Source organism: Streptomyces sp. NPDC025638 (genome assembly GCF_055558775.1).
On the sequence record NZ_JBVHLX010000012.1, the window covers coordinates 1 to 55789 of the forward strand.

The window sequence follows — 55789 nt, forward strand, 5'->3', positions numbered from 1 at the left end:
ATCGTCAAGATCGCGGTCGAGGAGGGCCAGGAGGTCCAGGAGGGCGACCTGGTCGTCGTCCTCGAGGCCATGAAGATGGAACAGCCGCTCAACGCGCACAAGGCCGGCACCATCAAGGGCCTGAGCGCCGAGGTCGGCGCGTCCGTCACCTCCGGTGCGGCGATCTGCGAGATCAAGGACTGATCTCCGGGTACGTGCGTCAAGACGCCCGGCGGACCGACTGCTTCGGTCCGCCGGGCGTCTCGCTCTCCTGTCGGCGGCGCCCTTGCGGGAGGCTGCCCGCACGCCCTCGATGGCATGCTGGAAGCAGCCGGGGGCGCGAGGGAGAGCAGATGGAAGGCACGGTGGGCACGACCGCGGAGCAGACCGCAGGGGCCCGGGACACGGCGGTGCCGCCCGTGGCCCCGCGTGCCATGCGCGCCGACGCCCGCCGCAACTACGAGCGGCTGCTCACCGAGGCCCGTACCGCATTCGCCGAGCACGGCACGGACGCGTCGCTGGAGGACGTGGCCCGCCGGGCGGGCGTGGGAATCGGCACGCTGTACCGGCACTTCCCGAACCGGCAGGCGTTGATGAGCGCGGTCTTCGAGGACGCGGTGAGCGAGCTCCTCGCCCGCTCACGCGAACTGCTCGACGCCCCCGAGCCGTGCTCGGCGCTGGTGACCTGGCTGCGCGAGATGGTCACGCACGCGGGCGAGTACCGCGGCCTGGCACGGGCGCTGATGTCGGTGTCCACCGACTCCGGTTCCGCACTGGCCCGCTGCAGCACCCCGATCCACGAGGCGGGCGGAGCACTGCTGACCCGCGCCCAGCAGTCGGGCGCAGTACGCCCCGACATCTCCATCGGCGACCTCCTCCAACTGACCCACGCGATAGCGCTGGCGGCAGAGGAGTCACCGACCGATCCGGACTTGGCAGACCGCTTGCTGAGACTGACGCTACGGGGCTTGAAAGACGGTCAAGGACAGCCGAGGTAGGGGCACGGGGAACTGCGCGACAAGCCCCGAACAACCCGCACCCGCACCCGCACACAAGACGAGCCCCTACGGCGAAGAGGCGCCACCCAAGCCCTAACGCCGCCGCAGATCCGCAACACGGGCCCGCTCAGCCCCCGCCGCCTGCTCCCCGAGCGCCGTGGCGGACCGCAGCGCAGCCCCCGGCACCTGACCCCGCCTGGGGCCCGGCAGGGCCACGTCCCGACGCTGGTGACGCGCCGGGACCTGATCACCCCCCGGGCTTCCCGACGCCCCGGCCACGGCGATCTGCACCCCCTGATCGGCAAGGGCCTGCAGTTCGGTGGCCGCACGGTCGTCGTGGGCGGGGGGCTCGTCGGTCACCAGCCGGGTGATCACATCCGTGGGCACCGTCTGGAACATCGTGTCCGTGCCGAGCTTGGTGTGGTCGGCGAGGACGACGACCTCCGCGGCGGCCTGGACGAGCGCGCGGTCGACGGACGCCGACAGCATGTTGGACGTGGACAGCCCGCGCTCGGCGGTCAGACCGCTCCCGGAGAGGAAGGCCTTGGAGACCCTGAGCCCCTGGAGGGACTGCTCGGCGCCGGAGCCGACGAGGGCGTAGTTGGAGCCGCGCAGGGTGCCGCCGGTCATCACGACCTCCACGCGGTTGGCGTGCGCCAGCGCCTGGGCCACCAGCAGGGAGTTGGTGACGACGGTCAGACCGGGCACCCGGGCGAGCCGACGGGCCAGTTCCTGGGTGGTGGTCCCCGCCCCGACCACGATGGCCTCGCCCTCTTCGACGAGACCCGCGGCGAGATCGGCGATGGCCGTCTTCTCGGCGGTCGCGAGATGTGACTTCTGCGGAAAGCCGGACTCCCGCGTGAACCCGCCCGGCAATACCGCACCGCCGTGCCGGCGGTCGAGGAGTCCTTCTGCCTCCAGTGCGCGCACGTCCCGCCGTACGGTCACTTCGGAGGTCTGGACGACGCGGGCGAGCTCACGGAGCGACACGGCCCCGTTCGCTCGCACCATTTCGAGGATCAATTGGCGACGTTCTGCAGCGAACACGAAACTGACAGTAACCCCAACGACCGTCTGCTTTCAGCAGTTTGCGCCGAATAACAGAAGTTGTTCGTACGACAGGACCGGAAGTGGTATAGGGCCTACCCGCCCCGACTATGCCGTACGCATGCGCGACAACTCCCCGTGACCAGCGGGGAGTCGGTTTCGGCCGTCAGACCTCGCCCGTCGCCTTTCGGGTGTGGAGTTGGCGGGCCACCTCGGCGATCGACCCCGAAAGGGAGGGGTACACGGTGAAGGCGTTCGCGATCTGTTCGACCGTCAGATTGTTGTCGACGGCGATCGAGATGGGGTGGATCAGTTCCGAGGCGCGGGGCGACACGACCACACCGCCGACCACGATGCCGGTGCCCGGACGGCAGAAGATCTTCACGAAGCCGTCGCGGATGCCCTGCATCTTGGCGCGCGGGTTGCGCAGCAGCGGGAGCTTCACGACGCGCGCGTCGATCTTGCCCGCGTCGACGTCGGCCTGGCTGTAACCGACGGTGGCGATCTCAGGGTCGGTGAAGACGTTGGAGGAGACGGTCTTGAGGTTGAGCGGGGTCACCGCGTCGCCGAGGAAGTGGTAGATGGCGATACGTCCCTGCATGGCGGCGACGGAGGCGAGGGCGAAGACGCCCGTCACGTCACCGGCCGCGTACACGCCCGGGGCGGTGGTGCGGGAGACCTTGTCGGTCCAGATGTGCCCGGAGTCGCGGACCTTGACGCCCGCGTCCTCCAGGCCGAGGCCGGCGCTGTTGGGGATGGCGCCGACGGCCATGAGGCAGTGCGAGCCGGTGATCACGCGGCCGTCGGCGAGGGTGACCTCCACCTTGTCGCCGACGCGCTTGGCGGACTGGGCACGGGAGCGGGCCATGACGTTCATGCCGCGGCGGCGGAAGACGTCCTCCAGGACGGCGGCGGCGTCCGGGTCCTCGCCGGGCAGCACGCGGTCGCGGGAGGAGACGAGGGTGACCTTGGAGCCGAGGGCCTGGTAGGCACCGGCGAACTCGGCGCCCGTGACACCGGAACCGACCACGATGAGCTCCTCGGGGAGCTCGGTGAGGTCGTAGACCTGGGTCCAGTTGAGGATGCGCTCGCCGTCGGGCTGGGCGTCGGGCAGCTCACGCGGGTGACCGCCGGTCGCGATCAGTACGGCGTCGGCGGTGAGGGTCTCCTCGGTGCCGTCGGCGGCGGTGACGACGACCTTGCGGGAGCCGTCGAGGGCCTGCATGCCCTCCAGCCGGCCGCGGCCGCGCATCACCCGGGCGCCGGCGCGGGTGACGGAGGCGGTGATGTCGTGGGACTGGGCGAGGGCGAGCCGCTTCACACGGCGGTTGACCTTGCCGAGGTCCACGCCGACCACCCGGGCCGCCTGCTCCAGCGGCGGGGTGTCGTCGGCGACGATGATGCCGAGTTCCTCGTACGACGAGTCGAAGGTGGTCATCACCTCGGCCGTAGCGATAAGGGTCTTCGACGGTACGCAGTCGGTCAGTACCGACGCTCCGCCCAGACCGTCGCAGTCGACGACGGTCACCTCCGCACCGAGCTGCGCGGCCACCAGCGCCGCTTCGTATCCGCCGGGTCCGCCACCGATGATCACGATCCGAGTCACGTACCCCATTGTCCCGCACGCCTCAAGGTGCTACTGCCCGGGGCGGTGGTTGGTGCGCGTTCTGTTACGTCCGGGGCAAAGGAGGCCGGAGTTTCCGCTGCCGTACCCTCGATCCATGTCGCTCTACGCCGCGTACGCCGGCAATCTGGACGCGCGGCTGATGACCCGCCGCGCCCCGCACTCACCGCTGCGCGCCACTGGCTGGCTGAACGGCTGGCGGCTGACCTTCGGGGGCGAGCAGCTCGGCTGGGAGGGCGCGCTCGCGACGATCGTCGAGGAGCCCGGGTCCCAGGTCTTCGTCGGCCTGTACGACATCGCCGAAATGGACGAGGAGTCCCTGGACCGCTGGGAGGGCGTGGGGCTCGGCATCTACCGTCGCGTGCGGGTGCGGGTGCACACGCTGGACGGGGAGGAGCCGGCGTGGGCGTATGCGCTGAACGGATACGAGGGCGGTCTGCCGTCCGCCCGCTACCTGGGTGAGATCGCCGACGCGGCGGAGTCGGCGGGCGCGCCGCACGACTATGTGATGGAGCTTCGCAAGCGCCCCTGTTGAGGCCCCCGGTCCGACTCCGGCATGACTCCGGCATGGCTCCGGCGCCTCTTGGGCCACTTTTGTCCCAACCTTTGTTGGAAACGACAAGACAACGATCGCCATCCCGTGAGCTCTGTCATCTACGCGCGTAGGCCGGAACCGGCTACCCTCGTCCGCGTGAACGCATCTCTTCTTCCGGACGACATCCAGGGCGACCCCTATGCCGCCGCCGACGCGGCCGCCGCGCGCCTGCGCGAGCTCACGGGCGCCGAGACCCACGACGTCGCCCTCGTGATGGGCTCCGGCTGGGCTCCGGCCGTCGACGCCCTGGGCGCTCCCGACGCCGAGTTCCAGGTCACCGAGCTGCCCGGCTTCCCGCCGCCGGCGGTGGAGGGGCACGGCGGCAAGGTCCGCTCGTACTCCATCGGGGACAAGCGCGCGCTGGTCTTCCTCGGCCGCACGCACTACTACGAGGGCCGGGGCGTGGCCGCCGTGGCGCACGGCGTACGCACGGCCGTCGCCGCCGGCTGCAAGACCGTGGTGCTGACCAACGGGTGCGGCGGTCTGCGCGAGGGCATGCGGCCCGGTCAGCCGGTGCTGATCAGCGACCACATCAATCTGACGGCGACCTCGCCGATCGTCGGGGCGAACTTCGTCGACCTGACGGACCTCTACTCGCCGCGGCTGCGGGCTCTGTGCAAGGAGGTGGACCCCTCCCTGGAGGAGGGCGTCTACGCGCAGTTCCCCGGGCCGCACTACGAGACGCCGGCCGAGATCCGGATGGCCCGGGTGATCGGGGCGGACCTGGTGGGCATGTCCACGGTGCTGGAGGCCATCGCGGCGCGCGAGGCCGGGGCCGAGGTCCTGGGCATCTCCCTGGTCACCAACCTCGCGGCCGGGATGACCGGCGAGCCGCTGAACCACGAGGAGGTTCTGCAGGCCGGGCGGGACAGCGCGGCGCGGATGGGTTCGCTGCTGGCACAGGTGCTGGGGCGGCTGTAACCCGGGCTTTGCCCACCCACCCGACTCGGTAGGCCAAGAGCCACCCCTCCCCGGGGCTCCGCCCCGGACCCCGCCGGGGACTCCGTCCCCAGCACCCCTGCGCCTGGCCTCCCGGCCGGCCGAGTCGGACAACTGAGTGGGCATGAGGGAGGCGGGGCCCGGAGCACCGCCCCGGGCCCGGCGGGAACTCTGTTCCCTGCACCCTTGCGCCTCCGGGTCCCGACCGGGACTCCGTCCCTCCACCCCCGCGCCTCACCTCCCGGCCGACCGAGCCAGACGGTTGACTGGGCAAAGGGGCAGGTCCCCACGGACCCACCACCGGGCTCCGGCGGGAACTCCGCCCCTCCGCCCCTGCACCTCGCCTCCCGGCCGATCGAATCGGGTGGGTGGGCAAAGGGGGTCTGGGGGCGGAGCCCCCAGGCGTGACATCGACATACATGAGAGGTTGACCCGACGTGCACGACGATCTCATCGCCCGGGCCAAGGCGTGGCTCGCCGAGGACCCCGACGCGGACACCCGTGACGAACTCGCCGAGCTGATCGGCTCCGGGAACGTCACCGAGCTCACCGCGCGCTTCAGCGGCACCCTCCAGTTCGGTACCGCGGGCCTGAGAGGCGAACTCGGCGCCGGGCCCATGCGGATGAACCGGTCCGTCGTCATCAGGGCGGCCGCGGGTCTCGCCGCCTACCTGAAGAAGCAGGGCCAGGGCGACGGCCTCGTCGTCATCGGCTACGACGCCCGGCACAAGTCCGCCGACTTCGCCCGCGACACCGCTGCCGTCATGACGGGCGCCGGACTGCGCGCCGCCGTACTCCCCCGCCCGCTCCCCACTCCCGTCCTCGCCTTCGCGATAAGGCACCTGGGCGCGGTCGCCGGCGTGGAGGTCACCGCCAGCCACAACCCGCCCCGCGACAACGGCTACAAGGTCTACCTCGGCGACGGATCGCAGATCGTCCCGCCCGCCGACGCCGGGATCGCCGCCGAGATCGACGCGATCGTCTCGCTGGACGACGTCCCGCGTCCGGACGCGGGCTGGGAGATCCTCGACGACGCCGTCCTCGATGCCTATCTCGCCCGCACCGACGCCGTACTCGCCGAGGGCTCCCCGCGCAGCGCCCGCACCGTGTACACGGCGATGCACGGCGTCGGCAAGGACGTGCTCGTCGCCGCCTTCGCCCGCGCCGGATTCCCGGAGCCCGTCCTCGTCGCCGAACAGGCCGAGCCGGACCCGGACTTCCCGACCGTCGCCTTCCCCAACCCGGAGGAGCCGGGGGCGATGGACCTCTCCTTCGCCAGGGCCCGTGCGACCGAGCCCGACCTCGTCATCGCCAACGACCCCGACGCCGACCGCTGTGCCGTCGCCGTCCGGGACGCGGGCGAGTGGCGCATGCTCCGTGGCGACGAGGTCGGCTCCCTCCTCGGCGCCCACCTCGTCCGGCGCGGCGCCCGCGGCGCCTTCGCCGAGTCGATCGTCTCCTCGTCCCTGCTCGGCCGTATCGCCGAGAAGGCGGGCCTGCCGTACGAGGAGACCCTCACCGGCTTCAAGTGGATCGCCCGCGTCGAAGGCCTGCGCTACGGGTACGAGGAGGCGCTCGGCTACTGCGTCGACCCGGACGGCGTCCGCGACAAGGACGGCATCACCGCGGCGCTCCTGATCACCGAGCTGGCCTCCGAGCTGAAGGAGGAGGGCCGTACCCTCCTCGACCTGCTCGACGACCTCGCCGTGGAACACGGCCTGCACGCCACCGACCAGCTCTCGGTGCGGGTGCAGGACCTGTCGGTCATCGCCGACACGATGCGCCGGCTCCGCGAGCGGCCGCCGACCGAGCTCGCCGGTCTGGCCATCACCAGGGCCGAGGACCTCACCAAGGGCACGGAGACGCTGCCGCCCACCGACGGCCTGCGCTACACCCTCGACGGCGCCCGCGTGATCGTTCGCCCGAGTGGCACCGAGCCCAAGCTGAAGTGCTACCTGGAGGTCGTCGTGCCGGTCGCCGCGCACGCGGACCTGCCGGCCGCCCGTGCCCGGGCGGCCGACCTGCTCGGCGCCATCAAGCGGGACCTGTCCGCGGCCGCCGGCATCTGAGCCGCGGCCGCCGGCGCCACGCCCGTTCCCACCGATGGGGTGCCCCTGGCCGGGGCACCCCATCGGGTGATTTCACGGCGACAGTTGATGCGCGCTCCGTACCCGGCCGCGCCCCCGGGGGACGGTGAACCGGTACCGCCCGCCGAGCACCGGAGCCGCCGCCGTGTCCTCCACCGCCCCCGACACCGCCCCCCGCGGGCACATCCCGGGCAGCCGGTGGCCCCCCACCCCGAACGCCGGCCGGCCACGGCTGGTGCGCAGTCTCCGGCTCGCGGCCCCCGCCCTCGGCGCCTTTCTCGCCGTACGGCTCACGGGGCTGCTGTTCCTCGCCCTGTGGGCGCACCGCCGGCACCACGGCATCTGGCCGATGCTGGCGACGCAGTGGGACGCCCGCTGGTACCTGGGGATCGCGGACCACGGGTACGCGCGCGTGCTGGGCACCACGTACGACTCGAACAACCTCGCCTTCTTCCCGCTCTACCCGCTGCTGGTGAAGGCTGTCGCCGCCGTCACCCCCGGCAGCCGGGCCAGTACCGGGCTGGGCATCGCCGTCGTCGCCTCGTTCCTCGCGGCCTGGGGCGTGTTCGCGGTGGGCGAGCGGTTGCACGGCCGCCGGGTCGGGATCCTGCTCACCACGCTGTGGGCCGCGCTTCCGGTCGGGCTGGTGCAGTGGATGGGGTACACCGAGTCGCCGTTCACGGCGTTCGCGGCCTGGACGCTGTACGCGGTGCTCGGCCGGCGCTGGCTGTGGGCCGGGGCGGGTGCCTGTCTGGCCGGGCTGACCCGGCCGACCGGTATCGCGGTGGCGGCCGCGGTCGCCGTCGCCGCCCTGCTCGCCCTGCGCCGCGGCTTCTCGGCCCGGGCGCTCGCGGGCGCCCTGCTGGCTCCGCTCGGCTGGTGCGCGTACGTCGGCTGGGTGGGCCTGCGCCTGGGCCGCTGGGGCGGCTATTTCGCCGTACAGCGGCTGTGGCACAACGAGCTGGACGGCGGCCGGGAGACCCTGCGCCGGCTGCGGGAGCTGTTCGGGCGGGACTCCACACCCGAGCTGTTCCTGATCATGGTGACCCTGACGCTGCTCGTGTCCGCCGCGCTGTTCGCGCTGTCGCTGATGGACCGGCAGCCGCTGCCGCTGCTGGTGTTCACCGGTGTCCTGCTGGCGATCGCCCTGGGCAGCGGCGGTGTCTACTTCCCGCGCGCCCGCTTCCTGCTCCCCGCCTTCCCGCTCCTCCTGCCACTCGCCCTGCACCTGTCCCACGCCTCCCGCCGCCACCGCGCACTGGTACTGACGACGGCGGTGGCGGTCTCGGCGTACTGCGGCGCATACATGCTGCTGGTGTGGCCGAGCGCGCCCTGAGCCGGACCGGACCGGACCGGTCGCGGCCACGGTCGCGGCCAAGGCCACGGCCGGCCATCACGGTTGTGGCCGTGAAGCCTCAAGCCCGCCGTCGGCTCACCAGACCGCCAGCAGGATCACCAGCAGCACCGCCCCGGCCACCGCGGGCGCCGCGATCTCGTACGCCCAGCGGACCGTGACCTCGCCCTGTGCCGTCTCCGCCTGCTCGCGGGTCTCCAGGAGCTGACGGAGGTCGTCCATGACCTGGTCGGTCTGCGCGCGGGTCGGGCCGCTCGGCGTGGCGGTGTCGCGCGCCCCGCCGAAGCCGAGGCCGGCGCGCACCGCTGCCCCCGGTCTGCTGCCGCCGCGTGCCTCCGCGGCGGCCCGGTCGTGGCGTCGCGTGGCCTTCTTACGGGCCCGGAGCGAGACGGGGATGGCCCAGAGCTGGTACTTGGTGCCGGACTTGGCGACGACCTCGTTGGAGTATCCGGAGCGCAGGGAGGCGACCTCGCCCCAGGGCACGGTGATCACACGGAAGGGGTTGCGGATCCGCATCCGGTCCTCGTTGGCGAACACGGCCGGGCGCAGGGTGAAGGCGACCACCAGCGGAACCAGCAGGATCAGCGTGGCCAGCGCCAGCCAGGGCGTGTGGCCGTGCCCCCTGGTCAGCGCGTCGACGCCGAGCCAGAAGACGATGGCGAGCAGCATCACACCGCCCGCGATCCCCATGGGGGAGCGGTAGATCCGGTCCTTCGCGGTGGGCACCGGAGGCTGTGGCGCGGGTGACTGGTGGTCCGGGGTCGTCATGCTCCCGATTCTGCCCGACGCCGCCGGCCGTGCTCATACGTGGTCGCGGAGCACACGATGAGCATCCGGGGGTATACAGCCGCTACGCGCGTAGATATGCTCGTCTGGTGACCATGCCCATTACTGCACCCGCTGCCCTCGCTGACGTCACCGCGTCCGACAGCACGCTGCGCCGCTTCCTCCATGGGCTGCCCGGCGTCGACGCGGTGGGCCTGGAGGCGCGCGCCGCCTCCCTCGGCACCCGCTCCATCAAAACCACCGCGAAGGCGTACGCCATCGACCTCGCCATCTCGATGGTCGACCTGACGACGCTGGAAGGCGCGGACACCCCGGGCAAGGTCCGGGCGCTCGGCGCCAAGGCGGTCCATCCCGACCCGACGGACCGTACGACCCCGGCGACGGCGGCCGTGTGCGTCTATCCCGACATGGTGGCCGTCGCCAAGGAGGCGATCCTTGCCGCCGGCGGAGTTCCGGACGTCAAGGTCGCCTCGGTCGCCACCGCCTTCCCGGCCGGCCGCGCCGCCCTCGACGTGAAGCTGGCCGACGTGCGTGACGCCGTCGCCGCGGGCGCCGACGAGATCGACATGGTCATCGACCGCGGGGCGTTCCTCGCGGGCCACTACATGAAGGTGTACGACGAGATCACCGCCGTGAAGGAGATCTGCGGGGCGTCCGCCCGCCTGAAGGTCATCTTCGAGACCGGCGAGCTGTCCACGTACGACAACATCCGCCGGGCGAGCTGGCTCGGGATGCTGGCCGGGGCCGACTTCATCAAGACCTCGACCGGCAAGGTCGGCGTCAACGCGACCCCCGCGAACACCCTCCTCATGCTGGAGGCCGTCCGCGACTTCCGCGCCCAGACCGGCATCCAGGTCGGCGTGAAGCCCGCCGGCGGCATCCGCACCACCAAGGACGCCATCAAGTTCCTGGTCCTGGTCAACGAGACCGTCGGCGAGGACTGGCTGGACAACCACTGGTTCCGGTTCGGCGCCTCCTCGCTGCTGAACGACCTGCTGATGCAGCGCCAGAAGCTGGCCACCGGCCGCTACTCCGGCCCCGACTACGTGACGGTGGACTGATCCCCCATGGCTTTCGACTACGCACCCGCACCCGAGTCCCGCTCGGTCGTCGACATCGCGCCCTCGTACGGCCTGTTCATCGACGGCGAGTTCACCGAGGCCGCCGACGGCAAGGTCTTCAAGACGGTCAGCCCGTCGACCGAGGAGGTCCTCTCCGAGGTCGCCCAGGCCGGCGAGGCCGACGTCGACCGCGCGGTCGTGGCCGCCCGCAAGGCGTTCGCGAAGTGGTCGGCGCTGCCCGGCTCCGAGCGCGCCAAGTACCTGTTCCGCATCGCGCGGATCATCCAGGAGCGCAGCCGTGAGCTGGCCGTCCTGGAGACGCTGGACAACGGCAAGCCGATCAAGGAGACCCGCGACGCCGACCTCCCCCTGGTCGCCGCGCACTTCTTCTACTACGCGGGCTGGGCGGACAAGCTCGACCACGCGGGCTTCGGCGCGAACCCGAGGCCCCTCGGTGTCGCGGGCCAGGTCATCCCCTGGAACTTCCCGCTCCTGATGCTGGCGTGGAAGATCGCCCCGGCCCTGGCGACCGGCAACACGGTCGTCCTCAAGCCCGCCGAGACCACTCCCCTGTCGGCGCTGTTCTTCGCGGACATCTGCCGCCAGGCGGGCCTGCCCAAGGGCGTCGTCAACATCCTTCCGGGGTACGGCGACGCCGGTGCCGCGCTCGTCGCGCACCCGGACGTCAACAAGGTCGCCTTCACCGGCTCCACGGCCGTCGGCAAGGAGATCGCCCGCACGGTCGCCGGCACGCGCAAGAAACTCACCCTCGAACTGGGCGGCAAGGGCGCCAACATCGTCTTCGACGACGCCCCGATCGACCAGGCCGTCGAGGGCATCGTGACCGGCATCTTCTTCAACCAGGGCCAGGTGTGCTGCGCGGGCAGCCGCCTCCTCGTCCAGGAGTCGATCCACGACGAGCTGCTGGACTCCCTGAAGCGCCGCCTGTCCACGCTGCGCCTCGGCGACCCGCTGGACAAGAACACCGACATCGGCGCGATCAACTCCGCCGAGCAGCTCTCCCGCATCACCTCGCTCGTCGAGCAGGGTGAGGCGGAGGGCGCGGAGCGCTGGTCCCCGGCCTGTGAACTGCCGACCTCCGGCTACTGGTTCGCCCCGACGCTGTTCACGAACGTCACCCAGGCGCACACCATCGCCCGCGACGAGATCTTCGGCCCGGTGCTGTCGGTCCTCACCTTCCGTACGCCCGACGAGGCCGTCGCCAAGGCCAACAACACGCAGTACGGCCTGTCGGCGGGCATCTGGACGGAGAAGGGTTCGCGGATCCTCGCCGTGGCGGGCAAGCTCCGTGCGGGCGTCGTCTGGTCCAACACGTTCAACAAGTTCGACCCGACCTCGCCCTTCGGCGGCTACAAGGAGTCGGGCTTCGGCCGCGAGGGCGGCCGCCACGGCCTGGAGGCGTACCTCGATGTCTGACAAGACCGAAAAGACTGAGCGACTCTCCGTCTTCAAGACCTACAAGCTGTACGTCGGCGGGAAGTTCCCGCGTTCCGAGAGCGGCCGGGTGTACGAGGTGACGGACTCCAAGGGCAACTGGCTGGCGAACGCGCCGCTTTCGTCGCGCAAGGACGCCCGTGACGCGGTGGTCGCCGCGCGCAAGGCGTTCGGGGCGTGGTCGGGTGCGACGGCGTACAACCGGGGTCAGATCCTCTACCGCGTCGCGGAGATGCTGGAGGGCCGCAGGGAGCAGTTCGTCCGGGAGGTCGCCGACGCCGAGGGCCTGTCCAAGTCCAAGGCCGGGGCGCAGGTGGACGCGGCGATCGACCGCTGGGTCTGGTATGCGGGCTGGACCGACAAGATCGCCCAGGTCGTGGGCGGCGGCAACCCGGTCGCGGGCCCGTTCTTCAACCTCTCCTCCCCCGAGCCGACCGGCGTGGTCGCCGTCCTGGCCCCCCAGGAGTCGTCCTTCCTCGGCCTGGTCTCGGTGATCGCGCCCGTGATCGCCACCGGCAACACGGCGATCGTGATCGCGAGCGAGAAGTCCCCGCTTCCGGCGCTGTCCCTCGGCGAGGTGCTGGCCACCTCCGACCTGCCCGGCGGTGTCGTCAACGTCCTCTCCGGCCGTACGGCGGAGATCGCCACGCCGCTGGCCGCGCACCAGGACGTCAACGCGATCGACCTCGCGGGCGCCGACGACGTACTGGCGAAGGAGCTGGAGATCGCGGCGGCGGACAACCTGAAGCGGGTTCTTCGTCCACAGCCTGTGGACGAAGAGGACTGGTCGGCGACTCCGGGCATCGACCGCATGACGGCGTTCCTGGAGACAAAGACGGTCTGGCACCCGACGGGTTCGCTGGGCGCCTCGGGCTCGTCGTACTGAGCCCACACAGACCGAGAGCCGCGCCACCCCTCCGTCCGGGGGCGGCGCGGCTCTCCTCGTGGCGGTGGACGTCAGCCCAGTCCGCCCAGCAGTTTCGTCGCCTGGCCCACCACGGGTACCGCGCCGAGGGACTCCGCCTGTGCCACCGGGCCGGTCAGGGTCTTGGAGGTGATGGGCTTGAAGTCGGCGAGCTGGGTGCCGACTCCGTTGTCGAGCGGGTCGGCGCCGGTGCCCGCGAGGGGGTTCGGCTTGAGGCCGGCGACCGGGCCGAGGGCGTAGCCCAGCGTGCCGGTCAGGCTCTGCATGCCCGCCGCCGGGTCGACCTTGCCGAGCGAGGTGGGACGCGACGGCATGTCGACGAGCGGGCCGGCGGCGGACGCCGTCGCCGCGCCCGCCCCCAGGGCCGCTCCGGCGGTCGCGAGCGCGATCAGGGCGCGCCGCGCGGTCGGGTTGAGGGGGGACGCGTGTCGGGCCATTGCTGGTGCCGCCTTCCGGTGCACAAGGTAATCGAGTCGACACAGAGGGTAGTTGAGCCGCGACGCACACTCAATTGTTGTGTGACGCACGTTCCAAAGCCGACCCGTGGGGTCGGCAGGAGGCTTGCCATACGTCAAACTGGTGTTCCGTGAGCATTCATCCCCCGTCTCCCGCCCGTGTCGTGCTGCTGTGCGGCCCCTCGGGCTCGGGCAAGTCACTCGTCGCCGCCCGTTCCGGGCTTCCCGTGCTGCGCCTCGACGACTTCTACAAGGAGGGCGACGACCCGACGCTGCCGCTGGTGGAGGGGAGTTCGGACATCGACTGGGACCATCCGCTGTCCTGGGACGCGGACGTCGCGGTCGAGGCCATCGCCCGGCTGTGCGCCACGGGGTCGACGACCATACCGGTGTACGACATCTCGCAAAGCGCGCGAACCGGCGAGGAGACGCTGTGCATCGACCGCACCCCGCTGTTCATCGCGGAGGGCATCTTCGCCGCCGAGATCGTGGAGCGCTGCCGTGAGCTGGGCCTCCTGGCCGACGCCCTGTGTCTGAACCGCGGGCCGTTCACCACCTTCCGGCGCCGCTTCCTGCGGGACCTGAAGGAGGGCCGCAAGTCGGTGCCGTTCCTGCTGCGCCGCGGCTGGCGGCTGATGCGCGCGGAGCGGTCGATCGTCGCCCGCCAGGTGTCGCTGGGCGCCCACTCCTGCGACCGTGACGAGGCGCTGGGCAGGCTCGCGGCCGCGGCGGTGGGCCGGCAGGTGCGGGCGCGGACGGCGGCCTAGCCGTGGCCTGACCGAGCGCAGGAGCCGTACAGCAGGAGCCGTACACACGGAAACGGGACCGGACGGACCCCCCGGCCCTCCAGTCCCGCTTTCCTGCGCTCCCCCGCGTCCCCCGTGGTGGAGCTCCCCCGTACTTCCCCCGGTACTTCCCCCGTGAGTCCCCCCGGACCCCGGGTTCCCCGTTACCCCTCCCCAACCTTCAGGCGACCAACTCGCCGAAGGCGTTCTCCTCGTCACGGCCGAAGCTGAGGACCTCGTCCTCGCGCAGCCGGCGGAGCGACCGCCAGATGCTGGACTTCACCGTGCCGACACTGATGTCGAGGATCTCCGCGATCTCCGGGTCCGTGCGGCCCTCGTAGTAACGGAGGACCAGCATGGTGCGCTGGAGTTCGGGCAGCCGGGCCAGCGCCTGCCACAGGACCGCGCGCAGTTCCGTGCCGCGCATCGCGTCCGTGTCGCCGGGCGTCTCCGGCAGTTCCTCGGTCGGGTACTCGTTGAGCTTGCGGCGCCGCCAGGCGCTGATGTGCAGGTTCGTCATGGTGCGACGGAGGTATCCGCCGACCGCCGCCTTGTCGCTGATCCGGTCCCACGCCCGGTACGTCGAGAACAGCGCGCTCTGCAGCAGGTCCTCGGCCTCGAAGCGGTCACCGGTCAGGTGATAGGCGGTTGCGTACAGGGAGGCGCGGCGCTCCTGGACGTAAGCGGTGAACTCCGCCTCCGTCAGCGAGCGGCGCTCCCCCGTGTCCTCCCTGTACGCGGTTCCCCCGTGGGCCCCCGTGACCCCCGTGTTGCTTCCCCCCGTGCGAGCGTCAACCACCGACATGAACGTGGTGTGCTGACGCCCGGTGCCGCGAGCGCACCCCCGCCCGCTCACGGCACCGGACTTCTCGGAACCCCGGTTCACGTCGTGCAGACGCGTGATCACTGCGCTGGTGCTCAGGCTGTGCAGCGTGTTCATCTCGCGCCCCCCGTCGTGGACTTACGGTGTTCGGTCTTGCTTCGGCTTGCTTCCTTGCCTGTGCCGAAAAGCTTGCCCGGGGACCTTCATGGCCGTGTCCGCCGACTGTCACAGACCTGTCACAGGGGTCGGCCACAGGGGAATCACGGAATGTGCACAGGTGGTGGCGGTAGCGGTATTCCGGGCAGCTCCCGGCTCCACAGCTCGTACGAAAGCCCCTCCATGGGCCAGAATGAGCCCCGTGCCTTCCCTGTTGCTGATCGAGGACGACGACGCCATCCGCACGGCCCTGGAGCTCTCACTGACGCGCCAGGGACACCGTGTGGCCACCGCTGCCACTGGTGAGGACGGACTGAAACTGCTGCGCGAGCAGCGTCCGGACCTGATCGTGCTGGATGTGATGCTGCCCGGCATCGACGGGTTCGAGGTGTGCCGTCGCATCCGGCGCACGGACCAGCTGCCGATCATTCTGCTGACCGCGCGCAGCGACGACATCGACGTGGTGGTCGGACTGGAGTCCGGCGCCGACGACTATGTCGTCAAGCCCGTGCAGGGCCGTGTGCTGGACGCCCGGATCCGGGCCGTACTGCGGCGCGGGGAACGGGAGTCCAGCGACTCGGCGACCTTCGGCAGCCTCGTCATCGACCGCTCGGCGATGACCGTGACCAAGAACGGCGAGGACCTGCAGCTCACACCGACCGAGCTGCGGCTGCTCCTGGAGCTGAGCCGGCGGCCCGGTCAGGCGCTGTCCCGGCAGCAGTTGCTGCGGCTGGTGTGGGAGCACGACTACCTGGGCGACTCCCGGCTGGTGGACGCGTGCGTGCAGCGGCTGCGCGCCAAGGTGGAGGACGTGCCGTCGTCCCCGACGCTGATCCGTACCGTGCGTGGTGTCGGCTACCGCCTGGACACGCCTCAGTGACGGACGCGCAAGGGGGTATCCGCGGCTGGGCCGCGGGTCGCAAGGGAACCGTGTCACGGCTGCGTTTCACCAGTCTGCGGCTGCGTCTGGTCGTGGTCTTCGGGCTGGTGGCGCTGACGGCCGCCGTGTCGGCGTCGGGCATCGCCTACTGGCTCAACCGGGAGGCCGTGCTCACCCGTACCCAGGACGCGGTGCTGCGCGACTTCCAGCAGGAGATGCAGAACCGCGCGGGCGCGCTGCCCGTGCACCCCACCCAGGACGAACTGCAGCGCACCGCGGGCCAGATGGCCAACAGCAGCCAGCGCTTCAGCGTGCTGCTGGTCGGCGAGGACGCGAACGGCAAGACGGTGTACGGCAACTCCGGCGGCCTGAACGGGTTCGCGCTGGAGGACGTGCCCAAGTCGCTGCGCGCCGCGGTGAACAAGCAGCAGGAGGTGACGGGCAGCAACAAGTCGCCGTACCACCTGTACTGGCAGCGGGTCGTCGAGCGCGGCACCCCGTATCTGGTGGCCGGTACGAAGGTGATCGGCGGCGGTCCCACCGGCTACATGGTGAAGTCCCTGGAGCCGGAGGCGAAGGACCTCAACTCCCTCGCCTGGTCGCTCGGCATCGCCACCGGCCTCGCGCTGATCGGCTCGGCGCTGCTCGCCCAGGCCGCCGCGACGACCGTGCTCAAGCCGGTGCACCGGCTCGGGGTCGCCGCCCGGCGGCTCGGCGAGGGCAAGCTGGACACCCGGCTCAGGGTGTCGGGCACCGACGAACTGGCGGATCTGTCGCGGACGTTCAACAACGCGGCCGAGGCGCTGGAGAAACGGGTCGCCGACATGGCCGCGCGGGACGACGCGTCCCGGCGGTTCGTGGCCGACATGTCCCATGAGCTCCGTACGCCGCTCACCGCCATCACCGCCGTCACGGAGGTGCTGGAGGAGGAGCTGGACTCGGAGGCCGGGAGCATGGATCCGATGATCGAGCCCGCCGTACGGCTGGTGGTGAGCGAGACCCGGCGGCTGAACGTCCTCGTCGAGAACCTGATGGAGGTCACCCGCTTCGACGCGGGCACCGCCCGGCTGGTCCTGGACGACGTCGACATCGCCGACCAGATCACCGCCTGCATCGACGCCCGCGCCTGGCTGGACGCGGTGGAGCTGGACGCCGAGCGCGGCATTCACGCCCGGCTCGACCCACGGCGCCTGGACGTCATCCTCGCCAACCTGATCGGCAACGCCCTCAAGCACGGCGGTTCGCCGGTGCGGGTGTCGGTGCGCATCGCCGACGACCAGCTGGTCATCGCCGTACGGGACCACGGTCCCGGCATCCCCGAGGACGTCCTGCCGCACGTCTTCGACCGCTTCTACAAGGCGAGCGCCTCCCGCCCGCGCTCCGAGGGCAGCGGCCTCGGCCTGTCCATCGCCCTGGAGAACGCCCATATCCACGGCGGCAGGATCACCGCCGCCAACTCGCCCGAGGGCGGCGCGGTGTTCACGCTGCGGCTGCCCAGGGACGCCTCGCGGCTCACCGAGGAGAACGACGACAAGGGCGGCCCGTCCGACGGTTCCAAGGAAGAGGCGTCATGAACGCTCGGCGCCTGCTGGCACTCCCGCTCCTCGCCGCCGTGCTCACCGGGTGCGGCATCCGGGCCACCGACGTGCCGACCGATTTCGGCGCGGCGCCCTCACGGGTGCCGTGCTCGCTGGCCGAGCCGGATCTGTCGGCCCAGTCCTCGCGGGGCGTGCCCGTGCAGGTCTTCCTGCTGTGCCGGGCGTCGCTGGTCACCGTGGACCGGTGGGTGCGCGTCCCGGACGGCACGCCCGACGCCAAGCGGCGGGTGATCGTGGCACAGGGACTGCTGGACCAGCTCGCCGAGTCGCCCTCGTCCAGTGAGCGGGACGCGGGGTACACGACGTACGTCCACGGCGGGATGAGCGTGAGCGGCCCGCGCCCCAGGGACCCCGAGGACACGCTGCGGCTGAGCACGGCACCGGAGGAGCTCACCTCGTACGCCCTCGCCCAGATCGTCTGCACGTTCTCCGACTCGGCGGCGGCCGAGGGCGACGGCTCGGTGATCCTGGGCGGGCCGGGCAACGAACCGCTGCGACGGTACGAGTGCACCGACGACGTCCGCTCCCGGCCGGGCAGCACCGAGCCGCCCTCCAGCGAGGTGACGGCGGGCTGACGGCCGGCCGAACGCCTGGTGTGTGGGAGGCCTCATGTACGCACGCGTGACGGATCCGGAACCGATCGTGCACGCGGGTGCGTCTAGGGGGGCGTGCAGCGTCAAGGCTCCATCGGCGGCAGTGCCGCGATCCGCATCCGTGCGACAGGAGGTGTCCTCCTCGTCGCACACCTCGCATTCGTCGCCTGGCTCATGCTGCGGCCGCTGGACGTGCCCTGGGTGATGCCAGCCAATCTGCGCCCGCTCGCCGGCATCCGGGCCGACCTGGCGCTGGGCTGGCCGGAGGCGGCCAGACGGATCGGCGAGGGCCTCGCCCTGCTGGCGCCGCTGGGTGTGCTGCTGCCGGCGGTCCACGGCAGGCTCACCGTCTCCCCGCTCGCCTCCCTGATCCGTACGGCGGCCGCGGGCGCCCTGATCTCCCTGGGCATCGCCCTGTTGCAGACCGGCGTGCCCGGCCGGGTCGTCGACGTCGACTCGCTGCTGCTGAACACGGCGGGCGTGGCGCTGGCCCACCTCGCCGTCGTCCCGGCGGGCCGCTCCTGGCTCCGCCGCAGGGACAAGCGGACGAGCCGCACGACTGCCCTCCAGGAGGAGGCACCTCAGGGTCGCACCCCGACGATTCCCAGGGTCGGGATCGCCCCATAGAGCGACGCGATGTCCGCTTGGTCTCCGTAACGTTGTAGGCAGATGGGCAGCCAACCCGCCCACACCGACCAACAGCCAGGGCCCACCAACGCCCCCTTTCCCCACGCGCCGGCCGCGAGGGAGCCGAAGGGACACCGGCACAAGGCGCCCCGCAGGCGACCGAGCCATCAAAAGGAGCGCGACATGTCTGCCCTCGCCCGCCCCACCCAAGGCCGCATGATCGGCGGAGTCTGTGCCGCGCTGGCACGGCGCTTCGGTACCTCCGCGACGACGATGCGGGTGATCTTCCTGGTGTCCTGCCTGCTGCCGGGCCCGCAGTTCCTGCTCTACATAGCGCTGTGGATCCTGGTCCCGTCGGAGGACAAGGCACGGACGGCCTGGTGAGCCCCCCCGGTAAACGCCGTTGGGGCGCACCGGAGGGTCCGGGTGCGCCCCAACGGCGTGTGGGGGTTCGGGTCAGCCGAGCGGGATCCCGTTCACCGGCAGGCCGTGTGTGGGCAGCCCCTGCAGCGGCAGACCGCCGAGGAGGCCCTTGACCGGCGCGGTCGGGCCCTGGGCGAGCACCCGCTCGGCGGCCGGCTGGGCGGCGGCCAGGCCCGTGCCGACCACGGCCTGGCCCTGGGTGAGTGCCTCACCGGCCCCGGGCAGTGCCTTGCCGACGTTCTCGGCCGGCAGCGTCTTGGTGACGCCGTCCAGGGCCTGGGTGGCGTCCGGGACGGCCGGGGCCGCGTTGGCCGCGCCGGCGCCCACGGCAGCGAAGGCGGCACCGAGGGCGGCGACACCGAGGGTCTTGGCAGCAGACTGCTTCATGGTGAATGCGTCCTTGAATGCGATGACGGGGAATCAAAAAAGTTCCGAGCGGTCCACGACCGTAAACACGCCGGGCCGTCCGCCGCAAACACCGAAATGCGGACGGATGGTGAAGCCCGTCCGCATTCCGTGCACCCCGTCCGCCTCCGATCAGTCCTCGGAATCGACAGAACCGCTGGTGGAGGCGGTCTGCCGGAACAGCCATTCGGATTTCAGCTCGGCATATCCCGGCTTGACGACGTCATTGATCATGGCCAGCCGTTCATCGAAAGGAATGAACGCTGATTTCATCGCATTGACGGAGAACCACTGCATGTCGTCGAGCGTGTAACCGAATGCTTCGACGAGGTGCTCGAATTCCCGGCTCATGCTGGTGTGGGACATCAGCCGGTTGTCCGTGTTCACGGTGGTCCGGAAGTGCAGCCGGCGCAGCAGCCCGATCGGGTGTTCCGCGTACGAGGCCGCGGCCCCGGTCTGGAGGTTGGAGCTCGGGCACATCTCCAGCGGGATGCGCTTGTCCCGTACGTACGAGGCGAGCCGCCCGAGCTTCACCGAGCCGTCCTCGTGGACCTGGATGTCGTCGATGATGCGCACCCCGTGCCCGAGCCGGTCGGCGCCGCACCACTGGAGCGCCTGCCAGATGGACGGCAGTCCGAAGGCCTCGCCGGCGTGGATGGTGAAGTGGTTGTTCTCGCGCTTGAGGTACTCGAACGCGTCGAGGTGCCGGGTGGGCGGGTAGCCGGCCTCGGCGCCCGCGATGTCGAAGCCGACAACGCCCAGGTCACGGTAGCGGTTGGCGAGTTCGGCGATCTCCAGGGCACGGGCCGCGTGCCGCATGGCGGTGAGCAGGGCGCCGACCCGGATGCGGTGGCCGCTCTCCCGGGCGAGCCGCTCCCCCTGCCGGAAGCCCTCGTTGACGGCCTCGACGACCTCTTCGAGGCTGAGCCCGCCCTCCAGATGCTGTTCGGGCGCGTAGCGCACCTCGGCGTAGACGACCCCGTCCTCGGCGAGGTCCTCGGCGCACTCGCGGGCGACCCGGACCAGCGCGTCCCGGGTCTGCATCACACCGACGGTGTGCGAGAAGGTCTCCAGGTACCGCTCCAGGGAGCCGGAGTCGGCCGCTTCGTGGAACCAGACGCCGAGTTTGCCGGGATCGGTCTCGGGGAGCTGGGAGTAGCCCGTTTCCCGGGCCAGTTCGACGATGGTCCCGGGACGGAGACCGCCGTCGAGATGATCGTGCAGCACAACCTTGGGCGCCCGGCGGATCTGGTCCGGCGTCGGGATGGTCCCGGTCTGGACAGTCTGGCTCGTCATTTTCGCACTCTAATGCCTACGCGCGTAGACGGCTCGGTGTACGAATTTGTCGATACGTAACAGTGACCCCACGGACGGGTCGCGTACACCCTTACTTCTGACACTGTTCTGTCATGGCACACCAATCGGCGCCGGTGCGAACGGCCAGGCTGGGAAGGGCAGTCGGCCAGGAGCCGACGGCGGTGAGCGGGGTGGCGCTGCTGCTCCCCGGCGGTGAGGAGGTCTCGGCCAAAAAGCCGTCCTCCGTATGGGCGACGGCCTCCGTCCGCTCCCTCGGCAGGACACTCGCGCGCGCGGGGCGCGGCGAGGGGCTGGCCACGCATGTCGTCCACTACCGCTATCGCGGCTGGAACGGCAGCGAGGCGCACCTGGCGGCGGACGCGGCCTGGGCCGTGGACGAGGTCCAGCGGCGCTACGGCGACGTCCCCGTCTGCCTGGTCGGCGTGGGGATGGGCGGCCGGGCGGCGCTGCGCGCGAGCGGGCACGAGGCGGTCAGCTCCGTGGTGGCCATCGCCCCCTGGCTGCCGGAGGACGATGTCGCGGCCGCGCCGGAACCCGTGAAGCAACTCGCGGGACGCCGGGTGCTGATCGTGCACGGCACCAATGACGAGCGGACCGATCCCGAGCTGTCGTTCCGGCTGGCGGCGAGGGCGAAGAAGGCGAACCGGGAGGTGTGCCGGTTCGAGGTGCATGCGGACGGACACGCGTTGCACCAGTACCGCGACGAGGTGCACGCGCTCGCCTCGGACTTCGTGATGGGCGCGCTGTTCGGGCATCCGCTCTCCCGCCCGGTGGAGGACGCCCTGGCCGCTCCGCCGCCCCTGGGGCTGCGGATGCCGCTGGCCGTGGGGTTCGGGCGTTCGCTGCACCGGGCGTGACGCTCAGGCGAGCAGGTTTCCCCGCTTCGAGAGCAGGAACCTCTTGAACGCGGCCACGGGCGGAGTGTCCGGATGGCCGTCCAGCCATGCCACGCCGATCTCCCGTACCGCCCGCGGAGCCGTGACCGTCAGCTCCACTACCCCGGGGCGGGGGAAGGGCGGCGGGGGCAGCAGGGCGACGCCGAGGCCCGCGGCGACCAGACCGCGCAGGGTCTCCGTCTCCTCGCCCTCGAAGGCGACCCTCGGCTTGAAGCCGGCTTCCCGGCACAGGTCGTCGGTGATGCGGCGCAGGCCGTAGCCGGGCTCCAGGGTGACGAAGGTTTCGGCGGCGGCCTCGGCCAGGCGGATGCGTCTGCGGCCGGACAGGGGGTGGTCGGCGGAGACGACCAGCCGGAGTTTCTGCTCGTCCAGGCGGCGGGCCACCAGGTCGGGGGCGTCCGGGACCGGAGAGGTCAGACAGAGGTCCAGTTCGCCCGCCCGCAGGCCTTCGAGCATCGCCTCGCCGTAGTTCTGGACGAGGCTGAAGCGGACGCGCGGATGGTCGGCGCGGAAGGCGTGGAGGAGGCCGGGGACCGTCTCGGCGCCCATCGTGTGCAGAAAGCCGAAGGCGACCTTGCCGGTGCCCGCGTCCGCGTCGGCGCGGACCTCGTCGGCGGCGCGCTCGATCTCGGCGAGGGCGCGTTCGACGGAGGTGAGGAAGGTGCGGCCGGCCGGGGTGAGGGAGACCGTGCGGCCGCGGCGGGCGAACAGATCGACGCCCAGGTCGCGCTCCAGGCGGACCATGGCCCGGGACAGGGTCGACTGCGGGACCTGGGTCTCCTGCGCGGCCCGGGTGACGTGCTCGGTGCGGGCGACGGCGGCGAAGTAGGCGAGGCGCGGGGCGAGCAGCCGCGCCATGTCGGCCATGTCTTCTGTGTCACTGGACGGTGACAGACGGGACTGTGACCTCTGCTGATGCACCATGGGAACGATTATGACGAGTCCATGCATTGGACGGATGAGTCGGGGCGTACGTAGCTTCGAGGCATGTCTCCCGCCAGTACCGGGGCGTCCACCGTCGTGGGCGCCGTCCCGTCCGTTGCCGCCTCCGACTCCCGTACGGCTTCCGCTCCCGACTCCCGTATGGCCCCGGGCGGCCCCGGCTACCGCCGGATGAGCCTCGCCCTCTTCCTCGCCGGTGTCGCGACCTTCGCGCTCCTCTACTCCACGCAGGCGCTGCTGCCGCTGATCTCCGGCGAGTTCGGGGTGGCGGCGGGCGAGGCGAGCTGGACGGTGGCCGCCGCGACGGGCGGTCTGGCGCTGTTCGTCCTGCCGATGAGCGCGCTGTCGGAGCGCTTCGGCCGCCGTACGGTCATGACGGCCTCGCTGGCGGTCGCGGTGTCCGTGGGCATGCTGGTCCCCTTCGCGCCCTCGATCGGCGCGCTGGTGGTGCTGCGGGCGGTCCAGGGCGCGGCGCTGGCCGGGCTCCCGGCGTCGGCGACGGCGTACCTGGCCGAGGAGGTCCGGCCGAAGGCCCTGGTCACGGCGATCGGGCTGTTCGTCGCGGGCAACAGCATCGGCGGGATGAGCGGCCGGGTCATCACCGGCTGGGTGGCGCAGGAGTGGGGCTGGCGGGTGGCCGTCGGCGTGATCGGCGCGATCGCGGTCGGCTGCGCGGTGGCCTTCCGTCTGCTCCTGCCGGCTCCGCGGCACTTCACGGCGGGCTCACTGCGCCCGCGCGTCCTCGCCGGCACGGTCCGCGACCATCTGTCCGACCCGCTGCTACGCCGGCTGTACGCGATCGGCGCGCTGTTCATGACGGTGTTCGGCGGTGTGTACACGGTGATCGGCTACCGCCTGACGCAGGAGCCGTTCGGGCTGCCGCAGGGCATCGTCGGCTCGATCTTCCTGGTGTATCTGGTCGGCACGGTGTCGGCGTCGACGGCGGGTCGGCTGGTCGGGCGCCTGGGCCGCCGGGGCGCGCTCTATCTGGCCGCCGGCACGACGGCGTCGGGACTGCTGCTGTCCCTGGCCGACTCGCTGCCGCTGGTGCTGCTGGGCCTGGTCCTGATCACGGCGGGCTTCTTCGCGGGCCACGCGGTGGCGTCCTCTGCGGTCAGCAAGACGGCCACCCACGGCCGCGCCCAGGCCGCCGCCCTCTACCAGTCCGCGTACTACGTCGGCTCCAGCACCGGCAGCACGGTGGGCGCGATGGCCTTCCACGCGGGCGGCTGGGCCGGCACGGTCGGCGTGGGTGTCCTTGCGGTGCTCGGCGTCGTGACGATCACGGTGCTCGGGTCGCGGGCGGCCCGGGTGGCGGTGCGGCGGGAGCCGGCCGTCGCGCACTGAGTCGTCCCCCCTCGAACCCCCTGGGCGGACCCCCGTTGTCAGTGGTCGCCGATAGCGTCCGCCCGGCAACCGGTCCGAGCAGCAGGGGGTTTGTGGCATGGAGTTCCGAATCGAGCGCGGGGACCTCGCCGAGGCCGTGGGGTGGGCGGCGCGCGCACTGCCCGCCCGTACGCCCGTGCCGGTGCTGGGCGGGCTGCTGCTGGAGGCCGGGGCCGGGCGGCTGAGTGTGTCCGGGTTCGACTTCGAGACGGCTGCGCGTATGGAGGCCGACGCCGAGACGACGGTGGGCGGCCAGGTGCTCGTGCTCGGGCGCCGGCTGCTGGACATCTGCCGGGTGCTGCCGGACGGACCGGTGAGCTGTGTCCTTCAGGGGACGCGGTTCACGGTCGAGGCGGGCGGCACGCGCTTCGGCCTGTCGACGCTGCCCCGCGAGGAGTACCCGGCGCTGCCCACTCCGCCCGAGGTGTGCGGCGGCGTGGACGCGGCCGCGTTCGCGACGGCCGTCGGACAGGTCGCCGTGGCGGCGGGGCGGGACGACACGCTGCCGGTGCTGACCGGCGTACAACTGCGCCTGGACGGCGAGGAGATGACACTGTCCGCGTCGGACCGGTACCGGTACGCGGTACGACGGCTGGAGTGGAAGCCGCAGGCGGGGATCGCTCCCCAGGGCGCGGTGGAGGCGCTGCTGCCCGCACGGCGGCTGCTCGATGTCGCGCGGGCGCTGGGGCGGGGCGGGGTCGTGCGGATCGGGCTGGACTCCTCGGCTTCGGCGGGTGCGGGTCCGGTCGGGTTCGCGGGCGGGCGGATGCGGACGGTCGTACGGCGGCTGGACGGGCGGCTGCCGGGGTACGGGGCGCTGTTCGAGATGGCGGGGGCGGCGGTCGCCGAGGTGGAGTGCGGGGCGCTCACGGAGGCGGTACGACGGGTCTCGGTGGTGGCGGAGGCGAACAGTCCGCTGCGGCTGGACTTCTCGGCCGCGGACGGCTCCGTGCTGGTGCGGGCCGGGTACGGGGACGACGTGGCGGCACAGCGGCTGCCCGTGACGCTGGCCGGTGCCGAGGAGGTGACGGTGGCTTTCAACCCGGCGTATCTGCTGGACGCGCTGAACTCCTTCGAGGGGGAGCGGCTCACGGTGGAGCTGCTGGGGGCGGGGCAGCGGGCGCTGCTGAGCGCGGGTGGGGCGGACGAGGGGTCCGGCAGCGCTCACCGGCATTTGCTGATGTCCGTGAAGCAACTGGTCTGAGCCGACGCTGACCTGGCCCTTTACCCGCCCCGGGGGCCATTGTCAGTGGGCTGCGGTAGCTTCCGAAGTGCTGGAGCGCAAAGGCGCGCCACAGGAACGGCCACAGGGGTGGGTGGACGATGGGCAACGGCACGGCGACGACGGACCTCGACGTCGCACTGGAGAAGCACCGCACCGAGCTGACCGGCTACTGCTATCGCATGCTCGGCTCCGCCTTCGAGGCCGAGGACGCGGTGCAGGACACCCTGGTCCGGGCCTGGCGGAGCTACGACAAGTTCGAGGGCCGCTCCAGCCTCCGCTCGTGGCTGTACCGGATCGCGACGAACGTCTGTCTGGACATGCTGACGGCGGGCAACAAGCGGGCGAGGCCGGTGGATCTGTCGGACTCGACGCCCCTGGCCCAGGCGGCCCTCTCCCCCCGCCCGGACAACACCTGGCTGGAGCCGGTGCCGGACGCCCGGGTGCTGCCCACGGTCGGCGACCCGGCGGAGGCGGCCGTCGCCAAGGAGTCGATCCGGCTCGCCTTCATGGCGGCCCTGCAGCACCTGCCGCCCAAGCAGCGGGCGGTGCTGATCCTGCGCGAGGTGCTGGCCTGGAGGGCGAGCGAGGTCGCCGAGCTGCTGGGCACCACGGTGGCCTCGGTCAACAGCGCGCTGCAGCGGGCGCGGGCGACGCTCGCGGAGCGGGAGGACAAGGGTGCCGGGGCTGCGGTGTCGGACCCGCTGGACGAGGAGCAGCAAAGGCTCCTGGAGCGCTATGTGAAGGCGTTCGAGGGGTACGACATGACGGCGCTGACGGCGCTGCTGCACGAAGACGCCGTCATGACGATGCCGCCGTTCGACCTCTGGCTGACCGGGCACGACGACATCACGGGCTTCATGACGACCCTGGGCTCCGCCTGCGCGGGCTCCCGGCTGCTGCCGGTCGAGGTCAACGGCCTGCCCGGCTTCGCCCAGTACAAGCCGGACCCGGACGCGGGCGGCTTCACCCCTTGGTCCATCCAGATCCTTGAAATATCAGACGGCCGCCTCACCGGGTTCCACTTCTTCCTCGACACGAAGCGCTGGTTCCCGCTGTTCGGCCTGCCCCTCCACCTCGAAGCGGAGCCCGACGAGGTCGAGGAGGGCGTGTAGCGCCGGATCAGCATCCCGCAGCCGTATCCGCCCCCCGGCCCGCCGCGCGGCCAGCTCCAGCCGCGCAAGCAGATCGACAGCCCCGAGCCCGGGCGGCCCGAGCCCACCCACATCACATACGACGACCCCGCCTCCGGCGCCCTCCAGCAGCGCCCGCACGTCGTCACAGAACCCGCTCACCTCGTCTTTTACGACGGGGCCGGGCAGCACAAGTACGGGGGGTGTCTTGGCGTCCACGTGCTGTAGACCGGGCGGGCGGGGCTAACTCATCGGCCGCCGTCGTTACTTGGCTGGGAACTCACCGGTGTCCAAGGTGAGACCGAAGGGCTCGGGCAGGTCGACGGCGGCGCCGAACCTGGACGCGTGGAGGACGCGGTGGACCCCGTCCTCGGGACAGCCGTACAGCACCACGGTCGGCCCGCCGGGCGCCAGGCGGTCGACCAGGAGGTACAGGGGGGACACCGCCCTGGGCGTAGCCCGCCACCTTGGTCGTCCGGTCGGTCTCCGCCGTGCCGGCCGAGGTGATCTCGGCGACCAGTTCTGCCGCGTCAGCAGGAGCGAAGTAATGATCCCCGCGCCGCAGCACCTCCTCCGGCACCACGGCAAGGTCGGGCACATACAGTTCCTGCCGCGAGGAGACCGCCAGGGCCGGCCGCTGGTAGATGCCCCAGCAGTCAGGGATCACCCCGTAGAGGTGTCGCTGCATCGGCTCCAAGAGACTGTGGTGGGCAACGGCGGAATAGGGCGCCACGGTGATGAGTCCCTTGACGATCTCCACCTTGCAGCCCTTGGGCACGTCGGTCTGCTTCCAGACCCAGACGAGTTCCCCCCACTCGTCGTCGGTCAGGAGACAGTCACCGTCGAACGAATCCATGGGCTGATCCAACACGCCGAACGGGACCGGCGAGGGTCCACCGGTCCCGTTCACCCGAAAGGGAAATCGGCTGGTCAGGCGATACGTTCCAGCACCACCGGGGTCGCCGAGTACTCCGTGCCGGGGGCCGCGATGTCGTACGAACCCTCGACCGCCTGGAGGGCGTAGTCGAAGCGTTCGGGGGTGTCCGTGTGCAGGGTCAGGAGGGGCTGGCCCTCCGTCACCGTGTCGCCGGGCTTGGCGTGCATTTCGATGCCCGCGCCCGCCTGCACCGGGTCCTCCTTGCGGGCGCGGCCCGCGCCGAGGCGCCAGGCGGCGATGCCGATGTCGTAGGCGTCGAGGCGGGTCAGGATGCCCGAGGTGCCCGCCTTCACCACGTGCTGTTCCTTCGACGTGGGCAGCGTGGCGTCGGGGTCGCCGCCCTGGGCCGCGATCATGCGGCGCCAGACGTCCATCGCCGAACCGTCGGCCAGGGCCTTGGCCGGGTCCGCGTCCTTCACGCCGGCGGCGTCGAGCATCTCGCGGGCGAGCGCGATCGTCAGCTCGACCACGTCCGCCGGGCCGCCGCCCGCCAGGACCTCGACCGACTCGCGGACCTCCAGGGCGTTGCCCGCCGTGAGGCCGAGCGGGGTGGACATGTCCGTGAGGAGGGCAACCGTCTTCACGCCGTGGTCGGTGCCGAGGCCCACCATCGTGGACGCGAGTTCGCGCGCGTCCTCGATCGTCTTCATGAAGGCGCCCGTGCCGACCTTCACGTCCAGGACCAGTGAGCCGGTGCCCTCGGCGATCTTCTTCGACATGATCGAGGAGGCGATCAGCGGGATCGCCTCGACCGTGCCGGTGACGTCACGCAGGGCGTACAGCTTCTTGTCGGCGGGCGCGAGGCCGTCGCCCGCCGCGCAGATCACCGCGCCGGTGGTGTCGAGGACGTGCAGCATCTCCTCGTTGGAGAGCAGCGCGCGCCAGCCCGGGATCGACTCCAGCTTGTCCAGCGTGCCGCCGGTGTGGCCGAGGCCCCGGCCCGACAGCTGCGGGACGGCCGCGCCACAGGCCGCCACGAGGGGCGCCAGCGGGAGCGTGATCTTGTCGCCGACGCCGCCCGTGGAGTGCTTGTCCGCGGTCGGACGGGACAGGGACGAGAAGTCCATGCGCTCGCCGGAGGCGATCATCGCCGCCGTCCAGCGGGCGATCTCACGGCGGTTCATGCCGTTGAGCAGGATGGCCATCGCGAGCGACGACATCTGCTCGTCGGCGACCTCGCCACGCGTGTACGCGTCGATGACCCAGTCGATCTGCTCGTCGCTGAGCTCACCGCGGTCCCGCTTGGTGCGGATGACGGAGATGGCGTCCATGGCCATGGCGTGCGTTCCTTCCGGGAGGTGCGAAACACGCGGCCCCTCCGATCGGATCTGTTCGGAGGGGCCGCGGTGGAGTTACTTGCTGAGATGGTCCGGGCCGAAGGCCTGCGGGAGCATCGCGGAGAGCGGCAGCACGCCCTCCGGGGTGTCGACCAGCAGGTCGGGCCCGCCGAACTCGTACAGCAGCTGGCGGCAGCGGCCGCACGGGACGAGCAGGCCACCCGTGCCCTCCACACAGGTGAAGTGCGTCAGCCGGCCGCCGCCCGTGCGCACGAGCTGGGACACCAGCCCGCACTCGGCGCACAGGCTGATGCCGTACGAGGCGTTCTCGACGTTGCAGCCGGTGACGACGCGCCCGTCGTCGACCAGGGCCGCGACACCGACCGGGAAGCCGGAGTACGGGGCGTACGCGTGGGACATGGCCTCGCGGGCCTCCGCACGCAGCGCCTCCCAGTCGAAGTCGGCGGCCGAGGTCACTTGCCCTGTCCCTTCCGGTACGGCAGGCCGTCCGCCTTCGGCATCCGCAGGCTCTGCGCGGAGAGGGAGAGCACCAGCAGGGTGACGAGGTACGGGGTCGCCGTGACGAGCTGACGCGGAACCTCGTTCGTGGTGGCGTACCAGAGGAACATCAGCGCCGAGATCACGACGGTGACGACGGCCGGGACGAACTTCTTCTTCCAGGCCAGGTACGCCGCGCCGAACACCAGCAGGATCGCGAGCAGCAGGATCAGCGCGTGCACGTTCACCGTACCGCCGCGCAGGTTGAGGCTGTCGGTGTAGCCGAACAGCCCCGCGCCGAGGGCGAGGCCGCCCGGCATCCAGTTACCGAAGATCATCGCGGCGAGACCGATGTAGCCGCGGCCGGCCGTCTGGCCGTCCAGGTACACGTTCGAGGCCACGATGGACAGGAACGCACCGCCGAGGCCGGCGAAGGCACCCGAGATGATCACCGCGATGTACTTGTACTTGTAGACGTTGACACCGAGGGACTCGGCCGCCACCGGGTTCTCGCCGCAGGAGCGCAGCCGCAGACCGAAGGCGGTGCGCCACAGCACCCACCAGGTGGCCGGGACGAGGGCGACCGCGATGACGGTGAGCGGCGACAGGTCGGTGACCAGACCGCCGACCAGGCCGGCGATGTCCGAGATCACGAACCAGTGCTTCTCGTTGAGCGTGCTCAGCCAGTCGGACAGCCCCGGGATGTCGAAGGAGCCCAGCGAGTCGATCGGCGGGGACTGCTTGGAGGAGCCCTGCGGGGCGTTCTCGAAGGTGAACTTCGACAGATAGCGGGTGGTGCCGAGGGCCAGGATGTTCAGGGCCACACCGGAGACGATGTGGTTGACGTTGAAGGTCACCGTGGCGATGGCGTGCAGCACGGCGCCGAGGGCACCGCCGACGATACCGAGGGCGACACCGGCCCACGGGCCCCACTGGTAGCCGGCCCAGGCGCCGAACCAGGTGCCGAGGATCATCATGCCCTCGAGGCCGATGTTGACGACGCCGGAGCGCTCCGACCACAGGCCGCCGAGACCGGCGAGGCCGATCGGCACGGCGAGGCGCAGCGCGGTGGACATCTGGCCGGTCGAGGTGATGCCGTCGGCGCCGGTGATGAGGCGGACGGCGGAGGTCAGGACCAGCACGCCCGCGATGATCAGCAGGAGTACCGGGAGCGAGACACGGCGGCTTCCCGGGGCGGGCCGCTTCGCCTGCGGCTTGGCGATGGTCGCGGTGCTCATCAGGCCGCCACCTCCTTGTTGGTGTTGCGGGCGGCGGCGGCCAGCTCGGCGCCGACCCGGCTCTGCTGACGGCGCAGACCCCACTGGCGGACGAACTCGTACGAGATGACGACCGCGAAGACGATCAGGCCCTGCATGATCGTGGCGATCTCCTTCGGGTACGCCTCCGGGGTCGCGTAGTCGAGGGCGGGCGAGGCCTTGTCGAGGAAGGCCCACAGGAGGGCGGCGAACGCGATGCCGCCCGGGTTGTTGCGGCCGAGCAGGGCGATGCCGATGGCGGTGAAGCCGAGGCCCGTCGGGAAGCTCAGGCTGTAGGTGTGGCTCTCGCCGAGCAGCAGCGGCAGACCGGCCAGGCCCGCGACCGCGCCGGAGATCAGCATGGAGACCAGCACCATGCGCTTGGCGCTGACGCCGGAGGCCGCGGCGGCGGTCTCGGAGGCGCCGGTGGCGCGCAGGTCGAAGCCGAAGCGGGTGCGGTTGAGGACCAGCCAGTACAGCACGCCCAGCAGGACCGCGAGGAAGACCAGGCCGTAGATCTCACCGACGTCGGAGCCCAGGTTGATACCGGGGACCCAGCCGGACTTGTGCATGACGCCGGTCGTCGCGTTGTTGCCGACCTGCACGCCCCACACGCTGGTGAGGGTGACGTAGCCGATCACGCTGGTGGCGATCGCGTTCAGCATGATCGTCGCGACGACCTCGCTGACGCCCCGGGTGACCTTCAGGACGCCCGCGATGCCGGCCCAGAAGGCGCCGGTGCACATGGCGACCAGCAGCAGCACCGGGACCTGCAGGAAGCCCGGCAGGGCGAGGTGCGCGCCGACGATGGCGGTCATCACCGCGGCGAGGCGGTACTGGCCGTCGACACCGATGTTGAACAGGTTCATCCGGAAGCCGAGGGCGACACCGATGGCGGCGATGTAGTACAGCGACGCCTGGTTGATGATCAGGACCTGGACGTCCGAGTACGGCAGCTGCTCCAGCATCAGCGTGTACGGCTCGACCGGGTTCTTGCCCGAGGCGATCAGGACGACCGAGGTCAGCACGATCGCGAGGACGAGCGCGATGACCGGGCCGGCCACCGCGAGGAGCATGCGCTCCTTGTCGAACTTCTTCATCGGGCCTCGTCCTCCGGACCGGCGTCTGCCTCGTCTTCTGTGGCGGTGTCTACGTGTTCCAGGTGGCCGGACGCAGCGCCCGTCATGGCCGAGCCCAGCTCCTCCGGCGTGATGGTGGCGGGGTCGGCATCGGCGACCAGCCTGCCGTCGTAGATCACGCGCAGGGTGTCCGACAGGCCGATCAGCTCGTCCAGGTCGGCGGAGATCAGCAACACGGCCAGGCCCTCGCGGCGGGCCTCCCGGATGCGGTCCCAGATCTGCGCCTGGGCGCCTACGTCCACACCGCGGGTGGGGTGGGCGGCGATCAGGAACTTGGGGTCGTGGCTCATCTCACGGCCGACGATCAGCTTCTGCTGGTTGCCGCCGGACAGGGAGGCCGCGGTGACGTCGATGCCCGGGGTGCGGACGTCGAACTCCTCGACGATCCGGCGGGTGTCGGCCTGGGCGCCCTTGGGGTCCAGCCAGAAGCCCTTGGCGTTGGGCCGCTCGGTGACATGGCCGAGGATGCGGTTCTCCCACAGCGGGGCCTCGAGGAGCAGGCCCTGGCGGTGGCGGTCCTCGGGGATGTAGCCGACGCCCGACTCACGGCGCTTGCGGGTGGACCAGGGGGTGATGTCCTCGCCGAGGAAGTGGACGGAGCCGGAGTCGGCGTTCTTCAGGCCGATCAGCGCGTCGATGAGCTCGGTCTGGCCGTTGCCCTCGACACCGGCGATGCCCATGACCTCACCGGCGTGGATGGTGAAGGTGACGTCGTCGAGGGCGCGCTTGGCCTGGCCGGGGGTGGTGGCCTCGGTGAGGACGTCGGCGCCCGCCGCTGCGCCGGCCGAGCCGACCGTGGCGGTCTCGGGCTGCGCGCCGGCCTCCCCGAGGGAGGCGCCGCCGCGGGCGTACACGGTGAGTCCCCTGACCTCGATGACGGCCCGGTCGGTCACCGTCGACTCGGCGGTCTCCGGGGTGGGCAGCTCGCTGCCGACCATCATCTCGGCGAGCTGGCGCGAGGTGGTCTCGGAGGGGATTGCCGTGCCGACCGTCGTACCGCGGCGGATGACGGTGATGTCGTCGGCCACGGAGAGCACCTCGCCCAGTTTGTGCGAGATGAAGATGACGGAGAGGCCCTCGGCCTTGAGCTCACGCAGGTTGTCGAAGAGCGCGTCGACCTCCTGCGGGACGAGCACGGCGGTCGGCTCGTCGAGGATCAGGGTCGTGGCACCGCGGTAGAGGACCTTGAGGATCTCGACGCGCTGGCGGTCGGCGACGCCGAGGTCCTCGACGAGGACGTCGGGGCGGACACCGAGGCCGTAGCGGTCGGACAGTTCCTTGATCTTCTTGCGGGCGCCGCCGCCGATGCCGTACAGCTTCTCGCTGCCCAGCACCACGTTCTCCAGGACGGTCAGGTTGTCGGCCAGCATGAAGTGCTGGTGGACCATGCCGATGCCCCGGGCGATGGCGTCGGCGGGCGACGAGAAGGTGACCTGCTCGCCTTTGATCGCGATGGTGCCCTCGTCCGGCTTCTGCATGCCGTAGAGGATCTTCATCAGAGTCGACTTGCCGGCGCCGTTCTCGCCGACGAGGGCGTGGACGGTGCCCTTTCGGACAGTCAGGTGGATGTCGTGGTTGGCAACGACACCGGGGAATCGCTTGGTGATCCCCGCCAGCTCGACCGCGACTGTCGACTCTGCGGTGAGCGGAGGGCTGCTGGACGCGTCGATGGCGCACTCTCCTCGGGAAAGGGGCCGCTCTACGCGCGTAGCGCCCCTGCTTTAAATAGTGCCCGGACCTGACCGATCTCGTTTCGTACCCGACTCGATCCGTTCCGAGCATTCTGCCGCGCGAACGGGGCGCGGGCGGCCCTGACGGTTGACGCCAGAGCCGATCCTTCCCGTGCCCCGTTCCGTGGCCGTAACGCTGCCATTACAGCGCCCTTTTGACCATGCCTACGACAGGCCTACGACACTCCCGTCAGGAGGTCTTCACCACGATGGTGCCGTTCTTGATGCCCGCTTCGGCCTTCTTGATCGCGGCCTGGATGTCCGCGTTGTTCTTGAAGGTGGGGTTGGAGTCGGCGATGCCCACCCCGCCCGACTTGAGGTCGCCGCGGACCTCGCCCGACAGGGGCTTCTTGTCGACGACGGACTTGGTGAGGTCGTACACCGCACCCTCGACGTTCTTGAGGGCCGAGGTCAGGATGTAGTTCTTGTACTTCGCCAGCGCGTCCTGCTTGTACTGGTCGGAGTCCACGCCGATCGCCCAGATCTTGTGCTCGGCGGCGGCCTTGATGACGCCCTGGCCGGACAGACCGGCGGCGGCGTAGATCACGTCGGCGCCCGAGTCGATCTGGCCCTTGGCGGCGTTCTCACCCTTGTCGGGGCTGGAGAAGCCACCCTCCTGCGGGGTCTGGGTCAGGTACTGCTTCTCGATCTTGATCTTCGGGTTGACCGACTGCGCACCCTGAATGAAGCCGGCCTCGAACTTGTGGATCAGCGGGATGTCCACACCACCGATGAAGCCGACGTGGTTCTTCTTGGTGGCCTTGGCGGCCGCGACACCGGCGAGGTAGGAGGACTGCTCCTCGTGGAACACCATGTCGGCGACGTTCTTCGACGTGATGGTGTTGTCGTCGATGACACCGAAGGTGATCTTCGGGTACTTGGCCGCGACCTCCTTGACGGCCGGCGCGTACACGTAGCCGACGCCGATGATCGGGTTGTAGCCCGACTTGGCGAGCTGCTCCAGGCGCTGCACCTTGTCCGCGTCGGTCTCGTTGTCGCTGGGCTCGACGTCCCGGCCGCCGATCTTGAACTCCGTCTGCGCCTTCTCGAAACCGGCGTAGGCGGCGTCGTTGAAGGACTGGTCGCCCTTGCCACCGATGTCGTAGGCCAGACCGATGCCCTTGCTCTTGGCGCCGTCGGCGGAAGAAGAGGAGCTGGTCGAGCTGCTGCCACAAGCGGACATGGTGACGGCGAGGGCCGCGGTTGCGGCGCCTGCGATCGCGATACGGGACACCCGGCGCATGGAACGTGACTCCTTTGTGCAAGCGCCCATACCAGGCGCTGGTTCCGCCGCAGCGTAACGCGCGTAGACCGGTGAGAGAACCCCACCTTGCCAGAGTGTTATCCGACCGTTTTGAACTTTCCGGCCAACTTCGCCGGTGTCACGTATCAGCGCGGTTCGGCGGTCAAGATCGCTCCCGGGTGTGACCTTTGTCTACGGCTGTCTACGGCGCCGCGGCGCCACTTTCCGAGGGGGCTGGCCGTATGAGGCTGCTCGTACGGAGAGGGGGTCGCCGATCTCGGACGCGCTGCGGCCGGCTCCGGCGGCAGTTGCTGGAGCAGCACGTTGGCGGGCCTCGGATCGCGGTGGACGACGCCGTCGGCGTGGCCGGCGGCGAGCGCGTCGGCGATCCGGGCGGTCATCAGGGCCGCGGCGACGGGTGTGAAGGGGCCGTTCTCGCACAGGTAGCGGTGCAGGTCGGGGCCCGCGGCGTCGCCGCTTCCGGCAACATCAACACGAGCGGCGAGTTCCCGTAATCGGCGTCGCCCTGTCGGCCACCGTGGCGGGCGTGGCTGCGCCCGCCATGGCGTCCGTCAACTACACGACCCGGGCAGCGCGTTCAGCGTCTGCGGCAACATCAGACCGGGCGGCGAGTTCCCGTCCATGTTCGAGCCGGTCCACGGCTCGACCCCCGACATCGCCGGCCAGAGCCGCCGCCTCCTCCGGCGCGGTCCTGTCCGTCGGCCTCCTGCTGCGCCACCTCGGCCACGAGACCGAGGCCACTGCCAGTGAGGATGCCGTCTCCGCCACCAGACCCAAACCACCCACACCGCCTACGCCGTCTGGGGGGCATGAAACTCAACAGGCTTGCGTTCGCCACGGCGGGCATCAGCGTCGCCCCGTCGGCCGCCGTGGTGAGCGTGGCTGCGCCCGCCATGGCCTCCATCAACCGCACGACCCTGGCGGCACGTTCAACGTCTACAGCAAGCGGGCCAACGCCCCCGCGGACGGTATGAGGAAGCCCCGGGCCGTACCAGCCCGGGGCTTCCTCGTCAGCGGTCGGAGAATTACTGCGTCTTGACGGTGACCTTGCCGTCGATGATGTCCTGCTTGGCCTTGTCCACGGCGGTGACGACGTCCTTCATCGCCTGGTACTTCGGGTTGGAGTCGGCGAAGCCCACGCCGCCCGACTTGAGGTCGCCGCGGACCTCGCCCGACAGGGGCTTGCCTTCGGTGACGGACTTGACCAGGTCGTACACCGCGCCGCCGACGTTCTTGAGGGCGGAACCGAGGATGTAGTCCTTGTACTTGGCCAGCGCGTCCTGCTTGTACTGGTCGGAGTCCACGCCGATGGCCCAGATCTTGTGCTCGGCGGCGGCCTTGATGACGCCCTGGCCGGACAGGCCGGCGGCGGCGTAGATCACGTCGGCGCCCGAGTCGATCTGGCCGTTGGCGGCGTTCTCACCCTTGTCGGGGCTGGAGAAGCCACCCTCCTGCGGGGTCTGGGTCAGGTACTGCTTCTCGATCTTGATCTTCGGGTTGACCGACTGCGCACCCTGAATGAAGCCGGCCTCGAACTTGTGGATCAGCGGGATGTCCACACCACCGATGAAGCCGACGTGGTTCTTCTTGGTGGTCATGGCGGCCGCGACACCCGCCAGGTACGAGGACTGCTCCTCGTGGAACACCATGTCGGCGACGTTCTTCGACGTGATGCTGTTGTCGTCGATGATGCCGAAGGTGATCTTCGGGTACTTGGCGGAGACCTCCTTGACGGCCGGCGCGTAGACGAAGCCGACGCCGATGATCGGGTTGTAGCCCGACTTGGCGAGCTGCTCCAGGCGCTGCACCTTGTCCGCGTCGGTCTCGTTGTCGTTCGGCTCGACGTCCCGGCCGCCGATCTTGAACTCGGTCTCCGCCTTCTGGAAACCGGTGTAGGCGGCGTCGTTGAAGGACTGGTCGCCCTTGCCGCCGATGTCGTAGGCGAGACCTATGCCCTTGCCCGAGTACTTGCCGTTCTCGGACGTGCTCGAGGAATCACTGCTGGACTTGCCGCACCCGGCGGCCGCGAGGGCGACGACCGCGACGGTCACCGCAGCTTGGGAGAACCTGGTCCTCCGAGAGTTCAGACGCACAGCAAGCACCCTTCATCCCCACGGCACCGTCGCCGGCCCGCTTCCCCAATGTGCCGCCTCAGGTGGCGATTTCGGCGCACAGTAACGCGCGTAGAAGGTGAGGGGAACGGGGTTTCTCCGGGCCGTTATCGATTCGTGCCGACTCCGGGTTACAGCTGGAATCCGGCGGTTACAACAGGGTGACACAAGGAGGCGAAGAGGTGCCAATAGGACACCTCTCCGCCCTCCGGTCGCTACTGCACGGCGTCGAGCAGGGCGGCAGCGGTGAACAGCTCCACGCCGACCACGATCGCGTACTCGTCGGCGTCGAAGTCTCCCTGGTGCAGGTCACGCACCGTGCGCTCACCAGGGGTGCGCACCCCGAGCCGTGCCAGAGCTCCGGGCACATGCTCCAGATACCAGGAGAAGTCCTCCCCGCCGAGGCTCTGCTCGGTCCCCTCGACCGACTCCGGGCCGCGCCGCGCGACCATCGCGTCCCGCAGCAGTTCGGTCACGACGCGGTCGTTGACCACAGGCGGGACCCCGCGCACATAGTTGATCTCCGACTTCGCCCGGTGCATGGTCGCGACCTCGTCGATCGCCGCGTGCACGATGTCGGGCGCCTGCCGCCAGGTCTCCAGGTCCAGACAGCGCACGGTGCCCGAGAGCTCCGCGTGCTGCGGGATCACGTTCGGCGCGTGTCCCGACTCGATCCGTCCCCAGGTCACGGCGAGCCCGCTCCTGCTGTCCACCCGCCGGGCGACGAGCGCGGGCACGTCGATGGCGACGCGGGCGGCGGCGGTGACCAGGTCGGTGCTCAGATGCGGCCGGGCGGTGTGCCCGCCGGGGCCGTCCAGCGCGACCTCCAGCCGGTCGCAGGCGCTGGTGATGGCGCCGTGCCGCAGGCCGACCTTCCCGACGTCCAGCCGGGGATCGCAGTGCACGGCGATGATGCGCCGCACCCCGTCCAGCACCCCGCAGTCGATGATGTCGGCGGCACCGCCGGGCAGCACCTCCTCGGCGGGCTGGAAGATCAGCCGCACGGGGCGGGGCAGCCGGCCCTGGCGGTGCAGCTCGGCGAGGACGAGTCCGGCGCCCAGCACCACGGCCGTGTGCACGTCGTGTCCGCAGGCGTGGGCCCGGTCGGGCACGGTGGAGCGGTACGGGCAGTCGCTCTTCGTGTCCGGGATGGGCAGGCCGTCGATGTCGGCCCGCAGCGCGAAGATGCCGCCGCCGTCGCCGCCGGCCGCCTCCGCCACGCCGATGTCGCATACGAGCCCGGTTCCGACGGCGAGGACGCGGGGGCTGAGCCCGGCCTTCTCCAGCCGCTCCTTGATCGCGGCGGTGGTGCGGAACTCCTGGTTGCCCAGCTCGGGGTGCATGTGCAAGTCGCGCCGGAACGCTACGAGTTCGTCGTACAGCGCCTCGCTCAGCACGCCGGGCAGCACATCACCGGACAGATCGGCCTCGGACTCTCGGGACATCAATTGGTTCACCCTCTGAAGGGTAGGACGCCCGGACGGTCAACTGACCCTCGATCAACAAAAGTTCAACCCGTTAGGGGAAGAAAATCTGACCACCGGACGCATAGCTATCGACGGAGATGGGTAAACTCGTCCGACTTCAAGCCAAGTCGATCACGAAATTCCACGGCGCGCGACCCCGGCCGCACCCCTGAACCCTTCCTCGTCCCTTTTCCTCCACGGATACCACGCCCCGCCCGAGCACGGCTGGAGCTGTCCACCCACCGGACCGGGAGAAGCGCGGGACGGCCCGGCGGCCGCGCCGGTAACGTGCGCCGACGTGACGGAACCGGACTTCATCCAGGCCACCCGCTCCTCCTACGACGCCATCGCCAAGGAGTACTCGGACCGCTACCCGGACCACCTCGCGGACCGACCCGTGGACCGGGCCATGCTCACCGCCTTCGCCGAACTGGCCAGAGCCGCCGCCCCCGCGCCCGTCGCCGACCTCGGCAGCGGTCCGGGCCACATCACCGCCCGTCTGCACGCCCTCGGGGTGCCGACCTTCGGGGTCGACATCTCCCCCCGGATGACCGCCCTGGCCCGCGAGGCGCACCCGCAGCTGCGCTTCCACGTGGGCTCGCTGACGTCCCTGGACCTCCCGGACGCCACGCTCGCCGGGATCGCCGCCCTCTACTCGATCATCCACGTGCCCGACGAGCACCTGCCGGCGACGTTCGCGGAGTTCCACCGCACCCTCGTCCCCGGCGGCCACGTCCTGCTGGCCTTCCAGTACGGCGACGGCGACGGTCTGCACCTCACGGAGCGCTTCGGCCACGAGATCAGCCTCGACTACCACTGGCGCACCCCGGACACGGTCGCCGCCCTCCTGACCGAGGCCGGCCTGCACCCACTTGCCCGAACCGTGCGCGAACCACTGGACGAGGAAAAACTCCCCCGCGGCTTCGTCCTGGCCCACAAGGCCCCGGCCGACCGGCTCGAACGCCAGGGCTAGCCCCCGGGCCCGACCGGCGCCAGACCCGGGCCGGACCGGCGCGGGCGCGTCACATCTGCTGCGTGCCCCACTGGTCCGGCCCGACATCGTCCCGGTCGATTTCCAGCCCGGCCCGGCGCGGGAACTCGGCGACATCCGGCACGCCGTACGCATGCCTGCGCCTCACGAAACGGACACCAGCGCCAGACCCGGCCCTGACCGGCGCCGGACCAGGGTCAGACCGCGCTCACCGCCGCCAGGCGGTGGACGTCGCGGGCCGTGCCCGTCACCCCGGACAGGAAGCCCTGGGCCCGAGGGGAGGCGTTTTCCGTCAGCCAGGCCGGGTCGATGTCGCACACGGCGACCCGTACTCCCGTGCCGACGAGGGCGAGGGGCAGGGTGTGGACGACCGTGGACGGAAAGCTGAGGATCGTCCGCCCGATCGGTCCGCGCCGGGCGATCAGCTCCAGCGGGAGGTCGGGGCGGACGATCTCCAGTCCCGTCGCGGCGGCGAGCCGGTGCAGTTTCTCCGCGCTCTCGCGGCGGTGGGCGAAGTACCGCAGGGCCCCGTGGGCCTTGGCCAGGCTGCGCACCGCCTCCAGATAGCGGTCCCCGTCCACCACCCCGGTCTCGACCAGGGACGTGCCCACCATGTCCGCGCCCTTGGTGATGCGCGGCGGGCCGAAGCGGGCCCGGGTCCAGCCGAAGTCGTTCGCGGTGACCGTGACGCCCTCCGGGGTCTCCTCCATCGGCATCGAGGAGAAGACCTCCACCCGGCGCTTGCCGCTGGGGGTCAGCCGGCGCCGGGCCGAGGACGACACGGGGGCGAAGAGGAGGTCACGCGGGCCGGGGCGGCCGCCCTTGCGGTGCCAGCGGACCAGTCGCTCGCCACGGGCGAGCTGGGCGACGAACTCCATCGTCGCCGTGCCGTCGTCGACCACCACCAGGTCCTTGGCCCGGGTGATCGTCAGCAGCAGCTGTACATAGCGGGAGAACGGGTCTCCCATGACGATGCGGTCCGCCCGGCGCAGTGCCCCGGCGAGCCCGCCGATCGTGTGGAAGGGCGCGGTCGTACCACCCCGTGCCTCCTCCCAGCGGACCTGGTACCCCTCGTCCCGGGCCAGATCGGCCATACGGCGCAGCTGGCCCCGGGTCATGGGGTCGGTCGGGGACAGCACGACGACGGTGAGCTCCGCGCCCGTCGTCGGCGGACCGCCGTCGGCGGACCGCCTCACCTGGGACGGCACGGACGGCAGCGACCCCGCGCCGGCCTCTCCCGCCCCTCGCAGGGCGTGGACGTGCGCCCACTCCAGCACGTTCAGCAGCTGTACCGGGCTCTCCACGAACGCGAGAGTGCGGGGGGTGGTGCCGGTGTTCCCGGCGCGGGGGCTCATCGCCGTCGGACCGTCCCGTCGTAAGGCGTGGTGTATGGCGTTGTCGGTGTTCGGGTTGCTCAGACCGCGACCGGCTCGCCCGCCGCGGCCGCGATCTCCGCCTCGGCGACGACGCCGGCGACACGGCGCAGCTTCTTCATCGGGCCGAGCTCGGAGTCGTAGACCTTCTTGACGCCGTCACCGAGGGAGGCCTCGATGGTGCGGATGTCGCGGACGAGGCGCGTGAGGCCCTGCGGCTCCACGGAGGCGGCCTGGTCGGAGCCCCACATGGCGCGGTCGAGGGTGATGTGGCGCTCGACGAAGGCGGCGCCGAGGGCGACGGCGGCCAGCGTGGTCTGCAGACCGGTCTCGTGGCCGGAGTAGCCGATCGGCACGTTCGGGTACTCGTCCTGCAGGGTGTTGATGACGCGGAGGTTGAGCTCCTCGGCCTTCGCCGGATACGTCGAGGTGGCGTGGCAGAGAAGGATGTTGTCGCTGCCCAGGACCTCGACCGCGTGGCGGATCTGCTTCGGGGTGGACATACCGCTGGAGAGGATGATCGTGCGGCCCGTGGCGCGCAGGGCGCGCAGCAGCTCGTCGTCCGTCAGGGAGGCGGAGGCCACCTTGTGGGCGGGGACGTCGAACTTCTCCAGGAAGGCGACGGCCTCGGTGTCCCACGGGGAGGCGAACCAGTCGATCCCCTTCTCCTTGCAGTACTCGTCGATCTGGCGGTACTCGTCCTCACCGAACTCCACGCGGTGGCGGTAGTCGATGTAGGTCATCCGGCCCCAGGGGGTGTCGCGCTCGATGTCCCACTGGTCGCGCGGGGTGCAGATCTCCGGCGTGCGCTTCTGGAACTTCACGGCGTCACAGCCGGCCTCCGCGGCCACGTCGATCAGCTTGAACGCGTTCTCCAGCTCACCGTTGTGGTTGATGCCGATCTCGCCGCAGATGTAGACGGGGTGGCCGGGGCCGGCGGTGCGGGAACCGAACTGGCGGATGCGGGAGTTGCTCATGACAGGGGGTGTCCTTACTTGGTGAGGGAATCGAGAGAGGGGCCGAGGATCCAGCTGGCGATCTCTCGGATGGCGCCGTCGCCACCGGGGACGGTGGTGACCGCGCGTGCGGCGCCGCGCACGACGTCGTGGGCGCTCGCGACCGCCACGGGCCAGCCCACGAGGGCGAAGCACGGGAGGTCATTGACGTCGTTGCCGACGTAGAGCACGCGCTCGGGCGCGATGCCCTGCTCCTCGCACCACTGCTTGAGTGCGAGGTCCTTCCGGTCGATGCCGTGAAGCACCGGGATCTGCAGCTTCCGGGCCCGGGCGGCGACGACCGGGTTCTGTTCCGTGGACAGGATCAGCATCTTCAGGCCGCTCTTGCGCAGCGCGGCGATGCCGAGTCCGTCCCCGCGGTGCACGGAGACGAACTCCCGTCCGTCGGAGTCGATCAGCACCCTGTCGTCGGTCTGGGTGCCGTCGAAGTCGAGGACTACGGCGTCGATGTCGTCGTAGGTGGGGAGGGCGCCGGGGCGGTCCGCGTCGAAGAGCGGGGCCAGGGCGCGGGCGCGGGCGAGATCGTGCGGGTCGTCGATCTCCAGCACGCGCGCGGGGTCGGTGCGTACGAGCTCGGTGTGGCCGAAGAAGCGGTGCTGGTGCTCACGGAAGCCCTGGGCCTCCATGGCGTAGGCGGCGCCGGTCTCCAGCAGGTCCTGGGGGCGGTCCTGGCGGCGCGGGCGGAAGGACTTGTCGTGGTTGACGCCGTAGCCGCCCACGGAAGCCCCGTCGGCCTCCCCGGTGACCGGAACCGGCACGGGCGCGTCCGCCCCGTCCCGCCAGATGAAGCCGTGGAAGGGGGCCACGGTCACGGCCGTGTCGGCGCCGTTCTCGACGACCGCTCCGGCCACGCCGTCGATGTCCTCGCGGACGATGAACGGGCTGGTGCACTGGACCAGCAGGACGACGTCGACCGGGGTGCCGTGCAGCGCCTCGTGGGCGTCCATGGCATGCAGGACGGCGGCCTCGGAGGTGGCGGTGTCACCGGCGATGGCGGCCGGACGGAGGACGACCTCCGCCCCCGCCTGCCGGGCCGCCGCCGCGATCGCCTGGTCGTCGGTGGAGACGACGACGTCGGTCACCAGACGGGAGGCCCGGCACTCGCGTACGGCGCGGGCGACCAGCGGGACGCCGCCGACCGGGGCGAGGTTCTTCGCGGGCACTCCCTTGGAGCCGCCACGCGCGGGAATCACGGCGAGCACACGGCGCACAACGGCCGCTTCGGGGTGGGACATCGGCTCTGTTCCTTCGGACGCTTGACGCGGGATCCGGTCGCTCACAGCTCTCCCATTCGTCGGATCACGGGTGCCACCCGCTGGACGCCGTGGCGGTAGGCGCCGCGCGCCGCACGGCGCACGATCTGGCGGACCGGTCCCGGCGCCTTGTCGGCGGCGGGCGCCCCGGGCAGCGGGGAGCCGTCGGGGCCGAGGTGGTGGCGGGCGAGAATCCCCGGCAGATAGCCGGGCGCGGTCTCGGTCGTGTAGTAGGGGTTCAGGGGCGGCAGGCCGCCGGGCCGGCCGAGCAGCTCGGCGATGCGCTCGCGCGCCGGGTCGAAGGCGGTGCCGTACGACCCGTCGGCGGCGACGCCCTGCCGGGCGACCCACTCCTCGTCGGGCGCCGGCCGGTGGCCGGTGTCGAGCTGGTCCCAGGAGGCGAGGCAGCCGGAGCCGACGAAGTGGTGGTTGCCGAGCACCTCGCGGACGCCGAGGTCGGTCAGGACCACGGTGGGGATCCGGCGGTGCAGGGCCTCCAGCGCGGCCGTCGAGCTGACCGTGACGAGCAGGTCGGTGCGGTCGAGGACCTCGCCCATGTGCCCGTACACCAGGCGGAAGTTGGCGGGCAGGTCCTGGCCCTGTGCCAGCTTCTGGTAGGGAAGCTCCTCGATGTGCGTGGTGTGCTCGCCCGGCTTGGAGCGCAGCTTCAGCAGCACCTCGCGCTCGGGGTGCTTGCGGGCGTGCTCGACCAGCCGGTTCAGCAGGTACGTACGGTCCTTACGGCTGTCGGGGACCGAGGGCTGGGCCGCGAACACGACGGTGTACGGGTCGTGTTCACCGGTGTAGGGCTCCCCGCCGAGGAACGGCAGGGCGACCTCGGTCACCGAGGAGGCGTCGGCGCCCACTCCCTCGTACACGGCCCGGAACCGGTCCGCGTCCTGGCGGGAGTTGGCGAGGACGAGGTCCGCGCCGTGGCGCAGCAGCAGCCCGTCCGCGAGCTTCTCGTAGACGACACCGACATAGCCGGTGACGACGACGGGTCGCTTCGCGGCGCCGTCCCAGACCCGCCGCAGCCCGTGCAGCATCGCCTGTACGGCGCCGCCGACGAGGGCGAGGACGAGGACGTCGTACGACTCCGCACGCATCGCGCGCAGGAATTCCACGGCGGTCACCTCGCGGAGCGAGTCCGCGTGGACGCCGACTTCCTGCAGCTGGCGGGCGGTCGGGGTGGCACGGCCCCGCAGGAGATAGCCGTCGAGCCGGATGTCCGATTCGGCGGGAATGGCGCGTTGCGCGGTGAGCGCGCCCCATTTCCACCGGGTGTCGGAATCCGCGAGAACGGCGACCCTCAGGGAGTTCGTTGCACTTGCTGGCACGTCGAAGACGCTAGGAAGCCATTCCTAGGTTCCGCCCAACCCGAATGCAACAAACGGTTAACAGCACATCGACGAATGGCGAATCAGGCCGGGAAGGCACAGCAAAACAGCCCGGTTCACAGCTTCGCCACCAGCAGTTCACCTGACATCAAGGAGACGGCCAGAACGAATGACGGGCCGCCCTCTAACGTCAACCGCGTGGTGAAGCTCTCGGTCATCGTGCCGTTCTACAACGTCCAGCAATACGCGCCGGACACGCTGAAGAGCCTGCGTGCGAACGCGCGTGAGGACTTCGAATTCATTCTCGTCGACGACTGCTCGCGCGACGGGACGCCGGACATTCTCGAACGCGCGGAGCGGGAGCTGCCCGGCGCCGTGCTGGTCAGACATGAGCAGAACGGAGGGCTGGCCACCGCGCGCAACACCGGGATCGACCGGGCGCGCGGCGAGTATCTGACGTTCCTGGACGGCGACGACTGGCTCGCCCCCGGCTACTATCCGCAGCTGGTCGCCGCCATCGAGGAGCTGGGCTGCGACTTCGTGCGCACCGATCATGTGCAGTGCACGGCCAGGGCCCGCGCGATCCACCGGGTGCCGCATGGCCGCCGGGGTGTCGTGATGGACCCGCGCGGGGCGATCCTGCCCGCCGACCGGTCCACCTCCGTCGACTACGCGTACGCCTGGGCGGGCGTCTACCACCGCCGGCTGATCGACCGCGGCCTGCTGCACTTCACCCACGGGCTGCGCACGGCGGAGGACCGGCCCTGGATCTGGAAGCTGCACCGGGAGGCGGAATCCTTCGCCGCGGTGGGTCTGCTCGGCGTGTACTACCGTCGCGGTGTCGCCTCCTCGCTCACTCAAATCGGTGACGTGCGACAACTCGATTTCATTCGCGCGTTCGACCAGGTAATCGAGGAAACCTCACGCGATCCCGAGGCCGATAAGCTGCTGCCGAAAGCAGTGCGCACCTATTGCGCAATCATGGCCCATCACCTCGGATCGATCGAGAGGTTCGAACCCGCCGTGGCTCGAAAATTGCGTTCTCTCAGCTCAGCGGCCCTGAAACGACTGCCGCAGGACCTGCTGACGGAGGTAATGGACACGATGGACCCGCAGCGGGCGAGCAGGCTGCGGCGGCTGCGCCGGCGGCCGTCGACCGCCCGGACGGTGGCCGCCTGATGCGCCGTACCACCCATATTTTCTGTGCGTCGACGCTGTACGGAGCCGCGACCCTGGCCGCGGCTCTCGACGCCGGACTGTTCGAGCCGGCCGACCGGCGGCTGCTGCTCGTCACCAACAACGCGTCCAACCCGGAGACCACGCCCCCGGTCGACGCGATGCCGGGCTTCGCCCGGGTGCGCGAGCGCTTCGACGGGGTGCTGTCCTGGAACGACACCATCGCCCCGTTCCACCCGAGCGGCTGGGGCCCGCGCGCCGACGACATCCCCATGTGGGAGCGGTACGTACGGCTGCTGTGGGGTCTCGGCGACGACGAGATCCGGCTGACCGTGGAGTCCGTGCAGGTCAACCCGTCGCTCGCGCTGTGCCAGCTGTTCACCGGCGCTCCCGTCGACGTCTACGCCGACGGCCTCATAAGCTATGGCCCCACCCGCGACAAGATCGATCCGCTGGTCGGCACCCGCATCGGCCGCCTGCTCCACCTCGACCTCGTCCCCGGGCTGACCCCGCTGCTGCTCACCGAGTTCGACGTGCGGCCCGAGCTGGTGCCGGCGGAGGCGTTCCTCAAGGTCCTGGAGGAGCTCGCCGACGGGGAGGCCGCCCTGCCCGGCACCGGCGACCCGCGGCCCGCCCTGCTGCTCGGCCAGTACCTCTCGGCGCTGGAGATCCTCGGTGACGCCGAGGAGGAGGAGCTGCATCTGAAGATGGTGCGCGGCGCCGTGGCACTCGGTCATCGCAGACTGGTCTTCAAGCCGCATCCCGTCGCCCCCGCCCGCTGGTCCCGGCTCCTGGAGGACGAGGCGGCCCGGCTCGGCGCCGAACTCACCGTGCTGGACCGGCCGGTGCTCGCCGAGGTGGCGTTCCAGCTGATGCGCCCCGCCCTGGTCGTCGGCTGCTTCTCCACCGCCCTGTTCACCGCGGCCGGGCTGTACGGACTGCCCGTCGCCCGCATCGGCACCGAGGCCGTGCTGGCCCGTCTGGCGCCGTACCAGAACAGCAACCGCGTGCCGGTCACCCTCGTCGACGCGCTGCTGCCCGAGCTGGGCGACCGCAAGGCGGTGACCGACTGGTCGATGCCGTCGCCGGAGCGGGTGGACGAGCTGGCCGCGCTGCTCAAGGCGGTCGGCTTCGCCATGCAGCCCAAGATCTACCCGCGGCTGCGCGAGGACGCCGAGCGCTATCTCTCCCGGCATCTCAACCCGCACACCTGGCGGTACTTCAAGCGCCGCCGGCTCACCTCGCTGGCCCTGCCGGGCGCCGTACCCGCCCAGCTGTCGTTCATCCCGCGCAACGCGACCGTGCGCCGTCTGGCCCGCCGGGCCAGGGCGCTGCGACAGAGCGCCAAGCGCTGAACCGCGGCCCCCCGCCGCCACGCCCCCGTGCCTCTCATCGGGCCGGGGGCGTCTGCGTGAAGTGCGCACCTGAGGGTAGGCGTCCGACGCCTCGCGAGCCCACATCGCGACACATCCCCACCTCCCCCGTAAGAAAGCCCCGGATGAACGCGTCCAACCCCACCCTGGTCCCCACCCGCCCGAACCCTGTCCCTCCCACCCCGCCGCCGCGCAGAGCCGACAACCGGCTGCGCGCCCTCGACGGCCTGCGGCTGCTGGCCGCGCTGATGGTCTGCCTCTACCACTTCGCCGGGAAGGGCGGCCCGGTCGCCGGCTCCTGGCACGGGTCCCCCGCCCGCCTCTTCCCCACGCTCTCCCAGGCGGCCACCTACGGCTGTCTCGGCGTCCAGTTCTTCTTCGTCATCAGCGGATTCGTGATCTGCATGAGCAGCTGGGGCCGCACCCTGGGCCAGTTCTTCCGCTCCCGGGTCGCCCGGCTGTACCCGGCGTACTGGGCCGCGCTGTTCCTGATCACCGGCGCCTCCCTGCTGCTGCCGGTGGTCGTCCGTCCCCTGCGGCTCGACGAGTTCCTGGTCAATCTGACGATGCTCCAGCAGCCGATGGGCGTGCCGCGGGTCCTGGGCGTGTGCTGGACGCTCTGGGTCGAGGTGCGCTTCTACGCGCTGTTCGCCCTGTTCGTGGTCTGGCGCGGGGTCACCTATCGCCGGGTGGTGATCTTCTGCTGCCTGTGGACCCTGGCCGGAGTGTTCGCGCGGGTCGCCGACCACCCGCTCACCGACGCGCTCGTGATGCGCGACCACGCACCCTTCTTCATCGGCGGCCTCGCCCTCTATCTCATCCACCGCTACGGCAGCGATCTGCTCCTGTGGGGCATCGTCGCCGTCTCCTGGCTGCTGGGCCAGCGCTACTCGACGACCGGGCTGTGGCACCCCGGCGCGCAGGGCGGCGCCTTCCACCGCGATCCGTACGTCATCCTGCTCGTCGTCACGCTGGCCTTCGCCGCCGTGGCCGCGGTGGCGCTGGGCTGGACGCGCTGGGCGAACTGGCGCTGGCTGACGGTGGCCGGGGCGCTGACGTACCCCTTCTATCTGATCCACGAGCACCTGGGCTGGTTCGTCATCCGGGCGCTGCACCGGGCTCTGGGGCTGGGGCCGTGGCCCACGCTCGCGGTCACGGTCGCCGTGCTGCTGGGCCTGGCCTGGCTGATCCACCGCTGGGTGGAGCGGCCGTTCGGGCCCCGGCTGAAGCGGGCGCTGGCGGCACACGGGCCGCGGGTCCTCGCGCTGCGGTGAACGGCCGGAGGCCGGTGGGACGTTGCTGTCCCACCGGCCTCCGGGTCCGCGTGCGTGCGTCAGCTCTGGCGTGCCCGTATCTGCCGTACGGCCCGCCGCACCGCCGGGTGGCGGCGCAGGGACTCGGCCCGGATGGGGCTGCCGCCGGGCAGGCGGAGGCTGGTCAGGCGGCGCTTCTTGAAGTACCGCGGGTACTCGGCGAGGTGGGCGGTGAGCCAGGCGGCCGCCTCCTCGTGCAGGCCCGGGTGCTTGCGGGACTGCATGCAGTAGCCCACGGTGCGCACCAGCGGGCCCAGCTCGGCGCTCAGGGAGGAGAGTTCGAGCGGGGTGCCGAGGGTGGCGCTCTCGGCGTCGGGGAGGGCCGCGTCGATGATGGTGAGGGGGACGCGGTTGCTGTTCTCGTACGGGGTGATGCGTTCGAGGAGCAGCTCCGTGCCGACGCGGGCGACGGGGATGTCGTAGAAGGCGGCGGCGGTCATCAGCGCGGTGGAGAAGCAGCCGATGACCAGCTCCGGCTTCAGATGCGCGAAGACGGTCTCGGCGAGCACGGGTTCGTTCAGGACGCTGAGCCGTACCCCGAGCTGTTCGGCGGCCTCCTCCAGCGACCTGCCGTAGACGGAGGGCGCGCTGGGGTGGGGCTTGAACAGCACGCTCCGGTGCCCGGCCCGCGCGGCGGCACGCAGCATACGGACGTGGAGCTCCTCCTCCTCGTCCTGCGTGATGAGGTCGATGGCGGAGAGGTACTGGCCGAGGAGCACGGCGGTGGGGCGGCCCTCGACGGGGATGCGGTCGGCGAGGATGCCGGCGCCCTCCTCGCCGATCTGGGCGAGGACGTCGACGATGGCCTCGTTGGGCACGGGCTGGGGTTCGACGCCGTACTCGGCCAGGAGCATCGGGCGCAGCCCGGGTATCAGGTCCAGGTGGAGGACGCGGGCGATACGGCTGCTCATGCCGTGCGGGATCCGGTTGCGGGTGGGGCCGTAGCTCATCAGGCCGTCCGCGTAGACGTGGATCGGGCTGTCGGCGAAGATCTCGGCGACCGCGCGGGAGGGGTTGGCCTGGATGGACTCGCAGGCGATCTCGACGGGCTCGTCACCGAGGTCCCAGGCGAGGCGTACGGCCTTCTCCCACAGGAGGGCGTCCTGGGCGCGCGGGGACCAGCCGGCCGGGTGGTGCGGGGAGATGAACTCGTTCCACGAGCGCACCTCGTCGAACTCGGGGCGCAGCTTCTCGAAGCCGGCCATGCGGTCCAGCGGCGTGCCGACCTCGGGGACGGCGGCGGTGTTGCTGACGACCAGGATGCGCCGGTGGGCGGCGCGGGGGCCGAAGAGCCCGGCGCGGAGGGCGGCGGTGACGGTGGCGGCCGCGTACTGCGTGGCCGAGAAGAAGATCTGCGTCGTGCCGCCGGAGGTCTTCGTCGTGCTGGTGCTCATGCTCGTACCCGTGCTCGGTTCCGTGCCGCTCATGCCGCGACCCCCTTCATGCCGCCGCGGATGCGCCGCAGTATGTGCACTCGCTCCTCGCCCATGCCGACGAGGGCCTCGTTGAGCTCCTCCTCGGTCATCCGGCCCAGGGCCTCGGCGGCCAGCTGCCGCAGCTTGGCGGCGACGCTGCGCTCGAACCTGCCCCGGTCGAGGAGCTGGTGGGCGATGACCACGCAGTAGTTGCGCAGCGCCTTCTTGCGCAGCCGGTCCGCCTCGGGGTCGCCGGCGAGCTCGCTGAGCACGAGGTCGAAGGAGCGGAAGAAGTCCAGCTGGCGGACGTCGCCGATCTGGGTCAGCGAGCTCGACACGCCCCGGCGGTAGAAGACGCCGCGCAGGCTGGCGGCGACATAGGAGTCCGCCCTGCGGTGCAGCTCCCAGATCCAGGGGCGGTCCTCGGCGGTGCGCAGCCCGTCGTGGAAGCGCAGCAGGCCGCGGTCGAGCAGCCGGCGGTGGTAGACGCCGGCCCAGGCGTACGGGTAGTCGACCATCGTGGTGTCGTCGACGGGGAGGATCGAGGTCCGCGGGTCGAGCGGGGTGTGCCGGCGCCCCTCCGGGGCCCGGTGGACGGCTCGCTCGACGCCGGTGACCTGGACGTGGTCGGTGCGGACGAAGTCGACGTCGAAGCGTTCGACGCAGTCGACCAGGTCGGCCAGATAGCCCGGGGCGAGCCAGTCGTCGCCGTCGAGGAAGGTGAGGTAGCGGCCCTCGGCCGCGTCGATGCCGGTGTTGCGCGCGGTGGCCAGTCCACCGTTTTGCTCGTGCCGTATCACCCTGCTGTTCTTCAGTTTCTTCGTCAGCGTCAGCAGCGCTTCATAGGTCCGGTCCTTGGTGGACCGGTCCTCGACGAAGAGGAACTCGAAGTCGTCCCGTGCGTTGTTGACGAGGCTGGTCACCGTGTCGGCGACATAGGTCTCGATGTTGTAGCAGGGGACGATGACGGACAGGGTCGGTTCGTTGGCCACGTGTGCACACCCGTGCTCGCTTCGGAAATATCTCCGCGATCCTGGGACGGCTCCGTCGCCCGGACACGACCGGACGACGACTTCCAGGTGAACACGGCATGACATTGCAGACGGAAAGTGAATTAAGCGTTCCGCCACCTGAAAGCCGTGTCCGGCTGGTGCACCCGGTCCTGCGCTGCATCGAACAAACAATCGACGCACATCTGACCGGAGGACCTGAAAGCCGTGTTCAGGAAATTCCCGCTCAGCACGAAGACCCTGATGACCGCCTCCCTCGTCGGCAGCGCACTGGCCGTGGCGCCGAACGCGGTCGCCCAGTCGGAGTCCGCCCCGGCGCGGAGCCCCCGTCCGGTGCCCGACGTGGCCGTGGCCGGCGGTCCGAGCGGCGGCGCGGCGCAGCAGCTCGTCACCCGTCTCGGTATGGCGCCGTGTACGTGGTGGCGGTCGCGCGGCCTACGAGGTCGCCGGCGACAGCTTCACTGCACCCGAGGAACAGCGCCCTGGCAACACGCGCCAGGCTCCGACAGACATCCGGTAGTAGCCGGAACCGCCCAACGCACGCGCCTCCTCCGGCCTGGGCGAGTCCGCCAATTCCGGACCGCCGCGGCACAGGCCTTGGCTCCTACCGGGTCGGCCTGGCGGAGCCGACGGAACTCCCCCATGGCCTGGTGCCCCCACACGACGGCGTGGCTCACCGCTCGGCCTGCCGGTCCTCGGCCTCCAACTGGGCCATGAACTCGTCATGTGCCATGGCCGGTCCGGTGGGAGCCGCCTCACGGGCGCGCGCCTCGGCGAGGTCGGCCTGATCACGAAGGCGCTCCAGTTCTTCCAGTTCCTCCATCGGGACCAGAGCCGCCGCAGGCTTGTCGTACTCACTGATCAAGATGTGCTCGCCCCCGTGCCGCACGCGGCCGACGAGCTGTCCTGGCTGGTTGCGTGCTTCCACGAGCGGATACGTCTCCATGCGAGAACTGTGCACACCTGCGGCAGTGTACGGTTCCCCAAAGGGACAAGACCCACGTCGACCCCCGCCTCTCAGAAGGCGTCCGACGGGACGTAGGTGCCCCACACCTCCCGCAACGCGTTGCACACCTCGCCCACCGTCGCCCGCGCCCTCAGCGCCGCCCTCATCGGGTACAGGACGTTGTCCTCGCCCTCGGCCGTCTTCTTCAGGGCCACCAGTGCCGCGTCCACCGCTGCCTGGTCCCGCTCGGCGCGCAGCCTCGTCAGCCGCTCCGCCTGCTGGGCCTCGATCGCGGGGTCCACGCGGAGGGGTTCGTAGGGCTCCTCCTCGTGCAGCTGGAAGCGGTTGACGCCGACCACGACCCGTTCGCCCGCGTCCGTCTCCTGGGCGATGCGGTACGCGTTGCGCTCGATCTCCTCCTTCTGGAAGCCGCGCTCGATCGCCGCGACCGCGCCGCCGAGGTCCTCGACCCTGCGCATCAGGTCCAGCGCCGCCGCCTCCACGTCGTCCGTCATCCGCTCGACGGCGTACGAACCGGCGAACGGGTCCACCGTCGCCGTCACATCCGTCTCGTGGGCCAGGACCTGCTGGGTGCGCAGGGCGAGTCGCGCGCTCTTGTCCGTGGGCAGCGCGATCGCCTCGTCGAAGGAGTTGGTGTGCAGGGACTGGGTGCCGCCGAGCACCGCGGCCAGGGCCTGGACCGCCACCCGCACCAGGTTCACCTCGGGCTGCTGGGCCGTGAGCTGGACGCCCGCCGTCTGGGTGTGGAAGCGCAGCATCCAGGACTTCGGATCCTGCGCGCCGAACTCCTCCCGCATCACCCGCGCCCAGATCCTGCGGGCCGCGCGGAACTTGGCGACCTCCTCCAGGATCGTGGTCCGGGCGACGAAGAAGAACGACAGCCGGGGCGCGAAGTCGTCGACGTCCATGCCCGCCGATACCGCCGTACGGACGTATTCGATGCCGTCGGCGAGCGTGAAGGCGATCTCCTGCGCGGGGGACGCGCCCGCCTCCGCCATGTGGTAGCCGGAGATCGAGATCGTGTTCCACTTCGGGATCTCGGCCCGGCAGTACTTGAAGATGTCCGCGATCAGCCGCAGGGACGGCTTGGGCGGGAAGATGTACGTCCCGCGGGCGATGTACTCCTTCAGGACGTCATTCTGGATCGTGCCCGTGAGCCGGTCCGCCGGCACGCCCTGCTCCTCCGCCACCAGCTGGTACAGGAGCAGCAGCAGCGCGGCCGGGGCGTTGATCGTCATCGACGTCGACACCTTGTCCAGCGGGATTCCGCCGAACAGCACCCGCATGTCGTCGATGGAGTCGATGGCCACACCGACCTTGCCGACCTCGCCATGGGCGAGCGGCGCGTCCGAGTCGTGGCCCATCTGGGTGGGCAGGTCGAAGGCGACGGACAGACCGGTCGTGCCGTGCGCGATCAGCTGCTTGTAGCGGGCGTTGGACTCGGTCGCCGTGCCGAAGCCGGCGTACTGCCGCATGGTCCAGGGGCGGCCCGTGTACATCGTGGGGTACACGCCGCGGGTGAAGGGGTACGCACCCGGCTCACCCAGGGTCTCGGCGGGGTCCCGGCCCGCGAGATCCCGCGGACCGTAGACGGGTTCGATGGGCAGTCCGGACTCCGACTCACGCGCCATGGTTCGTGCCTCCGCATTACGTTCGTCACTCCTTACGATGCCCCGTAGTTCGCCGGCGGTCACGCTGGGAAGCATTTCCGGCATGGGGAGCCTCGGAAGAACAACCGCCGCACTCACCTCGGCCGCCGCACTCGCCGCGCTGTGCGGCTGCACGGTGCAGGTCCCGGACGCGGACGGCAAGCACCGCTCGCCGGTGCACGTCCAACTGCCGGCCGATCCCACCCCCCGCTCCAGTCCCAGCCCCACCGCGACCCCGGCCGGGAACCGGCCCGCCCCGCAGCCCCCCCGTGTGCTGTGGTCCCGCGGCGACACCGGCACGGCCGTGCGTGAACTGCAGGCCCGCCTGCGCCAGGTGGCCTGGCTCTTCGACGGGCCGACGGGGACGTACGACGATCTGACGGAGAAGGCGGTCAGCGGCTTCCAGGGCAAGCGTGGGCTGCCCCGGACCGGGAAGACCGACATCGTCACCTGGCAGCGGCTGCTGCGGATGACGCACGAGCCGGGCACCTGGGAGCTGTATCTGATGGGCGGTCAGCCGGCCGCCGCGCCCGATCCGCGCTGTCTGACCGGACGGGTGCTGTGCGTCAGCAAGACGACCCGGACATTGCGCTGGATGGTGGACGGCCGAACGGTGTCGACCATGTCGGTGCGCTTCGGCGCGCAGTACACCCCGACCCGGGAGGGCGTGTTCAGCATCTACTGGAAGTCACGCCACCATGTGTCGACGCTCTATCACTCCCCCATGCCGTACGCGATGTTCTTCAGCGGCGGCCAGGCGGTGCACTTCTCGTACGACTTCGCGGCGCGCGGTTACGCGGGCGGCTCGCACGGCTGTGTAAATGTGCGGGACGAGGCGGCGATCGCGAAGCTCTTCGCGCAGGTGCGGACCGGCGACAAGGTCGTCGTCTACTGGTGAGACCAGGAAGACTTTGAAACCGGGGAGATTTGGGGCGCGGGCGGGACCGGGGGAACGTGTCCCGCCCGCGCCGGGTGCACGAGCCGTAGGTACGGGGGGAACCCCGGCTCAGTGCGACGGCCGATGACCAGTCGGCTCACTCATTACTGCGTGCGAGCCGCTGAAAACGTCACACCCCGCGCGAAAAAACTTCTGCGAGTTATAAAAACGCAGATCAGAGGCGTAGAGAGAGGTCAGAGAGGTCAGAGCGCGCTGTACGTCGGGCTCGGCGACGGGAGGGGTGTCCGGTCGGGACCGGTGGGCCGCTGCGGGCCGAAGGCCGTCGGTGCGGGCAGGCCGACCCCGCCGTCCTGGTGGTGGTCGTTGCCGCCGCGGCGATGGCGGCCGTGCCCGTCCCGGTCGTGGCCGTCCCGGTCGCCCTGGTCGCCGTGGCCGTCGCCGTCGTCGCCCTTGCCGTCGGCGTTCTCGCCGGGGGCGTCGGCGGCGGCCTCCAGGACGGCCTTGCAGTACTTCCACACCCGCGCGGAGCCGCCCGCCGCCCCTTCCAGGGCACGCCTGCGGTCCGAGCCCAGGGTCTTGCCGTCCCGGATGTCGCGGCAGGCCTCGGCCACGTTGCGCCACCAGGTGCCGGTCCCGTCGGCGGTGCCGGGGGTGCCGTGCTTGTCCGTGCCCTTGCCGTCCTTGCCGTTCTCGCCGTCCTTGCCCGCCGTGCCGCGCGAGGAGCCGCCGCTCGGCCGGCCGCCTGCCGTGCCGCCGGGCGTGGGCGCACCGGACGTACCGCCCTGCACGCTGTCCCGCGAGGGCGAGCCGGCCGGGCGGTCGGGGGTCGCGGCGGCCGAGACCGAGGCCCCGGGCCCGGACTTCTCGTTGCCGAAGGGCGTCGGCAGGGCTCCGGTTCCGGCGGCCACGGCGACCCCGCCGACCATGCCCGCGGCCAGCGCGGCGGCGAGCCCCAGGCGTGCGGGGCGGGCCCAGCGCGGGCGGGAGCTCGGCCGTCGGGCGGCGCGGGACGGACCGCCGATGCGGACCAGGCCGACGTCGGAGGAGCGGCCGGTGCGGCGCGTGGCGGACTCGGTGCCGTGACCGACGGCGAACTCCTCGGCGGCCGTGGCCTCGCGCGCCTTGCGGAAGGCGGCCAACGCGGCTTCCTCGCCGGGGAGTTCGGCACCGGGCGGGGTGGCGTCGGGGGAGAGTGCGCCGAGGGCCTTGGCGAGTCGCTCGGCCTGCTCGCGGGCGGCGGCGTCGACGGCTTCCAGCGACTCACCGCGCAGCAGATGTTCCGCCGTTTCCCGGTCCAGCCACTTGTACTGCTCGTCGGCCATCACATGTCCTTCTGCGTCCGCGCTCGCGTATGCGTCACAGTGGCGGACGTCACCGGGCGGCGGCGCGGTTCTCGCTGGGCGGGCAGTGCGTCGAGCACTCCGGCCGATTCCGGATCCTCCCCGAGCAGTTCCGCGAGCCGCTTCAACCCGCGGTGCGCGGCCGTGCGTACGGCGCCCGCGCGCTTGCCGAGCGTCTCGGCCGCGGTCTTGGCGTCGAGGCCCACGACCACCCGCAGGACGACCGCTTCGGCTTGGTCCTGCGGGAGCCGCGCGATGAGGGAGAGGGTGCTGCCGGTGGCCAGGGCCTCGATGGCCTCGCCCGCGGTGTCGGACTCGGCTGCCCGGCCGGTCAGTTCGGTCTCGTCGCCGCCGATCGCGGGGCGGCGGCCGCGCATCCGTATGTGGTCCAGCGCGCGGTTGCGGGCGATACGGGCCGCCCAGCCGCGGAACCGGTCCGCGTCCCCGCTGAACCTCTCCAGGTCACGGGCTATCTGCAGCCAGGCCTCGGACGTCACGTCCTCGGCGTC

Annotated in this window: 53 protein-coding genes and 2 pseudogenes (1 of these 55 cut by a window edge); 26 read left to right on the forward strand and 29 right to left on the reverse strand. The window is 70.9% G+C overall.

Annotated elements, in window-relative coordinates; all coding sequences use genetic code 11:
* Positions 1–183: acyl-CoA carboxylase biotin carboxyl carrier protein subunit (locus tag ACZ4EG_RS28440; RefSeq protein WP_467792617.1), on the forward strand; the 183-nt coding region annotated here is incomplete at its 5' end.
* A 230-nt stretch (positions 184–413) separates the two neighbouring features.
* Positions 414–977 carry a TetR/AcrR family transcriptional regulator gene (locus tag ACZ4EG_RS28445; RefSeq protein WP_467792790.1) on the forward strand — a complete coding sequence of 188 codons (564 nt, stop codon included), beginning with the start codon at positions 414–416 and terminating at the stop codon, positions 975–977.
* A gap of 93 nt (positions 978–1070) precedes the next feature.
* On the opposite strand, the gene ACZ4EG_RS28450 is transcribed toward ACZ4EG_RS28445, so the two are convergent.
* The gene (locus ACZ4EG_RS28450) at positions 1071–2024 is read right to left on the reverse strand and encodes a DeoR/GlpR family DNA-binding transcription regulator (RefSeq protein ID WP_453550882.1); all 954 of its coding nucleotides are present in this window, start codon (positions 2022–2024) and stop codon (positions 1071–1073) included.
* Positions 2025–2190: 166 nt separating this feature from the next.
* A complete protein-coding gene (locus ACZ4EG_RS28455; protein WP_453550884.1) occupies positions 2191–3639 on the reverse strand; it encodes an NAD(P)H-quinone dehydrogenase in 1449 nt (482 codons plus the stop codon).
* Positions 3640–3745: 106 nt separating this feature from the next.
* Between ACZ4EG_RS28455 and ACZ4EG_RS28460 the strand changes: the two genes are divergently transcribed.
* From ACZ4EG_RS28460 to ACZ4EG_RS28475, 4 genes are all read left to right on the forward strand, one after another.
* The gene (locus ACZ4EG_RS28460; protein ID WP_363293855.1) at positions 3746–4183 is read left to right on the forward strand and encodes a gamma-glutamylcyclotransferase family protein; all 438 of its coding nucleotides are present in this window, start codon (positions 3746–3748) and stop codon (positions 4181–4183) included.
* Positions 4184–4339: 156 nt separating this feature from the next.
* The gene (locus ACZ4EG_RS28465; protein WP_453550887.1) at positions 4340–5164 is read left to right on the forward strand and encodes a purine-nucleoside phosphorylase; all 825 of its coding nucleotides are present in this window, start codon (positions 4340–4342) and stop codon (positions 5162–5164) included.
* A 455-nt stretch (positions 5165–5619) separates the two neighbouring features.
* On the forward strand, positions 5620–7251 hold the full coding sequence (locus tag ACZ4EG_RS28470; RefSeq protein WP_467792618.1) for a phospho-sugar mutase: 1632 nt from the start codon (positions 5620–5622) through the stop codon (positions 7249–7251).
* Positions 7252–7414: 163 nt separating this feature from the next.
* Positions 7415–8605 carry a hypothetical protein gene (locus ACZ4EG_RS28475; protein ID WP_453550892.1) on the forward strand — a complete coding sequence of 397 codons (1191 nt, stop codon included), beginning with the start codon at positions 7415–7417 and terminating at the stop codon, positions 8603–8605.
* A 96-nt stretch (positions 8606–8701) separates the two neighbouring features.
* Here the strand turns inward: ACZ4EG_RS28475 and ACZ4EG_RS28480 are convergent, their stop codons facing one another.
* Positions 8702–9391 (reverse strand): PH domain-containing protein, encoded by a 690-nt coding sequence (locus ACZ4EG_RS28480; RefSeq protein ID WP_453550894.1) that lies wholly within the window; start codon positions 9389–9391, stop codon positions 8702–8704.
* A gap of 113 nt (positions 9392–9504) precedes the next feature.
* Here ACZ4EG_RS28480 and deoC point away from each other — a divergent pair, with 113 nt between their 5' ends.
* The 3 genes from deoC to ACZ4EG_RS28495 are packed head-to-tail and all read left to right on the forward strand — an operon-like array spanning position 9505 to position 12811.
* Entirely contained in the window at positions 9505–10470 is a 966-nt protein-coding gene (deoC, locus tag ACZ4EG_RS28485) for a deoxyribose-phosphate aldolase (RefSeq protein WP_453551595.1), read from the forward strand.
* Between the two features lie 6 nt (positions 10471–10476).
* A complete protein-coding gene (locus tag ACZ4EG_RS28490) occupies positions 10477–11907 on the forward strand; it encodes an aldehyde dehydrogenase family protein (RefSeq protein WP_453550897.1) in 1431 nt (476 codons plus the stop codon).
* Positions 11900–12811, forward strand: coding sequence for an aldehyde dehydrogenase family protein (locus ACZ4EG_RS28495; protein WP_453550899.1), 912 nt, complete (start codon positions 11900–11902; stop codon positions 12809–12811). Before ACZ4EG_RS28490 ends, ACZ4EG_RS28495 begins: the two co-directional genes overlap by 8 nt.
* 71 nt (positions 12812–12882) lie before the next feature.
* On the opposite strand, the gene ACZ4EG_RS28500 is transcribed toward ACZ4EG_RS28495, so the two are convergent.
* Positions 12883–13287, reverse strand: coding sequence for a hypothetical protein (locus tag ACZ4EG_RS28500; RefSeq protein ID WP_467792619.1), 405 nt, complete (start codon positions 13285–13287; stop codon positions 12883–12885).
* A 149-nt stretch (positions 13288–13436) separates the two neighbouring features.
* Between ACZ4EG_RS28500 and ACZ4EG_RS28505 the strand changes: the two genes are divergently transcribed.
* Positions 13437–14072 carry a uridine kinase family protein gene (locus ACZ4EG_RS28505; RefSeq protein ID WP_467792620.1) on the forward strand — a complete coding sequence of 212 codons (636 nt, stop codon included), beginning with the start codon at positions 13437–13439 and terminating at the stop codon, positions 14070–14072.
* Between the two features lie 199 nt (positions 14073–14271).
* Here the strand turns inward: ACZ4EG_RS28505 and ACZ4EG_RS28510 are convergent, their stop codons facing one another.
* A complete protein-coding gene (locus ACZ4EG_RS28510) occupies positions 14272–15030 on the reverse strand; it encodes a SigE family RNA polymerase sigma factor (RefSeq protein WP_390710024.1) in 759 nt (252 codons plus the stop codon).
* A gap of 241 nt (positions 15031–15271) precedes the next feature.
* Here ACZ4EG_RS28510 and afsQ1 point away from each other — a divergent pair, with 241 nt between their 5' ends.
* The 5 genes from afsQ1 (at position 15272) to ACZ4EG_RS28535 (ending at position 19151) form a co-directional block, all read left to right on the forward strand.
* Positions 15272–15949: a two-component system response regulator AfsQ1 gene (gene afsQ1, locus ACZ4EG_RS28515; protein WP_263211969.1), complete on the forward strand. Its 678-nt coding sequence runs from the start codon at positions 15272–15274 to the stop codon at positions 15947–15949.
* Positions 15946–17523, forward strand: a complete 1578-nt coding sequence (locus ACZ4EG_RS28520) for an ATP-binding protein (RefSeq protein ID WP_453550907.1) — start codon at positions 15946–15948, stop codon at positions 17521–17523. Before afsQ1 ends, ACZ4EG_RS28520 begins: the two co-directional genes overlap by 4 nt.
* A complete protein-coding gene (locus tag ACZ4EG_RS28525) occupies positions 17520–18122 on the forward strand; it encodes a hypothetical protein (RefSeq protein WP_453550910.1) in 603 nt (200 codons plus the stop codon). The genes ACZ4EG_RS28520 and ACZ4EG_RS28525 overlap by 4 nt, the downstream gene beginning before the upstream one ends.
* 93 nt (positions 18123–18215) lie before the next feature.
* Positions 18216–18767, forward strand: a complete 552-nt coding sequence (locus ACZ4EG_RS28530; RefSeq protein WP_453550912.1) for a VanZ family protein — start codon at positions 18216–18218, stop codon at positions 18765–18767.
* A gap of 183 nt (positions 18768–18950) precedes the next feature.
* Complete coding sequence (locus tag ACZ4EG_RS28535; protein WP_453550914.1) at positions 18951–19151, forward strand: PspC domain-containing protein; 201 nt, start codon at positions 18951–18953, stop codon at positions 19149–19151.
* Positions 19152–19223: 72 nt separating this feature from the next.
* On the opposite strand, the gene ACZ4EG_RS28540 is transcribed toward ACZ4EG_RS28535, so the two are convergent.
* Both ACZ4EG_RS28540 and ACZ4EG_RS28545 read right to left on the reverse strand, forming a co-directional pair.
* Positions 19224–19577: an ATP-binding protein gene (locus ACZ4EG_RS28540; RefSeq protein WP_390710028.1), complete on the reverse strand. Its 354-nt coding sequence runs from the start codon at positions 19575–19577 to the stop codon at positions 19224–19226.
* Between the two features lie 150 nt (positions 19578–19727).
* Positions 19728–20891: an adenosine deaminase gene (locus ACZ4EG_RS28545; protein ID WP_453550916.1), complete on the reverse strand. Its 1164-nt coding sequence runs from the start codon at positions 20889–20891 to the stop codon at positions 19728–19730.
* 113 nt (positions 20892–21004) lie between these two features.
* Here ACZ4EG_RS28545 and ACZ4EG_RS28550 point away from each other — a divergent pair, with 113 nt between their 5' ends.
* Entirely contained in the window at positions 21005–21769 is a 765-nt protein-coding gene (locus ACZ4EG_RS28550; RefSeq protein WP_467792621.1) for an alpha/beta hydrolase, read from the forward strand.
* Between the two features lie 3 nt (positions 21770–21772).
* Here ACZ4EG_RS28550 and ACZ4EG_RS28555 read toward each other — a convergent pair whose 3' ends face one another.
* Positions 21773–22732 carry a LysR family transcriptional regulator gene (locus ACZ4EG_RS28555; protein ID WP_453550920.1) on the reverse strand — a complete coding sequence of 320 codons (960 nt, stop codon included), beginning with the start codon at positions 22730–22732 and terminating at the stop codon, positions 21773–21775.
* A 63-nt stretch (positions 22733–22795) separates the two neighbouring features.
* On the opposite strand from ACZ4EG_RS28555, the gene ACZ4EG_RS28560 reads away from it, so the two are divergent.
* The 3 genes from ACZ4EG_RS28560 (at position 22796) to ACZ4EG_RS28570 (ending at position 26473) form a co-directional block, all read left to right on the forward strand.
* Positions 22796–24097: an MFS transporter gene (locus tag ACZ4EG_RS28560; protein ID WP_453550922.1), complete on the forward strand. Its 1302-nt coding sequence runs from the start codon at positions 22796–22798 to the stop codon at positions 24095–24097.
* 97 nt (positions 24098–24194) lie between these two features.
* Positions 24195–25340: a DNA polymerase III subunit beta gene (gene dnaN / locus ACZ4EG_RS28565; RefSeq protein ID WP_467792622.1), complete on the forward strand. Its 1146-nt coding sequence runs from the start codon at positions 24195–24197 to the stop codon at positions 25338–25340.
* Positions 25341–25459: 119 nt separating this feature from the next.
* The gene (locus ACZ4EG_RS28570; RefSeq protein ID WP_467792623.1) at positions 25460–26473 is read left to right on the forward strand and encodes a sigma-70 family RNA polymerase sigma factor; all 1014 of its coding nucleotides are present in this window, start codon (positions 25460–25462) and stop codon (positions 26471–26473) included.
* Here ACZ4EG_RS28570 and ACZ4EG_RS28575 read toward each other — a convergent pair.
* From ACZ4EG_RS28575 to ACZ4EG_RS28615, 9 genes and pseudogenes are all read right to left on the reverse strand, one after another.
* On the reverse strand, positions 26357–26710 hold the full coding sequence (locus tag ACZ4EG_RS28575; RefSeq protein WP_467792624.1) for an STAS domain-containing protein: 354 nt from the start codon (positions 26708–26710) through the stop codon (positions 26357–26359). The genes ACZ4EG_RS28570 and ACZ4EG_RS28575 overlap by 117 nt on opposite strands.
* Positions 26711–26755: 45 nt before the next feature.
* Positions 26756–26935 (reverse strand): hypothetical protein, encoded by a 180-nt coding sequence (locus ACZ4EG_RS28580; protein WP_467792798.1) that lies wholly within the window; start codon positions 26933–26935, stop codon positions 26756–26758.
* A 52-nt stretch (positions 26936–26987) separates the two neighbouring features.
* A pseudogene (locus tag ACZ4EG_RS28585) lies at positions 26988–27347 on the reverse strand (PDDEXK family nuclease); the annotation flags it as partial.
* Between the two features lie 74 nt (positions 27348–27421).
* A complete protein-coding gene (locus tag ACZ4EG_RS28590; RefSeq protein WP_453550934.1) occupies positions 27422–28705 on the reverse strand; it encodes a thymidine phosphorylase in 1284 nt (427 codons plus the stop codon).
* A 75-nt stretch (positions 28706–28780) separates the two neighbouring features.
* On the reverse strand, positions 28781–29182 hold the full coding sequence (locus ACZ4EG_RS28595) for a cytidine deaminase (protein WP_467792625.1): 402 nt from the start codon (positions 29180–29182) through the stop codon (positions 28781–28783).
* A complete protein-coding gene (locus tag ACZ4EG_RS28600; protein WP_467792626.1) occupies positions 29179–30441 on the reverse strand; it encodes an ABC transporter permease in 1263 nt (420 codons plus the stop codon). The genes ACZ4EG_RS28595 and ACZ4EG_RS28600 overlap by 4 nt, the downstream gene beginning before the upstream one ends.
* Complete coding sequence (locus tag ACZ4EG_RS28605; protein WP_390710039.1) at positions 30441–31559, reverse strand: ABC transporter permease; 1119 nt, start codon at positions 31557–31559, stop codon at positions 30441–30443. Before ACZ4EG_RS28605 ends, ACZ4EG_RS28600 begins: the two co-directional genes overlap by 1 nt.
* A complete protein-coding gene (locus ACZ4EG_RS28610; RefSeq protein WP_467792791.1) occupies positions 31556–33268 on the reverse strand; it encodes an ABC transporter ATP-binding protein in 1713 nt (570 codons plus the stop codon). The genes ACZ4EG_RS28605 and ACZ4EG_RS28610 overlap by 4 nt, the downstream gene beginning before the upstream one ends.
* 250 nt (positions 33269–33518) lie before the next feature.
* Positions 33519–34571, reverse strand: coding sequence for a BMP family lipoprotein (locus ACZ4EG_RS28615; protein WP_453550943.1), 1053 nt, complete (start codon positions 34569–34571; stop codon positions 33519–33521).
* 344 nt (positions 34572–34915) lie between these two features.
* Between ACZ4EG_RS28615 and ACZ4EG_RS28620 the strand changes: the two genes are divergently transcribed.
* Both ACZ4EG_RS28620 and ACZ4EG_RS28625 read left to right on the forward strand, forming a co-directional pair.
* Positions 34916–35086: a hypothetical protein gene (locus ACZ4EG_RS28620; RefSeq protein ID WP_467792627.1), complete on the forward strand. Its 171-nt coding sequence runs from the start codon at positions 34916–34918 to the stop codon at positions 35084–35086.
* A 91-nt stretch (positions 35087–35177) separates the two neighbouring features.
* Positions 35178–35358 (forward strand): annotated as a pseudogene (locus ACZ4EG_RS28625) (isocitrate/isopropylmalate family dehydrogenase); the annotation flags it as partial.
* Positions 35359–35617: 259 nt separating this feature from the next.
* On the opposite strand, the gene ACZ4EG_RS28630 reads toward ACZ4EG_RS28625, so the two are convergent.
* Both ACZ4EG_RS28630 and ACZ4EG_RS28635 read right to left on the reverse strand, forming a co-directional pair.
* Positions 35618–36643, reverse strand: coding sequence for a BMP family lipoprotein (locus ACZ4EG_RS28630; RefSeq protein ID WP_467792628.1), 1026 nt, complete (start codon positions 36641–36643; stop codon positions 35618–35620).
* 275 nt (positions 36644–36918) lie between these two features.
* Positions 36919–38148, reverse strand: coding sequence for an amidohydrolase (locus tag ACZ4EG_RS28635; RefSeq protein WP_467792629.1), 1230 nt, complete (start codon positions 38146–38148; stop codon positions 36919–36921).
* Between the two features lie 319 nt (positions 38149–38467).
* Between ACZ4EG_RS28635 and ACZ4EG_RS28640 the strand changes: the two genes are divergently transcribed.
* Entirely contained in the window at positions 38468–39142 is a 675-nt protein-coding gene (locus ACZ4EG_RS28640) for a class I SAM-dependent DNA methyltransferase (protein ID WP_467792630.1), read from the forward strand.
* A 215-nt stretch (positions 39143–39357) separates the two neighbouring features.
* On the opposite strand, the gene ACZ4EG_RS28645 is transcribed toward ACZ4EG_RS28640, so the two are convergent.
* The 4 genes from ACZ4EG_RS28645 to ACZ4EG_RS28660 are packed head-to-tail and all read right to left on the reverse strand — an operon-like array spanning position 39358 to position 44139.
* Positions 39358–40515, reverse strand: coding sequence for a hypothetical protein (locus ACZ4EG_RS28645; protein ID WP_467792631.1), 1158 nt, complete (start codon positions 40513–40515; stop codon positions 39358–39360).
* 59 nt (positions 40516–40574) lie between these two features.
* The gene (locus ACZ4EG_RS28650) at positions 40575–41510 is read right to left on the reverse strand and encodes an N-acetylneuraminate synthase family protein (protein ID WP_453550957.1); all 936 of its coding nucleotides are present in this window, start codon (positions 41508–41510) and stop codon (positions 40575–40577) included.
* A 14-nt stretch (positions 41511–41524) separates the two neighbouring features.
* On the reverse strand, positions 41525–42784 hold the full coding sequence (locus ACZ4EG_RS28655) for a cytidylyltransferase domain-containing protein (RefSeq protein ID WP_467792632.1): 1260 nt from the start codon (positions 42782–42784) through the stop codon (positions 41525–41527).
* Positions 42785–42825: 41 nt separating this feature from the next.
* On the reverse strand, positions 42826–44139 hold the full coding sequence (locus ACZ4EG_RS28660) for a DUF6716 putative glycosyltransferase (protein ID WP_467792633.1): 1314 nt from the start codon (positions 44137–44139) through the stop codon (positions 42826–42828).
* A 198-nt stretch (positions 44140–44337) separates the two neighbouring features.
* Here ACZ4EG_RS28660 and ACZ4EG_RS28665 point away from each other — a divergent pair, with 198 nt between their 5' ends.
* The 3 genes from ACZ4EG_RS28665 to ACZ4EG_RS28675 all read left to right on the forward strand — a co-directional run bounded on the left by ACZ4EG_RS28665 (position 44338) and on the right by ACZ4EG_RS28675 (position 47962).
* Positions 44338–45318, forward strand: coding sequence for a glycosyltransferase family 2 protein (locus ACZ4EG_RS28665; protein WP_390710049.1), 981 nt, complete (start codon positions 44338–44340; stop codon positions 45316–45318).
* Entirely contained in the window at positions 45318–46670 is a 1353-nt protein-coding gene (locus ACZ4EG_RS28670; protein ID WP_467792634.1) for a polysialyltransferase family glycosyltransferase, read from the forward strand. Before ACZ4EG_RS28665 ends, ACZ4EG_RS28670 begins: the two co-directional genes overlap by 1 nt.
* Before the next feature lie 143 nt (positions 46671–46813).
* Positions 46814–47962: an acyltransferase family protein gene (locus ACZ4EG_RS28675; protein WP_467792635.1), complete on the forward strand. Its 1149-nt coding sequence runs from the start codon at positions 46814–46816 to the stop codon at positions 47960–47962.
* Between the two features lie 59 nt (positions 47963–48021).
* On the opposite strand, the gene ACZ4EG_RS28680 is transcribed toward ACZ4EG_RS28675, so the two are convergent.
* The 4 genes from ACZ4EG_RS28680 to ACZ4EG_RS28695 all read right to left on the reverse strand — a co-directional run bounded on the left by ACZ4EG_RS28680 (position 48022) and on the right by ACZ4EG_RS28695 (position 53024).
* Positions 48022–49395, reverse strand: coding sequence for a polysialyltransferase family glycosyltransferase (locus ACZ4EG_RS28680; protein ID WP_467792792.1), 1374 nt, complete (start codon positions 49393–49395; stop codon positions 48022–48024).
* 29 nt (positions 49396–49424) lie between these two features.
* A complete protein-coding gene (locus ACZ4EG_RS28685) occupies positions 49425–50408 on the reverse strand; it encodes a glycosyltransferase family 2 protein (RefSeq protein WP_453550969.1) in 984 nt (327 codons plus the stop codon).
* Between the two features lie 691 nt (positions 50409–51099).
* Positions 51100–51372, reverse strand: a complete 273-nt coding sequence (locus ACZ4EG_RS28690) for a type II toxin-antitoxin system Phd/YefM family antitoxin (RefSeq protein ID WP_467792636.1) — start codon at positions 51370–51372, stop codon at positions 51100–51102.
* 71 nt (positions 51373–51443) lie between these two features.
* The gene (locus tag ACZ4EG_RS28695) at positions 51444–53024 is read right to left on the reverse strand and encodes an acyl-CoA mutase large subunit family protein (RefSeq protein WP_453550974.1); all 1581 of its coding nucleotides are present in this window, start codon (positions 53022–53024) and stop codon (positions 51444–51446) included.
* A gap of 82 nt (positions 53025–53106) precedes the next feature.
* Here ACZ4EG_RS28695 and ACZ4EG_RS28700 point away from each other — a divergent pair, with 82 nt between their 5' ends.
* Positions 53107–53940, forward strand: coding sequence for a L,D-transpeptidase family protein (locus ACZ4EG_RS28700; RefSeq protein ID WP_453550977.1), 834 nt, complete (start codon positions 53107–53109; stop codon positions 53938–53940).
* Between the two features lie 242 nt (positions 53941–54182).
* Here ACZ4EG_RS28700 and ACZ4EG_RS28705 read toward each other — a convergent pair whose 3' ends face one another.
* The gene (locus tag ACZ4EG_RS28705) at positions 54183–55262 is read right to left on the reverse strand and encodes a hypothetical protein (RefSeq protein ID WP_467792637.1); all 1080 of its coding nucleotides are present in this window, start codon (positions 55260–55262) and stop codon (positions 54183–54185) included.
* Positions 55262–55789 carry the 3' portion of an RNA polymerase sigma factor gene (locus tag ACZ4EG_RS28710; protein ID WP_363293815.1) on the reverse strand. It continues 135 nt past the right edge of the window, so the window shows 528 of its 663 coding nt (coding positions 136–663); the start codon falls outside the window, past its right edge; it ends in the stop codon at positions 55262–55264. The genes ACZ4EG_RS28705 and ACZ4EG_RS28710 overlap by 1 nt, the downstream gene beginning before the upstream one ends.

Coding starts and splice junctions, on each gene's coding strand:
- ACZ4EG_RS28445 (WP_467792790.1), top strand. CDS start 414: ATGCGCGCCGACGCCCGCCGCAACTACGAGCGGCTGCTCACCGAGGCC.
- ACZ4EG_RS28455 (WP_453550884.1), bottom strand. CDS start 3,639: ATGGGGTACGTGACTCGGATCGTGATCATCGGTGGCGGACCCGGCGGA.
- ACZ4EG_RS28460 (WP_363293855.1), top strand. CDS start 3,746: ATGTCGCTCTACGCCGCGTACGCCGGCAATCTGGACGCGCGGCTGATG.
- ACZ4EG_RS28480 (WP_453550894.1), bottom strand. CDS start 9,391: ATGACGACCCCGGACCACCAGTCACCCGCGCCACAGCCTCCGGTGCCC.
- deoC (WP_453551595.1), top strand. CDS start 9,505: ATGCCCATTACTGCACCCGCTGCCCTCGCTGACGTCACCGCGTCCGAC.
- ACZ4EG_RS28490 (WP_453550897.1), top strand. CDS start 10,477: ATGGCTTTCGACTACGCACCCGCACCCGAGTCCCGCTCGGTCGTCGAC.
- ACZ4EG_RS28495 (WP_453550899.1), top strand. CDS start 11,900: ATGTCTGACAAGACCGAAAAGACTGAGCGACTCTCCGTCTTCAAGACC.
- ACZ4EG_RS28500 (WP_467792619.1), bottom strand. CDS start 13,287: ATGGCCCGACACGCGTCCCCCCTCAACCCGACCGCGCGGCGCGCCCTG.
- ACZ4EG_RS28510 (WP_390710024.1), bottom strand. CDS start 15,030: ATGAACACGCTGCACAGCCTGAGCACCAGCGCAGTGATCACGCGTCTG.
- ACZ4EG_RS28525 (WP_453550910.1), top strand. CDS start 17,520: ATGAACGCTCGGCGCCTGCTGGCACTCCCGCTCCTCGCCGCCGTGCTC.
- ACZ4EG_RS28535 (WP_453550914.1), top strand. CDS start 18,951: ATGTCTGCCCTCGCCCGCCCCACCCAAGGCCGCATGATCGGCGGAGTC.
- ACZ4EG_RS28540 (WP_390710028.1), bottom strand. CDS start 19,577: ATGAAGCAGTCTGCTGCCAAGACCCTCGGTGTCGCCGCCCTCGGTGCC.
- ACZ4EG_RS28545 (WP_453550916.1), bottom strand. CDS start 20,891: ATGACGAGCCAGACTGTCCAGACCGGGACCATCCCGACGCCGGACCAG.
- ACZ4EG_RS28550 (WP_467792621.1), top strand. CDS start 21,005: ATGGCACACCAATCGGCGCCGGTGCGAACGGCCAGGCTGGGAAGGGCA.
- ACZ4EG_RS28555 (WP_453550920.1), bottom strand. CDS start 22,732: ATGGTGCATCAGCAGAGGTCACAGTCCCGTCTGTCACCGTCCAGTGAC.
- ACZ4EG_RS28560 (WP_453550922.1), top strand. CDS start 22,796: ATGTCTCCCGCCAGTACCGGGGCGTCCACCGTCGTGGGCGCCGTCCCG.
- dnaN (WP_467792622.1), top strand. CDS start 24,195: ATGGAGTTCCGAATCGAGCGCGGGGACCTCGCCGAGGCCGTGGGGTGG.
- ACZ4EG_RS28570 (WP_467792623.1), top strand. CDS start 25,460: ATGGGCAACGGCACGGCGACGACGGACCTCGACGTCGCACTGGAGAAG.
- ACZ4EG_RS28590 (WP_453550934.1), bottom strand. CDS start 28,705: ATGGCCATGGACGCCATCTCCGTCATCCGCACCAAGCGGGACCGCGGT.
- ACZ4EG_RS28600 (WP_467792626.1), bottom strand. CDS start 30,441: ATGAGCACCGCGACCATCGCCAAGCCGCAGGCGAAGCGGCCCGCCCCG.
- ACZ4EG_RS28605 (WP_390710039.1), bottom strand. CDS start 31,559: ATGAAGAAGTTCGACAAGGAGCGCATGCTCCTCGCGGTGGCCGGCCCG.
- ACZ4EG_RS28615 (WP_453550943.1), bottom strand. CDS start 34,571: ATGCGCCGGGTGTCCCGTATCGCGATCGCAGGCGCCGCAACCGCGGCC.
- ACZ4EG_RS28635 (WP_467792629.1), bottom strand. CDS start 38,148: ATGTCCCGAGAGTCCGAGGCCGATCTGTCCGGTGATGTGCTGCCCGGC.
- ACZ4EG_RS28645 (WP_467792631.1), bottom strand. CDS start 40,515: ATGAGCCCCCGCGCCGGGAACACCGGCACCACCCCCCGCACTCTCGCG.
- ACZ4EG_RS28650 (WP_453550957.1), bottom strand. CDS start 41,510: ATGAGCAACTCCCGCATCCGCCAGTTCGGTTCCCGCACCGCCGGCCCC.
- ACZ4EG_RS28655 (WP_467792632.1), bottom strand. CDS start 42,784: ATGTCCCACCCCGAAGCGGCCGTTGTGCGCCGTGTGCTCGCCGTGATT.
- ACZ4EG_RS28670 (WP_467792634.1), top strand. CDS start 45,318: ATGCGCCGTACCACCCATATTTTCTGTGCGTCGACGCTGTACGGAGCC.
- ACZ4EG_RS28675 (WP_467792635.1), top strand. CDS start 46,814: ATGAACGCGTCCAACCCCACCCTGGTCCCCACCCGCCCGAACCCTGTC.
- ACZ4EG_RS28680 (WP_467792792.1), bottom strand. CDS start 49,395: ATGAGCACCAGCACGACGAAGACCTCCGGCGGCACGACGCAGATCTTC.
- ACZ4EG_RS28690 (WP_467792636.1), bottom strand. CDS start 51,372: ATGGAGACGTATCCGCTCGTGGAAGCACGCAACCAGCCAGGACAGCTC.
- ACZ4EG_RS28695 (WP_453550974.1), bottom strand. CDS start 53,024: ATGGCGCGTGAGTCGGAGTCCGGACTGCCCATCGAACCCGTCTACGGT.
- ACZ4EG_RS28700 (WP_453550977.1), top strand. CDS start 53,107: ATGGGGAGCCTCGGAAGAACAACCGCCGCACTCACCTCGGCCGCCGCA.
- ACZ4EG_RS28705 (WP_467792637.1), bottom strand. CDS start 55,262: ATGGCCGACGAGCAGTACAAGTGGCTGGACCGGGAAACGGCGGAACAT.